Annotated in this window: 48 protein-coding genes and 1 pseudogene (1 of these 49 running past the window's edge); 46 read left to right on the top strand and 3 right to left on the bottom strand. The window is 43.5% G+C overall.

What is annotated here, in order from left to right; translation table 11 throughout:
- Positions 1–546, bottom strand: partial view of an ABC transporter substrate-binding protein gene (locus KTH89_RS15975; protein WP_158344432.1) — the 5' portion only. Its footprint begins 462 nt before the window's first position; the window shows 546 of its 1008 coding nt (coding positions 1–546); its start codon is at positions 544–546; its stop codon lies off the left edge, out of view.
- 146 nt (positions 547–692) lie between these two features.
- Here KTH89_RS15975 and KTH89_RS15970 point away from each other — a divergent pair, with 146 nt between their 5' ends.
- The 3 genes from KTH89_RS15970 to KTH89_RS15960 all read left to right on the top strand — a co-directional run bounded on the left by KTH89_RS15970 (position 693) and on the right by KTH89_RS15960 (position 2597).
- Entirely contained in the window at positions 693–1421 is a 729-nt protein-coding gene (locus KTH89_RS15970) for a phosphatase (RefSeq protein ID WP_238722353.1), read from the top strand.
- A gap of 37 nt (positions 1422–1458) precedes the next feature.
- Positions 1459–2181, top strand: coding sequence for a phosphatase (locus tag KTH89_RS15965; RefSeq protein ID WP_158344434.1), 723 nt, complete (start codon positions 1459–1461; stop codon positions 2179–2181).
- 125 nt (positions 2182–2306) lie between these two features.
- Complete coding sequence (locus KTH89_RS15960) at positions 2307–2597, top strand: YerC/YecD family TrpR-related protein (protein ID WP_158344435.1); 291 nt, start codon at positions 2307–2309, stop codon at positions 2595–2597.
- Between the two features lie 151 nt (positions 2598–2748).
- Here KTH89_RS15960 and KTH89_RS15955 read toward each other — a convergent pair whose 3' ends face one another.
- The gene (locus KTH89_RS15955; protein ID WP_238722352.1) at positions 2749–3366 is read right to left on the bottom strand and encodes a DUF1836 domain-containing protein; all 618 of its coding nucleotides are present in this window, start codon (positions 3364–3366) and stop codon (positions 2749–2751) included.
- Positions 3367–3615: 249 nt separating this feature from the next.
- Here KTH89_RS15955 and KTH89_RS15950 point away from each other — a divergent pair, with 249 nt between their 5' ends.
- From KTH89_RS15950 to KTH89_RS15775, 38 genes and pseudogenes are all read left to right on the top strand, one after another.
- Positions 3616–4305, top strand: coding sequence for a PspA/IM30 family protein (locus tag KTH89_RS15950; RefSeq protein WP_238722351.1), 690 nt, complete (start codon positions 3616–3618; stop codon positions 4303–4305).
- 75 nt (positions 4306–4380) lie between these two features.
- Positions 4381–5370: an SPFH domain-containing protein gene (locus tag KTH89_RS15945; protein ID WP_238722350.1), complete on the top strand. Its 990-nt coding sequence runs from the start codon at positions 4381–4383 to the stop codon at positions 5368–5370.
- Positions 5371–5412: 42 nt separating this feature from the next.
- Positions 5413–7623, top strand: a complete 2211-nt coding sequence (gene pcrA / locus KTH89_RS15940) for a DNA helicase PcrA (RefSeq protein WP_238722349.1) — start codon at positions 5413–5415, stop codon at positions 7621–7623.
- 349 nt (positions 7624–7972) lie between these two features.
- Positions 7973–8218, top strand: a complete 246-nt coding sequence (locus KTH89_RS15935) for a hypothetical protein (protein ID WP_330655818.1) — start codon at positions 7973–7975, stop codon at positions 8216–8218.
- A 108-nt stretch (positions 8219–8326) separates the two neighbouring features.
- Entirely contained in the window at positions 8327–9694 is a 1368-nt protein-coding gene (gene rlmD / locus KTH89_RS15930) for a 23S rRNA (uracil(1939)-C(5))-methyltransferase RlmD (protein ID WP_238722348.1), read from the top strand.
- 298 nt (positions 9695–9992) lie between these two features.
- The gene (locus KTH89_RS15925; RefSeq protein WP_238722347.1) at positions 9993–10517 is read left to right on the top strand and encodes a hypothetical protein; all 525 of its coding nucleotides are present in this window, start codon (positions 9993–9995) and stop codon (positions 10515–10517) included.
- On the top strand, positions 10475–10846 hold the full coding sequence (locus KTH89_RS15920) for a hypothetical protein (protein WP_238722346.1): 372 nt from the start codon (positions 10475–10477) through the stop codon (positions 10844–10846). The genes KTH89_RS15925 and KTH89_RS15920 overlap by 43 nt, the downstream gene beginning before the upstream one ends.
- Before the next feature lie 4 nt (positions 10847–10850).
- Positions 10851–11787, top strand: a pseudogene (locus KTH89_RS25235) (DUF1848 domain-containing protein).
- A gap of 547 nt (positions 11788–12334) precedes the next feature.
- On the top strand, positions 12335–12733 hold the full coding sequence (gene tnpA, locus KTH89_RS15910) for an IS66 family insertion sequence element accessory protein TnpA (RefSeq protein ID WP_238722345.1): 399 nt from the start codon (positions 12335–12337) through the stop codon (positions 12731–12733).
- Positions 12727–13080 (top strand): IS66 family insertion sequence element accessory protein TnpB, encoded by a 354-nt coding sequence (gene tnpB / locus KTH89_RS15905; protein ID WP_238722344.1) that lies wholly within the window; start codon positions 12727–12729, stop codon positions 13078–13080. Before tnpA ends, tnpB begins: the two co-directional genes overlap by 7 nt.
- Positions 13081–13166: 86 nt before the next feature.
- Positions 13167–14702: an IS66 family transposase gene (gene tnpC, locus KTH89_RS15900; protein WP_238722343.1), complete on the top strand. Its 1536-nt coding sequence runs from the start codon at positions 13167–13169 to the stop codon at positions 14700–14702.
- 238 nt (positions 14703–14940) lie between these two features.
- The gene (locus KTH89_RS25290; RefSeq protein WP_330655171.1) at positions 14941–15090 is read left to right on the top strand and encodes a hypothetical protein; all 150 of its coding nucleotides are present in this window, start codon (positions 14941–14943) and stop codon (positions 15088–15090) included.
- Between the two features lie 90 nt (positions 15091–15180).
- A complete protein-coding gene (locus tag KTH89_RS25230; protein WP_416387314.1) occupies positions 15181–15966 on the top strand; it encodes a recombinase family protein in 786 nt (261 codons plus the stop codon).
- A gap of 24 nt (positions 15967–15990) precedes the next feature.
- Positions 15991–16137 carry an integrase gene (locus KTH89_RS25285; protein ID WP_330655172.1) on the top strand — a complete coding sequence of 49 codons (147 nt, stop codon included), beginning with the start codon at positions 15991–15993 and terminating at the stop codon, positions 16135–16137.
- 121 nt (positions 16138–16258) lie between these two features.
- On the top strand, positions 16259–16477 hold the full coding sequence (locus tag KTH89_RS15890; RefSeq protein WP_238722342.1) for a helix-turn-helix domain-containing protein: 219 nt from the start codon (positions 16259–16261) through the stop codon (positions 16475–16477).
- A 42-nt stretch (positions 16478–16519) separates the two neighbouring features.
- Complete coding sequence (locus tag KTH89_RS15885; protein ID WP_238722341.1) at positions 16520–17527, top strand: hypothetical protein; 1008 nt, start codon at positions 16520–16522, stop codon at positions 17525–17527.
- Positions 17524–18981: an AAA family ATPase gene (locus KTH89_RS15880; protein ID WP_238722340.1), complete on the top strand. Its 1458-nt coding sequence runs from the start codon at positions 17524–17526 to the stop codon at positions 18979–18981. Before KTH89_RS15885 ends, KTH89_RS15880 begins: the two co-directional genes overlap by 4 nt.
- 57 nt (positions 18982–19038) lie before the next feature.
- A complete protein-coding gene (locus tag KTH89_RS15875) occupies positions 19039–21486 on the top strand; it encodes a toll/interleukin-1 receptor domain-containing protein (protein WP_238722339.1) in 2448 nt (815 codons plus the stop codon).
- A 1601-nt stretch (positions 21487–23087) separates the two neighbouring features.
- A complete protein-coding gene (locus KTH89_RS15870) occupies positions 23088–25100 on the top strand; it encodes an ATP-dependent nuclease (protein ID WP_238722338.1) in 2013 nt (670 codons plus the stop codon).
- Complete coding sequence (locus KTH89_RS15865; protein ID WP_238722337.1) at positions 25079–27043, top strand: UvrD-helicase domain-containing protein; 1965 nt, start codon at positions 25079–25081, stop codon at positions 27041–27043. The genes KTH89_RS15870 and KTH89_RS15865 overlap by 22 nt, the downstream gene beginning before the upstream one ends.
- A 125-nt stretch (positions 27044–27168) precedes the next feature.
- Positions 27169–27336: a hypothetical protein gene (locus KTH89_RS15860; RefSeq protein ID WP_238722336.1), complete on the top strand. Its 168-nt coding sequence runs from the start codon at positions 27169–27171 to the stop codon at positions 27334–27336.
- A 54-nt stretch (positions 27337–27390) separates the two neighbouring features.
- Complete coding sequence (locus KTH89_RS15855) at positions 27391–28455, top strand: LacI family DNA-binding transcriptional regulator (RefSeq protein WP_158344458.1); 1065 nt, start codon at positions 27391–27393, stop codon at positions 28453–28455.
- 95 nt (positions 28456–28550) lie between these two features.
- A complete protein-coding gene (locus tag KTH89_RS15850) occupies positions 28551–30062 on the top strand; it encodes a sugar ABC transporter ATP-binding protein (protein ID WP_238722335.1) in 1512 nt (503 codons plus the stop codon).
- 2 nt (positions 30063–30064) lie between these two features.
- Entirely contained in the window at positions 30065–30997 is a 933-nt protein-coding gene (locus tag KTH89_RS15845) for an ABC transporter permease (RefSeq protein ID WP_238722334.1), read from the top strand.
- A gap of 45 nt (positions 30998–31042) precedes the next feature.
- The gene (locus KTH89_RS15840; RefSeq protein WP_238722333.1) at positions 31043–32032 is read left to right on the top strand and encodes a substrate-binding domain-containing protein; all 990 of its coding nucleotides are present in this window, start codon (positions 31043–31045) and stop codon (positions 32030–32032) included.
- A 110-nt stretch (positions 32033–32142) separates the two neighbouring features.
- Positions 32143–33174: an aldose epimerase family protein gene (locus KTH89_RS15835; RefSeq protein WP_238722332.1), complete on the top strand. Its 1032-nt coding sequence runs from the start codon at positions 32143–32145 to the stop codon at positions 33172–33174.
- A gap of 21 nt (positions 33175–33195) precedes the next feature.
- Positions 33196–33948 (top strand): SDR family NAD(P)-dependent oxidoreductase, encoded by a 753-nt coding sequence (locus tag KTH89_RS15830; protein WP_238722331.1) that lies wholly within the window; start codon positions 33196–33198, stop codon positions 33946–33948.
- A gap of 371 nt (positions 33949–34319) precedes the next feature.
- Positions 34320–36101 carry an ABC transporter ATP-binding protein gene (locus KTH89_RS15825; RefSeq protein ID WP_238722330.1) on the top strand — a complete coding sequence of 594 codons (1782 nt, stop codon included), beginning with the start codon at positions 34320–34322 and terminating at the stop codon, positions 36099–36101.
- A 3-nt stretch (positions 36102–36104) separates the two neighbouring features.
- Complete coding sequence (locus KTH89_RS15820) at positions 36105–37946, top strand: ABC transporter ATP-binding protein (RefSeq protein WP_238722329.1); 1842 nt, start codon at positions 36105–36107, stop codon at positions 37944–37946.
- 54 nt (positions 37947–38000) lie between these two features.
- Positions 38001–42497, top strand: a complete 4497-nt coding sequence (locus KTH89_RS15815) for a DEAD/DEAH box helicase (protein ID WP_238722328.1) — start codon at positions 38001–38003, stop codon at positions 42495–42497.
- Between the two features lie 103 nt (positions 42498–42600).
- The gene (locus KTH89_RS15810) at positions 42601–43464 is read left to right on the top strand and encodes an HNH endonuclease (protein ID WP_238722327.1); all 864 of its coding nucleotides are present in this window, start codon (positions 42601–42603) and stop codon (positions 43462–43464) included.
- A gap of 40 nt (positions 43465–43504) precedes the next feature.
- The gene (locus KTH89_RS15805) at positions 43505–43891 is read left to right on the top strand and encodes a (deoxy)nucleoside triphosphate pyrophosphohydrolase (RefSeq protein ID WP_158344511.1); all 387 of its coding nucleotides are present in this window, start codon (positions 43505–43507) and stop codon (positions 43889–43891) included.
- Positions 43892–43973: 82 nt separating this feature from the next.
- Positions 43974–45338 (top strand): AmmeMemoRadiSam system protein A, encoded by a 1365-nt coding sequence (gene amrA, locus KTH89_RS15800; RefSeq protein ID WP_238722326.1) that lies wholly within the window; start codon positions 43974–43976, stop codon positions 45336–45338.
- 33 nt (positions 45339–45371) lie between these two features.
- Complete coding sequence (gene amrS, locus KTH89_RS15795) at positions 45372–46196, top strand: AmmeMemoRadiSam system radical SAM enzyme (protein ID WP_238722325.1); 825 nt, start codon at positions 45372–45374, stop codon at positions 46194–46196.
- Positions 46197–46209: 13 nt separating this feature from the next.
- Complete coding sequence (locus KTH89_RS15790; protein ID WP_238722324.1) at positions 46210–48351, top strand: AAA family ATPase; 2142 nt, start codon at positions 46210–46212, stop codon at positions 48349–48351.
- Positions 48348–49421, top strand: coding sequence for a 5-methylcytosine-specific restriction endonuclease system specificity protein McrC (gene mcrC / locus KTH89_RS15785; RefSeq protein WP_238722323.1), 1074 nt, complete (start codon positions 48348–48350; stop codon positions 49419–49421). The genes KTH89_RS15790 and mcrC overlap by 4 nt, the downstream gene beginning before the upstream one ends.
- 92 nt (positions 49422–49513) lie before the next feature.
- Positions 49514–49951 (top strand): DUF3788 domain-containing protein, encoded by a 438-nt coding sequence (locus KTH89_RS15780; RefSeq protein WP_158344481.1) that lies wholly within the window; start codon positions 49514–49516, stop codon positions 49949–49951.
- Positions 49952–50008: 57 nt separating this feature from the next.
- On the top strand, positions 50009–50269 hold the full coding sequence (locus KTH89_RS15775; protein ID WP_158344483.1) for a helix-hairpin-helix domain-containing protein: 261 nt from the start codon (positions 50009–50011) through the stop codon (positions 50267–50269).
- A 114-nt stretch (positions 50270–50383) separates the two neighbouring features.
- Here KTH89_RS15775 and KTH89_RS15770 read toward each other — a convergent pair whose 3' ends face one another.
- Complete coding sequence (locus tag KTH89_RS15770) at positions 50384–51130, bottom strand: hypothetical protein (RefSeq protein WP_238722322.1); 747 nt, start codon at positions 51128–51130, stop codon at positions 50384–50386.
- 267 nt (positions 51131–51397) lie between these two features.
- On the opposite strand from KTH89_RS15770, the gene KTH89_RS15765 reads away from it, so the two are divergent.
- From KTH89_RS15765 to KTH89_RS15745, 5 genes are all read left to right on the top strand, one after another.
- Positions 51398–52399 carry a LacI family DNA-binding transcriptional regulator gene (locus KTH89_RS15765; protein ID WP_158344487.1) on the top strand — a complete coding sequence of 334 codons (1002 nt, stop codon included), beginning with the start codon at positions 51398–51400 and terminating at the stop codon, positions 52397–52399.
- Between the two features lie 232 nt (positions 52400–52631).
- Positions 52632–53618: a sugar ABC transporter substrate-binding protein gene (locus tag KTH89_RS15760; protein ID WP_158344489.1), complete on the top strand. Its 987-nt coding sequence runs from the start codon at positions 52632–52634 to the stop codon at positions 53616–53618.
- Between the two features lie 36 nt (positions 53619–53654).
- Positions 53655–55148, top strand: a complete 1494-nt coding sequence (locus KTH89_RS15755) for a sugar ABC transporter ATP-binding protein (protein WP_238722321.1) — start codon at positions 53655–53657, stop codon at positions 55146–55148.
- A gap of 49 nt (positions 55149–55197) precedes the next feature.
- Positions 55198–56148, top strand: coding sequence for an ABC transporter permease (locus KTH89_RS15750; protein WP_238722320.1), 951 nt, complete (start codon positions 55198–55200; stop codon positions 56146–56148).
- A 14-nt stretch (positions 56149–56162) separates the two neighbouring features.
- Positions 56163–57494 (top strand): AGE family epimerase/isomerase, encoded by a 1332-nt coding sequence (locus tag KTH89_RS15745; protein WP_238722319.1) that lies wholly within the window; start codon positions 56163–56165, stop codon positions 57492–57494.
- Positions 57495–57671: the final 177 nt, after the last annotated feature.

Below are 57671 nucleotides of genomic sequence, written 5' to 3'. Positions count from 1 at the left end.
CGCGCCGGTGGAACCAAAGTCGATGCTCTGGTCAATGTTCAGATCCGCGGCCGGATTGATTCCATTCTTTTTCAGAATATACTCGAAGACCATCTCGGGCATACCGCCTTTTCTTCCGCCAAGAACATTTTTGCCCTTGATATCATTCCAGGAAAAGTTCTCCATGGGCTGTCTGGCTACCAGGAAATTCCCGGCCCGCTGTGTGAGCTGGGCGAAATTAACCATGTAATCTTCACTGCCCTGATTATACACGTAGATGGAAGATTCCGATCCCATGAAGCCGATATCCGCTTCGCCGGAGATCACGGCGGTCATGGTTTTGTCGGCTCCAAAACCGCAGACCAGATCCAGGTCGATGCCCTCGTCTTTAAAATAACCCTCTTCGATGGCCACATACATCGGAGCGTAAAAGATCGAGTGGGCAACTTCGTTCAGCGTGACTTTTGTAAGCCCTCCGCCGCCTTTGTCGGATTTTGAACCGCAGCCGGCCAATGAAGTCACCAGCAAAACGGCGGCAAGTAACAGATACAACCATTTCTTTTTCATATGCTTCCTCCTAAATTTTGAACAGTATATTATATTAGCGAAGGACAGAAAATGTGCGAATTTATTTGACAGAATGTAAAAAGTCGGCTAAAGTTTTATTCGTAGCACGGTTTATCAAGGATCGATTCAGAAAAGAGGAAACAATCGTGAATTTCGAATTGGATACTCATACCCATACACTGGCCAGCGGCCATGCCAGGAACACCATACGGGAAATGGCCGCCACAGCCGCCGAACGGGGAATCCGGCTGCTTGGCATCACGGAGCACGGTCCAAAATCTCCGGGCGTCTGTAAAGAATATTATTTTAACAGCTTAAAGATGGCCGGCCGGAACGTATGCGGCGTCGAGCTACTGCTTGGGGCGGAACTGAATATTCTGGACGCCTCCGGGCGGGTGGACCTGTCGGAGCAGACCCTGCGGGAACTGGATCTGAATATCGCCAGCCTCCATACCCCCTGCATCGCGCCCGGCTCCAGACAGGAGAATACCCAGGCTTACCTCTGCGCCATGCAAAATCCCTATGTGGACATTATCGGCCATCCCGATGACGGCCGCTATCCGGTCGATTACGAGGCCATCGTACAGGCGGCAAAGGACTGCGGCGTACTGCTGGAGCTTAACGAGAGTTCCCTTCGCCCGGACAGCTCCAGAAAAGACGCCTGGGATAATGACAAAGAGATGTTAAAGCTCTGCATCCGTTACCAAGTTCCGATCGCGATCGGCAGCGACGCCCACTGCCGTGACGATGTGGGAAATAACAGCTACGCGCTGGCGCTGCTTCGGGAGCTTCGGTTCCCGGAAACGCTGGTCCTAAACGGGTCGGCAGAGCGGTTCAAAGAACATCTGCGCGCCCGCCGTTCCAGGGCGGAATAACCATCGTTCAAGGGCAATCAGGAAAGAAGGAAATAACATGAATTTCGTATTAGACACTCATACCCACACCGTGGCCAGCGGCCATGCGTACTGCACAATCCGGGAGATGGCGAAAGCGGCCTCGGAAAAAGGCCTGGAGCTGCTGGGGATCACAGAACACGGCCCCATGATGCCGGGCAGCTGCCACGAGTTTTATTTCAGCAATATCCGGGTGGTAGACCGGGAACTGTACGGTGTGGAAATCTTATTCGGGGTAGAGCTGAATATCCTGGACTATAACGGCCGCGTAGACATGGAAGACCGCCTGCTGCGCAAGATGGACTTAAATATCGCCAGTCTTCATACTCCCTGCGCCGCTCCGGGAACCCGTGAAGAAAATACGGCGGCTTACATAAACGCAATGAAAAATCCCTGCATCGATATCATCGGCCATCCCGACGACCGCCGTTATCCCTTGGACTACGAGGCGTTGGTACGGGCCGCCCGGGAACGCCATGTGGCGCTGGAGGTCAACGAAAGCTCCCTGCGCCCCGGAAACTCCAGAGTGGATGCCAAAGAATTCGATGCGGAAATGCTGAAATACTGCAGACGGTACAACGTGCCTGTGGTGGTCGGAAGCGACGCCCACTTTGACAACGACGTAGGCAACCACAGTTTTGCCGAAGCGCTGTTTAAGGAGATGGATTTTCCGGAAGAACTGGTGTTGAACCGGTCGGTCGAGGCTCTTAAGGAATTTGCGAATAAGTATAAGAACAGGTAACGGACTCATGACAAACCGCCTGCGCTTTTAAAAAGTGGAAATATTTGTATGAACCTTCTGGACTTTAAAATTTCACTGTGCTAAAATAACAGATGAGGACTATTTGTAAAGGAGCATATGCGGTCATGAGTAAAAAGATCAGAACTGAAGCCGTTGACCATTTATTTGAAGCGATCTTAAGCTTGAAAGACAAAGAAGAATGCTATACGTTCTTTGAGGATGTCTGCACAGTCAATGAGCTGTTGTCATTATCCCAGCGTTTTGAAGTAGCCAAAATGCTCCGGGATCACAAGACTTATCTGGAAATCGCGGAAAAGACCGGGGCGTCAACCGCTACCATCAGCCGTGTGAACCGTTCGCTGAACTACGGAAACGATGGATATGACATGGTTTTTGAGAGAATGGAAGAAGAGTAAAAGATGTTATCCTGAAAAAGGAAGCGGGATCTCATGCAGAACCGCCACAACATCCGGAATAGAAAACAGCGGGAAGTGAATTACCTTATGACGCGTGTCATAGGAGTTTCACTTTCCGCTGTTTTTTAGACCTTCTCACATAATTAGATCACTATTTTTTGTCTTTTCCATTTTCCTTCGGAAGAGAATCGATTAATTTCTCAATAATCATCTTTTTGACATAGACATCAAAGCTCAGCATGCAGACAAAGGAGAAGGTTCTGAGGAATTCCTGGTCTGTCGCTTCCGCTTCAGGGAAAGTTTCCTGTGCATGTTTGAATTTATCAATGATATCCTGTTTCAGGAATTCGATCTGGCCCTTTTCCAGGCTGAATACTTCCTGATAAATGGATTTGATGTCGTAATCGCCGGAATCCTTACCCGGATGGAAAAAGTCGCGGGTGATGGGAAATAACAGATCCTGGATATCCTGGATCGACAGTATATTTTTGAAGTAGTAAATGAAAATCAGCAGCAGCTGGTGCTCTTTGGAGTATTTCTTTTTCTCCGGAGGGGGCAGCAGCTGATTCTTCGCATAATTATTGATCATGGTCTTGGTCAGGATCTTATCATCGGGGTTTCGCTTGGATGAGGCCAGGTGACTGTTCATGAAAGTAGTTACCTGATCCATGTACAGATCAATATTGGGTATGTCTTCTAATTTTATATAACTTATACGTGACAAGCTCTCCAGAATACTGTTCAGCATATCATTCGTATCAATTGTCATATTGTCCTCCTGTACCGTGTTTATATCGGCTTAATACAACTCTACAAGACACATTATATAGTATTGAAAACTAGATGGCAAGTAAAAGTCAGATTTTGTTTTATTTTTCCTGGCTGTGAGTACGGAGGGCTTGCGCCGGCATCCGCGAAGCGGAATCTATTTTTTGTTTTATTACCGTGACATGTGGAGGGTTTTGTATTATAATTGAGAAAATATAATTCTTACACACCGCATAAGGAGGATAATGATATGGCAGGAATTTTAAAACGGTTCACGGACATCATGTCTGCGAATATCAATGCGTTATTAGATAAAGCGGAGGATCCGGAGAAGATGATCGATCAGTATCTGCGGGAGGCGCAGAGCGATCTGGGCAAGGTGAAAGCCGAGACCGCCGCAGTGATGGCGGAGGAGAAACGCGCCGCCAGAGAACTGGATGAATGCAAAGCGGAAGCCGCCAAAATGCAGAGCTACGCGGAAAAAGCCCTGATCGCCGGCAATGAGAATGACGCCAGGACTTTCCTGGCCAAGAAGGCATCCCTGACAGAAAAACAGAACACGCTGGAGCAGAGTTACCGGATGGCGGCTGACAACGCGGCGAAAATGCGCAATATGCATGACAAGCTGGTCACGGACATCAATGATCTGAACGCCAGAAGAGACGCGATCAAGGCGAAAATGAAAGTGGCCAGGACACAGCAGAAATTAAATGAACTGGGCGCCAGCGCCAACAAGGCTTCCGATACGCTATCCGCGTTCGGAAGGATGGAAGCGAAAGCAAACCGGATGTTGGATGAAGCCAACGCGATGGCGGAATTAAATGAGAGCTCTGCAGAAAACGATATAGACGATCTTATGAGTAAATACGACAGCCCTTCTTCCTCAGATCCGGCCGTTGACGATGAGATGGCGGCGCTGAAGACAAAGCTTGGGTTGTAAATGGAATCACAGCGTTCAAACGAAAGGATGTCTATGCGGGACATCCTTTTCAAAGTCCATTGGGAGGATAAACAAATGGGATTATTTAGCAATCAGTTATCGAATGTAGTTGAATGGGAAGAATACCGGGACGACGTCCTGTTTTGTAAATGGAAAAACGATGAGATCAAGAAGGGCAGTAAACTGATCATCCGCCAGGGCCAGGATGCCATTTTCATGTTTAATGGTAAAGTGGAGGGCGTGTTCGAGGACGAGGGCAGCTTTGATGTGGAGACCCAGATCGTTCCGTTTCTGTCCACGCTGAAAGGCTTCCGCTTTGGGTTCAACAGCGGTATGCGGGCCGAGGTTTTATTTATCAACACGAAGGAAATTACCGTAAAATGGGGTACGAAGAACGCGATCAATATACCGGCTCCGGGATTGCCCGGCGGCATGCCGATCCGGGCTTTTGGCACTTTTAACTGCAAGGTGGCGGACGCGCTGGTGCTGATCGAGAAGATAGCCGGAGTGAAGGTTATGTTTACGATTGACGAGGTCAAAGAGCGGGTGATCTCCATGCTGGATCAGGTACTGATGAAGTGGATCGTGCGGGAAGGCAAGGATATGTTCAATCTTCAGGCCAACGCGTTTGATATTTCCAGAGGAATCTGTGAGGATCTGGATATGGAAATGCAGAAGATCGGCATCGGCATCACCGGATTCGCTATTTCCAGCTTCTCCTACCCGGAGCAGGTGCAGAAGATGGCGGAGAAGGCGGCGTCCCAGAGCATGGTCGGCGATATGAACCGCTATACCCAGATGGGCATGGTGGATGCCATGGCGAATGGGAAGAACGGATCAAGTCCGGCGTCCGATATGGTGGGGCTGCAGATGGGCATGATGATGGGACAGCAGATGGTGAACCAGATGGGCCAGTACGGGTCCGGGCAGGGAAATACCCAGCAAGGCCAGCAGGCCAATCCTGGCCAGCCTTCAAATAGCGCGGCCCCGAATTTCTGCCCGAACTGCGGAACGAAGACGAACGGCGCGAATTTCTGCCCGAACTGCGGCCAGAAGCTGGTTTGATTAGATACGAAATGAAAAAATGAGAACGACAGGCGGTACAATATGAGTATTTATGATACATTAAATGAGCAGCAAAGAGAGGCGGTTTTCCATACGGAGGGACCGCTTCTAATCCTGGCCGGGGCCGGTTCAGGGAAGACGAGAGTTTTGACCCACCGGATCGCGTACCTGATCGAGGAACAGCATGTCAATCCCTGGAACATCCTGGCCATTACCTTTACCAACAAGGCCGCGGGCGAGATGAGAGAGCGGGTGGATCAGCTGGTGGGATTCGGGGCGGACAGTGTCTGGGTGAGCACCTTCCATTCTTTGTGTGTGCGCATCCTGCGCCGCTATATAGACCGGATCGGATACGGAACCAGTTTTACCATCTATGATTCGGATGACCAGAAGAGCCTGATGAAGGAAGTATGCAGGAAATTAAATATCGATACGAAGATTTATAAGGAACGTTCCCTGCTGGCCGCAATATCGTCGGCGAAAAATGAGCTGGTCAATCCGATGGAATTCGAGCTGAACGTGCTGGGGGATTTTGGTAAGAAAAAGATCGCGGAGGCTTATAAAGAATATCAAAGGCAGCTGCAAAGCAACAACGCGTTAGATTTTGACGATCTGATTATGAAGACGGTGGAGCTGTTCCAGACTTGTCCGGATGTGCTGGACTATTATCATGAGCGGTTCCGGTACCTGATGGTGGATGAGTACCAGGATACCAACGGGGCTCAGTTCCAACTGATACATCTGCTGGCCCGCAAGTATCACAATCTGTGTGTCGTCGGCGATGACGACCAGTCCATTTACAAGTTCCGGGGAGCGAATATTGAAAATATACTGAACTTTGAAAAGGCGTTTGCCGACACGAAGGTAATCAAGTTGGAGCAAAATTACCGCTCTACCCAGAATATATTGAACGCGGCCAATGAAGTGATCCGAAACAATACGGGCCGTAAGGCGAAAACCCTGTGGACCGAGAATGAAGAGGGCACGCCGATCCTCTTTCACCAGTTCCAGACCAGCTTTGAGGAAGCGGAGTTCGTAGTGGGAGATATCGCTTCCAAGGTGCGGGAGGGGGAAGGGGAGTACAGTGACTGCGCTGTGCTGTACCGGACGAACGCCCAGTCCCGTGTGTTTGAAGAGAAGCTGGTATTTGCCGGGATTCCCTATAAGCTGGTGGGCGGCGTGAACTTCTATGCCAGAAAGGAAATCAAGGATCTGCTGGCTTATCTGAAGACGATCGACAACGCATTGGATGACTTGGCGGTACGGCGGATCATCAATGTCCCGAAACGGGGGATCGGCGCGACTACGCTGGGACGCATCCAGGATTATGCGGACGAGCATGAGATGAGCTTTTACGACGCGCTTAAGCTGGCGGATGAGATTCCGGCGCTTAGCAGAAGCGCGTCCAAAGTGAAGCCATTTGTATTATTTATCCAGACGCTTCGCAGCAAGCTTCCGTTTTTGTCTGTGTCGGAACTGCTGAAAGAGATCATCGATGAGACGGGTTATGTCCGGGATCTGGTGGCGGAGGATACGGAAGAGGCCCAGGGACGGATCGAGAATATCGAAGAGCTGGTCAATAAGGTGGTTACTTATGAGGAGAGCGCGGAGTCGCCGACTCTCAGCGGATTTCTGGAGGAAGTGGCCCTGGTGGCGGATATCGACAGCTTGGAGGAAGGCAGCAATTATGTGGTGTTGATGACTTTACATAGCGCGAAGGGGCTTGAATTTCCCAATGTGTATCTGACCGGGATGGAGGAAGGGCTGTTCCCCAGTTATATGTCCCTTCATTCGGATGACCCGGAGAAGGAGATCGAGGAGGAGCGCAGGCTCTGTTACGTGGGGATGACCCGGGCCATGAAGAAGCTGTACCTGACGTGCGCCAGACAAAGATTGGTGCGGGGCGAGGTGCAGTATAATCCGGTATCCAGATTTATTAAGGAAGTGCCGTCGTTATTGATGGAATCCGCCGGACATAAAACGGACAAGCTCAAGGAAGCACAGAAAAATGCGGCTTACGCCGCGGCAAAAACGGCATTTAAATCAAAGGCGTTCGAGCCCCGGCAGTTCACGGTTAAAAAATCGGAAGGGCTGGATTATGGCGTGGGCGATACGGTGCAGCATATCAAATTCGGACGCGGCGTGGTGGCGGCCATTGTCGAGGGCGGAAAGGATTATGAGGTTACCGTGGATTTTGAAAGCGCCGGGCGGAAAAAGATGTTTGCTTCGTTTGCCAAATTAAAGAAGGTGTAATTGGGTATACTATTTTATTATCGTTTTAGTAAGCGCTGACGCGCTGCTATTATGATATCAATATTTACGATATCAATACTCATCGGGTGGATTATGACAAAGATTTACGGTTAAGGGTGAGCTTGGAATAAGCAAAGGTTTACAGTAATGTTAAATAAAGGTATAAAACTATAGTAAAAACGGAAAACTCGTGGTATAATAATTCCGATGAGAAGATGGATATTGCCGTATAAGGATCCCGGAAGGAAGCAGACTTTTCGGAAACTTTGTTTCCAAACGGCTCCATTATGTTCCACCAAGGAACAATAAAAAGGAAAGGACGTGTGTAGGCATGTGCGGAAAAAACAAAATGGAAGACTTATTGGCTACAACGAAATTAAACGAGCTGTTACACAAGAAGGAAGAAGATAAGAGCAAAAATACGGTGCTTTGGGTACTGGCGATTATCGGAGCGATAGCAGCAGTTGCGGCGATCGCATACGCAGTTTACCGTTTCTTCACTCCCGATTATCTGGAAGATTTTGAAGATGATTTTGATGATGACCTGGATGACGATTTCTTCGATGATGAAGATGACGAGCCGGCAGGGGAATAAAGTACAGAAGCGAGTTTGAAAGGCTGCCTTTAAAAGCAGCCTTTTTGTATGCCGGGGATGGGTATGTGTGTAGGTAAAGATAGGATAAAAGCACCGTAGGAGGTTCGGATGAAAAAGGGACAGATCTGTGAAGGCGTTGTTGAAAAAGTAATATTTCCGAATAAGGGAATGGTAATAGCGGATGGGGAACGGGCCGTTGTAAAAAACGCGATTCCCGGTCAGACCATTCGGTTTGCCGTGAATAAAATCAGAAAAGGAAAATGCGAGGGAAGGCTTCTGGAAGTGTTAAAGCCTTCCCCAATGGAGATAGATGCGGCCTGCGGGCATTATGGGCTGTGCGGTGGTTGTAATTATCAGACGCTGCCCTATGAGGAGCAGTTGAAGATAAAAGAGGGCCAGGTGAAGGAATTGCTGGATTCGGTCTGTGAGGACTATGAGTTCGAGGGAATCTTAGGGAGCCCGAAGCAGTTCGGTTACCGGAACAAGATGGAGTTCTCCTTTGGCGATGAGGTGAAAGATGGCCCGCTGGCACTGGGGATGCATCGGCGGGGGAGCTTCTATGATATCGTGACGGTGGATGGATGCCGGATTGTGGATGAGGATTTTCGGAAAATCTTAAGGTGGAGCCTGGATGTGTTCCGGGAGGAGGGGACGCAGTTTTATCATAAGATGAGCCACAGTGGATGTTTGCGGCATCTGCTGGTGAGAAAAGGGGTTAAGACAGGAGAAATATTGGTGGATCTGGTTACGGCTGCGGAAGATGTGGCCGGGCTCGGGAAGTGGAAGGAAGGATTGCTTAAAATAGATCAGGATGGGGAGCTGAAGGGCCGGATCGCCGGCATTCTGCATACGGTGAATGAAAGCGTGGCGGATGTAATCCGGGACGATGGAACGGATGTGCTGTATGGGCAGGATTATTTCTATGAAGAGCTGCTGGGGATGAAGTTTAAGATATCGCCGTTTTCGTTTTTCCAGACGAACTCGCTGGGAGCTGAGGTGCTGTATGAGAAGGCCAGGGAGTATGTGGGGGAGACGAAGGATAAGGTGATCTTTGATCTGTATAGCGGAACCGGTACGATCGCGCAGATGATGGCGCCGGTGGCGAAGAAAGTGATCGGTGTGGAGATCGTCGAGGAAGCAGTGGAGGCGGCTAAGGTGAATGCCAGGCTGAATGGGCTTGAGAATTGTGAGTTTATAGCCGGGGATGTGCTGAAGGTTGTGGATGAGATCGCGGAGAAGCCGGATCTGATCGTGCTGGATCCGCCCAGGGATGGGATTCATCCCAGAGCGTTGGAGAAGATTATTGATTTTGGGGTGGAGAGGCTGGTGTATATTTCTTGTAAGCCTAGTAGTTTGGTGAGGGATTTGGTGGTGCTGCAGGAGAGAGGGTATCGGGTTGTGAAGGCTGGAGGGGTGGATATGTTTCCGGGGACGGTGCATGTGGAAACCGTTACGCTTCTCGTGCGGAAACCTTGATTCTATGCGGGTTTGCGGGAATTTTGGTGGGAAATGGAGTTGTGTTTCTGCGGAAGATGGTAAGGATAAGTTCCTGCGGATAAGGGGACGGGGTAACGCCGTGTGAATATGGAAAATAGTTTTGGTCGGTGGAAATGAATCACGAGGCAAAAACATTACTTTACCGCAAAAGGATACTCAACGACTTTAACCAATATTAAGGGCATCTAAAAAATATAATATAAAGAGTTATGCCTTGCTCAGGAGGTTTGTGCTTCAATAATATAAAAACAGGATATCTATATAGAAGGAGTCAACTATGCTAATAGACAAAATTGTTGATTATTGCAACAAAGAATACAAAAGTGAAAATACGAAGTATTTATGTAAGAAATGTGTGCATCCTACAAAATGTTCAGGAAGTTGTAAATCATGTTTAGAGCAGGTTCATTATCCAAAAAGATATCCAGATGGTTTAAGAGATTATAATTGTAAAAATATAATTAATTTTTATGCTTGTACATATTTATATAAATATGCTAGTGAAATATATTATCTGATTAAAAAAAGTGAAAGTTTGAATGAAATCGAAGATCTACATATTTTGTCAATAGGATGTGGAGCATCTCCAGACTTGATGGCCTTTGAGAAGTATTGCGAGGAAAAAGAAACACTTCAGACGATAGCATATTTTGGATTTGATAAAAATGAATTATGGAGACCGATACATGAAGAGATAGGGGAATATGTGAAAAACAAAGATAATATGCGTGTAAAGTTTAGGGATGAAGAGATATTATATTGCAATATGTTATTTCGCACTTTTACAATACGAAACAAATAGGACAAATTGAAACTTTCTTTAAGGAATTAATAGACAAAATTGTGAGGCATAAAGAAAAAGATAAACCGCTCATTATTATAATAAATGATGTAAATAGTTGCTACAGAGGTAGAAATTATTTTAAAAAATTTGTACAGAAACTTAAACAAGAAGAAATAGCTTGTACTTCCCAAGGATACTATTTTGATTATTGCATAACAAACGATAACCAGAGATATGGGAAAAAGCATGAAAATAAGAACATTTGTTTCGCGATGCAAAGGGGATTAGAAGAGTATGAACCTTGGGAAAAATGTTCAGGTGCTCAAATGCTTATTGAAGTGAGGTGAGATTATGATAATCAGTGCTAGTAGACGGACAGATATTCCTTCTTATTATTCGGAGTGGTTGTTTAATAGAATACAAAATGGATTTGTTTTAGTGAGAAATCCTATGAATATTCATCAAATCAGTAAAATAAATCTGGCACCGGATATGATTGATGGTATTGTTTTTTGGACAAAAAATCCATCACCTATGCTATCAAGGTTAGGTGAATTAAACAAATACACATACTACTTTCAGTTTACAATAAATCCTTATGGTGAAGAGATAGAGCAGGCATTACCGTCCAAGAGAAAGGTAATTATTCCAAGTTTTATTGATTTGTCAAATAAAATTGGAGCAGATAGAGTCATTTGGAGATATGACCCTATTTTGATAAATAAAAAATATACAATAGAAAAGCATATTAAATATTTTGAAATGCTTGCAAGATTATTAAAGGGATACACAAAAAAATGTGTTATCAGTTTTGTTGATATGTATAGGAAATACTGCCAATAATGTAAAAGAACTTAAATTAGAAACAATTAAAAATGAGGATATGCTTATTCTTGCAGAGGGGTTTTCAAAGATAGCAAAGCAATGTGACATTGAACTATGTAAGTGTTCAGAACTAATTGAATTAAGCGAATATGAAATATATCATGCGCATTGTATTGATAAAAAATTATTTGAATATTTAGGAAACTGTCCACTTAAAGTTGGGAAGGATCAGAATCAAAGGAAAGAATGTGGATGTGTTGCAAGTGTTGATATAGGTGCCTATAATTCATGTAAAAATCTATGTAGATATTGTTATGCAAATTATAACATTAATATTGTTAATAGAAACTATCAGTTGCATAATCCAACATCACCACTTCTCTTTGGAGAGGTGGGAGAAGAGGATAATATTACTGAACGTAAAATGAAATCCTTTAGAGATGAGCAATTGAGATTATTTTAAATCTGAAGAATTAAGAGTGTAATGCAAATTTTTGTCGTACTATGCAAATATGTATGGGGCGAATTAGTTCAAGAGGGGTGAATTTTCTTAAAAAGGGGTGAAAAACTGCTGAAAGGGATAAACCGGAGAAATAGTGAAATTTGTGACAAAGCCCAGCACTATTGAAGGGCGATACTTTTGCTATGCAGTATAATGGAGAAATTGCAACGCATGTAGAGTGCGTAGTATTGATGTCAAAAGTCAAAGTATAGAATAGCGAAAAAGTGTAGAAAACAAGGGATTTCTGGGAGTTGGGACTGTTTGAACAGCCGTTCCGGCTCCCAGTTTTTTATTGCCCTGTCGGTCTTGGAAAACTGGTCTACTGTAAAAATCGGTGGAGATTCGAGTTAACAGGATAGATATTGGGGGCTTTGTTGAGATTGGATTGTTAAAAGGTAAGCGTCAAATAAGAAGGTGTAGGGAAATCTGGGGGAATCTCCTGTAAACTTAGGGTTAGAGTTTTTAGAGTCTACTCTCAAAACTCTAAATTCAAAAAAGGAGCAGACTTATGGAACTTTCTTCTTTGACACCCGATAGGCAGATTAAATTTCAATACTGGCTGGATATTATCCGGCAATGCAGAGCATCAGGTTTAACAAACCAAGCATGGTGTGAACAGAATAGTGTTTCCTTAAAAAGCTATTATTACTGGCTGGCAAAGATTAGAAAACTTGCTGTTGCGGAATTGCCCCGTAAGGATAATGGAATCAGATGTATTGCTGCCTCTTCCTCTGTTCCCTTACAGGATCCGACTCCTGAGTTTACAGAAGTATCCCTCCCAAACAGTCACGTTTCTCGTCCTGCTCCTGCCGCGGTACTCCATATCGGCACAATGACAGTGGAACTTTTTGAAGATACTCCCTGCGAGCTTCTGAAAATCATTCTGAAAGCAGTGCAGTTATGTTAGGTGATATTTCCCATGTGGAGAACATCTATATCCGCACGGGCTACACCGACATGAGGAAACAGCTCAACGGGCTGGTAGACATCATCCTATACAATTTCAAGCTCGATCCATACAGCAATTCTGTATTCCTGTTCTGTGGAAGACGGGCTGACCGAATCAAGGCGGTCCACTATGAGGGGGATGGCTTCTGCCTTTTATACAAACGTTACGAGAGCGGCCGGCTTCAATGGCCGCGGACCGGTGAAGAAGCAAAACAGATCTCAGAGCAACAGCTGCGCTGGCTTTTGGAAGGACTGAATCCAGAGCAGCCAAAGGCTGTGCAAAAATGGCATCCACACAAGGACTAATAAATGCTAAAAATCCCTATAACCACTGGGAAATCCAACTGTTTTATGGTAGTATAAAAACATTGAAACGGAGGGATTTTCAAGTCATGTCAAGCACGGAACAGGAATACCAGGATCATATTAAAGAACTGGAACACCAGATCCGGCTCCTGAAAGAGCAGGTTGATTTCCTGAACCGTAAACTTTATGGAACAAAATCTGAAAAGACATCTACGCTGGAGATAGCAGGGCAGATGTCTCTTTTTAATGAGATTGAATCTTGTTCAGATCCAAATGCACAGGAACCGGATCTGGTTGAGGTAGAAAGTCATCTGCGCAAAAGGAAATATGCCGGCCAGCGAGAAAAACTGGTCGAAAACATTCCTCATAGCAAAGTACTCCATATCATAGATGAAAGTGAACAGCTTTGTGAGAAGTGTGGAAGCAGCATGGTAAAAGTCGGAGAAGAATTCGTCCGCACGGAGGTGCAGTTTATTCCAGCAAAGCTCAAAGTGATCGACCATTACCGGGAAACTTATGAATGCAGAGCCTGCCGCAAAAAAGGAACTCCTTATATGGAGAAAACTCCGGTCCCGTACCCTCCTGTGATGCATTCCCTTGCATCTGCATCCACCATTGCATGGCTCATCCACCAGAAGTTTGAATTAGGCATTCCCTTGTACCGTCAGGAAAAAGACTGGGAAGCCCTGGGATTAAAATTAAGCAGGGCAACCATGTCGAATTGGCTTCTGGTTGTCTACCGGGACTGGCTTGGACATGTAGTCCACCGTCTCAAACAGGAACTTTTGAAGCAGAACTATCTGCACATCGACGAAACTCATGTGCAGGTACTGGGAGAACCCGGACGAAAGAATACTTCGAATTCTTACATGTGGGTTTACTGCAGTATCAAGGATGCGGAAAACCCTGTCCGGTATTTCGAGTACCAGCCGGGGCGGGGTGGAAAATATCCGGAAGCATTTTTGAAAGGCTATGAGGGTTACATCCACACGGATGCCTATTCCGGATACAATGGGATCATAGGAGTAAAGCGGTGCCTGTGCTATACGCATCTGCGACGGACTTTTGTAGACGCGCTTCCCAAAGATGTCCATACCCCAGAAGCATCAAAACCCGCAGAAGCGATCCTCCGGCTGAATAAACTTTTTGATCTGGAAGCCGAACTGGAGACCTACTCCCCAGACCAAAAGAAAAAAGAACGACTGCTCCACGAGAAACCGCTTCTCGAGGCTTTTTGGTCATGGGCAGAGAAGAATGCTGTCGGAGAGCTGCCGAAATCCAAACTTTCCAAAGCGTTTCATTATGCATTAAATAACCGGCAGGAATTCTTCCAGTATCTGGAGGATGGTCATTGTTCTATCAGTAATTCGCTAGCAGAAAACTGTATCCGTCCATTTGTGATCGGCAGAAAAAACTGGCTGTTTGCAGGCAGTCCCAAAGGCGCATCAGCAAGTGCCGGGATTTATACTCTGGTTGAGACAGCCAAGGCGAATGGCCTTGCTCCAATAAAGTACATAAAGTATATCCTGTCAGATATGCCCGGAAGTGCTTTCCTGGAACATCCGGAATATCTGGATGATTACCTGCCATGGAATCCTATGGTGAAGGAACTCTGTCAATAACCGTCAACCTTTCAGTATAAAAGGTTGGCGGTTATTTTTCGATACACTATTTTATTTGACGCTTACGTTAAAAGGGGTATCGAGTAGACAAGATGGTTATAGGCACAAAAAGAAAGCACATCATTTCCTGTTGTTGGAGCGATGTGCCTTTACAGCGTATTCATAAGGTCGAGAAGGAGTTGAAGGATGCGAAGATTTGTTGAGGAAGTATCCAAATTTATAAAAAAACAGCAGACCCTTGGTAAAGTCAGGAGTCTTTGAAAAAGAAAATATCAATACGATGGATTCCAAGGGCGAGGTACTGCTTACCATCATGGCGAGCCTCGTCCAGCAGGAAAGCCAGTCTTTGAGTCAGAACATCAAGCTGGGCTTGCAATACCGCTACTAGAATGGAGAGGTACAGGTCAACCACAACCGTTTCCTTGGTTACACGAAAGATGAGGATGGACACCTGGTCATCTAGCCGGTTGAGGCAGAAGTGGTTAAGCGTATCTACCAGGAATACCTGGAGGGCGGCAGCCTGACGCAGATTGCGAGAGGTTTGGAGACGGACGGAATCCTTACGGCGGCTGGCAAAGCGAAGTGGCGGCCGGAAACCCTGCGGAAGATTCTGATGAACGACAAGTACATCGGTGACGCCCTTTTGCAGAAAACCTATACTATGGACTTTCTAAATAAAAAGCGGGTGCAGAACAACGGCATTGTTCCCCAGTATTATGTGGAGAACAGCCATGAGCCGATCATTCCTCGCGACCTCTATATGCAGGTGCAGGAGGAGATGGTGCGGAGAGCGAACCTCCACAGCAGAGAGAAACGTAAGAAACGGGTTTACAGCAGCAAGTACGCTTTGTCCAGCATCGTTTACTGCCCGAAGTGTGGAGAATTTTACCGCAGAATCGCATGGAATAATCGGGGTAAACACTCTACAGTCTGGCGATGCTGTACCCGTGTGGAGCATGGACAAAAGGCTTGTGATGCACCGACCATACATGAATCCGACCTGCAGGAGACGGTTGTAAAAGCCATTAACCTTGTACTTGGCAGCAGAGATACTATAATGGAGTCTCAGCAGAAGAATATCAAGACCGTTATTTTGCAAGGGGATGAAACATCAGTTGAAGGAATCAATGCCAAACTGAAAGAACTGCAAAAGAAACTACTGAGGTTGGCAAATTCAAAAAAGGATTATGGAAGCGTGGCAGAGGAGATTGATAGCATGCGGGACTTAAAGCAAAAGGCACTCTCGGACAGTGTGGAACGGTAATGCCTGAAATAGCAGATTGCGGAAATGCGAGAGTTTCTGAAAACACAGACAGCGGGGATTTCAGAATATGATGAACTTTTGGTACGGAGGCTGATTGAAAAAGTGACTGTTTATGATGAGCGGTTTGAAGTGGAGTTCAAATCGGGAGCGAAAGTGGATGTGGAAAGATAGGGATTAAGGGTTGCACCTTATGGTTTGGAAATAGGCTGCAGGGTGTTTTTTCTTTGGGGAAACCGGCTTGTGTTTATCAACCGAGAGGTTTATAATAGACGCATATAGGTGGAGGTGCATCATGACAACATCGGACATGATAAGAGCGTTGTGTGAGAAACAGAATATCAGCCTTGCGGAATTGAGCAGACGCATTGGCCAGACTCCGCAGAATTTTAATAAAAAGTTGAAGCGTGGCACGGTTTCCTTTGATGAGATGGTGGAGATTGCGGAGGCTGTTGGTGTTGGATATGAGCAGGCGTTTGTGCTGCCGGATGGAGAGAAAATAAGTTTATACTAAATACTTTATTTTTCGTTTTCTAAGTGAATGGAGGGTGTGTTTGTGGCAAAAAGCAGGAGAGCAAATGCTGTTATGCTCGGGTTTGATTTTCAGGTAAATGCAGCAATTGTACTTATGATCGAAAATATTGAGGAATTGAAATCATTACGCTTAGAGGGTAACTTTGAATATATCGAATTGAAACAGGAAAATAATCAATATATTTTGGCACAAGCTAAAGTGGTAGAGAAAAGTAGTTCTGATTTCCGAAATGTTCGAAAGAACTTAGAAAAATCTCTAAACTCCTTATCAGAAGGAAATCAGAAAGTTGATGCACGGCAATTAATATTAATTACCAATTCACCCAACCCTTTAAATGAAGATGCCTCCAGAAATATTTTTTTGGGAGCCGCTCATCGTGAGTTTTTATCCTTGCCCGAGTCCTCACAAAAGATAATTAAGGGGTATTTAGATAATATAAACCATCCATTAGATACTGAAAAGTTTATGATACAAGTATTGCCATTTGAAACAGATAGTGACATCGAAAGATATAAAGTGGTCAAACAAGTAGTAGATGATTTTATTGGTGAATTGAATTTGAATATTCCTGGTTTGGGAAGAAGACTGCTAAATATCTGGCATGAAGAAGTATTTAAAAATGGCACAAAAAAAGACCCTGCTATACAATTAAAGAAAAAGGACGTAATATGGCCGATTATGGTCATTGCTACCGATGTTAGTCATTGTGACGATTCTTTTTTAGATATATTTGATTCTAGTGCATATGATGAAATTGTCCGTCAATATAGAGATACTATAGAATCATGTTGTGAACGCTGTGAGTTTTTTATAAAGGTACTCTCTGATTATAATACATACCAATCAGCAAAGAAACCATCCGAGAAGTGTATGGATTTTGTGTTGAATAAATGGAGAAATTATTTGCTGGAATTTGATCTGGATGATATTGATGAAGAATTACAAAAAGGGTTAATACAGATTATTTTATATAGGATAGTTCGTAATAGAATCGTTATTCAAAATATTAAGAAGGGGGTAAAACTGTGATATTCAAGTCGATACGTCTTAAAGAAGGTTTTTTTGAACGCACGATTGCATTTTCAGATAGTGTTAATCTGATTCATAGTGTAAAAAATAGTTGTGGTAAAACTACCCTTCTTCGTTTTATGCTATATGCTCTTGGCTATAACATTCCCAACACTCGGAAGATTAAGTTTGACTGTTGTGAAGTGGAAATGGTAATAGACTGTGAGGCGGTGGGGGAGGTTTCATTATTACGTCATAATGATATTGCTATTGAAGCTACAGTGGCGAATAAAAAAAGAACTTATGTACTTCCAGAACAGCAAAATGATTTGCATTCAATTATTTTTGGAACAGAGAATGTTGATGTTTTAGGGAATTTATTAGGGGCTTTTTATGTGGATCAAGAAAAGGGCTGGACGTTACTGAATCGAGGAGTTGTAATTGGAAGCATCCATTTTAAGATTGAGGAATTAATTCGTGGATTAGCAGACTGTGATTGTTCTGATTTGATTCGTCAAGAGGCACAGTTATCAAGGGAAATGACAAAATATAAGCAAATGTTTAGCGTTGCACAATATAAGAAAACTCTGGATGAAGAAGCAGGTGAGCTGGTTACAGATAGTTATGAAGAAGAATCAAATGTTGCTGTAAATCAGCTCCTTTTTCGTCAAAAGAGATTAAAGGCGGAACTTAGGAGAATTGATAATACGTTATCTGATAATAAAAGATTTAAAAAATTTGTTGCTGATATGAAATTATTGGTTCAGGCTCCTGATGGGTCAACTTTTCCCGTAACAGAGGATAATATTGTTGGTTTGAATGATGCAATAGACTTACTGATTTCTAAGAGAAAAATGGTATCTAAAGAGTTTGCTACTATTTCTGGATTGATAGATAGACTTGAAAAGGAAAAAGACAAAGAATATGAGCAGATGGAATTTTATAAGTTTGCTAGCCAGTTAGAGATATTTGATAAGAGAATAGCGAGAATGCCAATGAACCCTGTCGCAATCGAACAGGAAATTAAACGATTGGATAAAGAGATTAAATCAATTCGAACGGAAATTAGTAATATTACTCGGAATAATAATGAGATTGTTTCAGCAATATCTAATAATGTAGTCAAATATGCAGAGGAGCTAGGACTGGGTAATAAAGAAACAATACCTGCATCGTATCTTTTTACCTCTAACCTCAAAGAGCTTTCGGGGGCAGTTCTGCATAAAACGGCGTTTGCATTCAGGCTTGCATATATTACTGTAATTGAGGATGCTTTAAAAATCAAATTACCTATAATGCTTGATTCACCGAGTGGAAAAGAAGTTGACCAAGCCAATATCAAACTTATGATGGATATTTTGAAAAGAGATTTTGCTGATCATCAGATTATTATTGCTTCTATTTTTAATTATAATTTTGATGAAGTGAACATTATAGAAATTAAAGAACGTTTGATTGAAGTGAATTTTAAATAATATGTGAAATAGTGAGTTTTATAAGGGAACTGTTGGAGAACAAAAGAAGGAGTTAAAATGGACAAGATATTTTTATCACATAGTAGTAAAAATAAGAATTATGTTAGACCGATTTATGAGTATTTTGGCGGAGACAGATGTGTTTTTGACGAAATGACATTTGAGGCAGGGATGCAGACTATTAAAGAAATTTTTAAGGGAATAGATGACGCAGATATATTTGTATTCTTTATTTCCAACGATTCTTTAGAATCAGAATGGGTGAAAAAAGAGATTTATCAGGCTCAAGAACATCTTAATAACGATAGTAAAAAACTATCACAGATATTTCCGATAATTATTGATGACTCCATAGCATATGCAGATACAAGAATACCGGACTTTTTAAAGACTGGTTTTGGAGCTTATAACCTGAGACATATACAAAATTATAAAGTGGCATGCAAAAAGATTGAGGAACAATTAACGAGGCTTAGAATGGAAAAAGAAATTGACTTTGATAATAAGTTAAACTTTTTCTATGGAAGAGATTTGGAAAAAAAGACATTTAAAGAAAAACTAGACGAAAGAGATGAAAATGGTAAATTACGGCATATAAAATGTCTTGTAATTTCTGGGATTGATGGTATTGGTAGGAGGGCGTTTGCACGTGCAGCATTGAAGGATTCACAAATGATGGAAAGATATTATTTTCCTATGAGCATATCGTTATCTCAGAATGATTCTATCGATGATTTTATCATGAAACTGAATAGTGATTTGGGACTAGGTGATTATAATAATGATGATATTGCTAAATTAGGAAGTATGGATGATAAAATTGATATTTTGGTAGAGTTATTAAATACAGCTCAAAAATATCGTGAGCAAATTTTTGTTGAAGATGATATGTGTCTTGTTAAATCATCAGAAATCACATATTGGTTTGAAAAAGTCTTAGAAAAAATAGGGCGAAAGGTGACATTGGTAATAATTACAAGAATCAGTTTGAACTCTTTTAGGTATCGTAGAAATAAAAATGTATTTCAAATCTCGCTGCAAAACTTAGAACCAAGTGACACATTCGGTTTTTTAAGAGGTTATTCTAAAATATGTGGCATTCCTTTTGAAGAGGAAGATATTGACTTTTTTACAGAAATACTAACAGGTTATCCTCTTCAAATACAGTATTGTGTAGAATTAGCATGCGATAATCAGAGTATACAGTATGTAAAAGATAATTCTTATTTGGTATATGATATGCCTAAAGTAAATTCGGCAAAAATTTTAGATGTTATAATAGAAGATAATTTAAAAGAAGAATACAATGGATTTTTGGCATTAATTGCTCAATTAGGAACCGTTCCAGTCAGTTTGGTTGAATATGTTATTAAAAAAAATGCTGTATACCGCCAAATATTAAGTAGAATTAAAATGTTTACTATTTGTAGTACAGTAGGAACATCAGGGGAATATCTAAAGTTGAATTCTGTCATTAGAGATTATGTTTTGAGAAGTGGATTTAGCATGACAGATGACATAAAAGGTATTCTTAATGATAACATTGAAGAATTCACCAAAAGAATGGAAGATCCACAATACATGAATTATTTGTCGTTTTCTGAGTTTTCATATTATGTCAAAGAAAACTTGAAAAATAATGTTTCTGTGCCTGATAGATTTCTATATGCAACGGTATATGTTAAATCGGTAATTGAGTTGTACAACGCAGGAAAGTATTTGAGAGTTTTAGATATAGTAAAGGAGATGAAACAATCAAGATTATTTTTGAATAGCGATGAGGACGCAAAGAATGTTATTCAGTTTTATTATTGTAGTGCATTGGCAAGATTAAAGATGATAGAATTTGATGCAGAAGTTTCATACTTTAGAGAAAATGAAGCATATCAACAATATAATTTTCTGAAAGGGTTTAATTATCGTTTGCAGGGACAATATCAAATGGCAGAGAATAGTTACCTTAATGTACTGGGAAGAAATCCAAGGCATGACAAAGCTAGGAGAGAATTGGTTTTAATTTATACTAATATGCAAGATTATGATACGGCTTTGGATTTAGCAGAACAGAATTATAGAGATTATCCAGAGAATTTGTATCAGATGCAAGCATATTTTGACTGTTTGATGTACAAGATTGATTTGACAGAACGTCAGAAGGAAGACATTAATGATATTTTGGAGACTGCAGAAAGCATTTATAGAATTGCTGCAAGTGAAATTTATTTCCAGTTAAAGGCTAAATATTTGGCATTTATTGATAACGATACGGAAAAAGCGTTACAAGTATTAGAAGAAGGTTTAGTTAAATTTGATCATTCATTCTATATACATAAAGATTATTTTGATATCTGTAGACGAGCAAATGACAAATTAGGAATGGAGAAGGCTTATAATAATTTAAGAAGTATCGCCGGCTCAGGAAATGCAAATTTTAGCATTGCTTTATTATGTCGCGAAGCGTATTTAAACGCATTTCAGGGAAATCCAAAGTTGCAATTGGGCTAAAGCTAAAATCAAATAGTCATCTTACTGAAAATGCTATGGAAAATATAATGAACCATGTAGATGTTATATTGAAGAAAGTAAATAATAGTTGAAACTCAAAATTTTTCGATTGGTGTTGATATGTTTCCTGTTACGACCACAACACTAAAAACAGTGGTGGATTAAGTCGGACAAACTAAGGAGCAAAAGACGTACTTCCTGTCCTCTCGTGCCATTGTGAAACAGTGGCGCTGCTGGAGCGGAAAGCTTGATTCTATGTAGGTTTGCAAGATTATATGAGGAAATGGAGCTGTATTTTAAAAAAATAAAGGTGGATAAGTTTCCGTCTGGATGGGACGGGGAGTCCCAGGCGGGCAACCATCAGTATGATAGCATAATCACTTTTCCAATGGATTACCAATATCAACGAAGCCCAGGATTTTTTCAAAATCTTCAAGAATCCATATTGAAGGAAGATGTTCCCTGGAGCGTAAGAGGTTTGATTCAAGTATAAAAAGGGATAAATCCTTTTCATGATATCCGTTGAGGTACAGATAACGGAAAAATTGCCTCAGCTCCTTAGCAGGGCGGTAACAGAACGGCCATGATAACTGGCAACGTTCGCAATAAAGGGGGTTATATTCTGGCTTAAGTATACGGAAGGATTCTACCTGCTCCTGCTAAAGAAACATAGTTAGACACCGCAGCGTTCTGGCATAATCTGAGATGGTAGACGGCACATCCCCATTTGTCTCTAAATTCTGAAGGAGCGTATCCGTAATGGTGCAAATTGAGTAGGAATTGTTTCCGTATTTGTGCAGATCAGGCTCCAATGCTATAAACATCCATCTTTATAAAACTGATAGAGCGTCTGAAAAGCTTCCCACACGGTGCGCTGATTGAGTGTGAGTTCTTCCTGTATTTCTTTAATCCCATAGACTTGTGTCAAAAAGTCATACCAATACTGTGGCTGGAAGTCATCTTTTATGGAATACTTAAGATAACGTTTCCAGACTTCCCAACGATGGCAGATAGTGGAATTAGAGAAATTAAGTTTACATAGCGTTTTCAGCTCCAGGCATAAGAGAATATAATGCAGAAAGATTTTGATAGGGGTTGTTCATTTGTGTTTACCTTCGATATTTATGATATCTAAGATTTCCATTTAAGTAAACGCTACCCGTATTGTAAATTCAATCAGAATTATGGAAAGTATTAAACCAACAAAAATTATAATTATTTAATTTTTCTTAAAAACTTTCCATAACACATAACTATTCATAAAAAAACTGATGGAAAGCTTTTCATAAGGTTTTTAAAGCATATGAAAGTAACACTAGAGTAGTATCATTTAACGGACAGTGGGTTTCAAGGTTCAACAGAGCATGACAGAAAAAGAGACAGGGGAGATAGAACTCCTAATGATCTACAGCGTATCGGAATAGAATTATAAAGGTTATGAGTGGAACCGCATCTCCTGGTGCGACAGATTGCTACTTTAATCGCTGTTTCTTAACTCTGTCAAGATGGAAGATAGTGGTATGGCTGCTATTGAAAAGACTTCTTCGGGGCAGCAGAGATATAAAAGACAAGTTGTAGGAAAATAAAGTGGAGGATAGCCAATGTATATACAGAGGATTTCAATAAAAAACTATCGGAATTTTATGGATTTTACCATGAAGTTTCACAAGGGACTCAACGTTATAATTGGTGCGAATAATTCTGGCAAAACAGGACTACTTACTGCTGTGAAATTGTTGCATGAACCTTCTATTTGTGCTGACGATTTTAATAAAAATGACCTACTTGGGTTTGGAGCAAAATATCGCGAGGATGCGCCACAGATTACAATTGAGTATACTATTTGTCATACTATTTCTGAGGAAGACACAGAAGACGAGAGTATTATTAGGTTGCTGCCATTTCTTGGCATAAACGAGATTACAGAATTTCAACAGAAACCTGATGGTACAACTAATTACAATGTTACGGCTTCTATTAAAGCAATTTGTACCCTGGATGAAAAGGTTCTTAATGATTATAAAGGTGAAGTAGCAAAAATAGCAGATGAAGAATTTGGAAAATATATGACCATTCTGAAATCGTTTGAACACCGCTATTCGTGGACTTATTGTAATGCCGCTAGTAATACCATTGCAGATAAAAAAGATGCAACACAAATATTTGATATTAGATTTATTGGTGCGGAGCGAACCAGTGATGATGTTCACAAGGAAACAAAGCGTGAAATTGATGCCTTCGCAAAAGATCAAGGAAATGCTACTGCGATTGCACAACTGAGGGATTCCGTAGCTGCTGATATGAAAGACATTCTCCAGTCTGTATTGGATCGGTTAGAAAAATTATTTGAAAGCGAAAACAATGATATCGGGTTGTCGCATGGCAATGTGTCAATTTCTCAAAATCTTCGTCCAAATGTGTCTGTGGGAGATTCGTATATAACGGAAGTAAAGGACACCAAATCTGACTATATTGTTCCGCTTACTTATAACGGATTGGGTTACAATAACCTGATTAATATTTATATGCTGATAAAGCTAACGGAAATCCGTCCGGGCAGGGACTTCCGAATTTTACTACTTGAAGAACCCGAAGCGCATTTACACCCCGCTTTGCAATACAAGCTATTTAAATATTTACGTAAGTTAGACCAAGAGGATAATCTTAATCAGCAGATATTTGTTACTACACATTCGAGTAACATCTCCGCCGTAGCGGGAATCGACAATATGTTTATGATTGCCTATGATAGGAACGGAGATTGTGTTGATTGTAAAGAGCAGAGCCTCTCAGAACAGTTTACTGACAATGATGGATCTGAAAGGCACAAAGAGAAAGCCAAAAAACACTTAACAAAGTTCCTCGATGTCACTCGTTCGGATATGTTGTTTGCTGATAAAGTGATATTAGTTGAGGGTATCGCAGAGCGGCTTTTAATGCCATTGTTTATGGAAAAGTGTGGTTGCTCTTACGAGGACGAGCATATTGCTGTGGTTGAAATTGGCGGTAAGCATTTTGAACATTTTATAGAGTTGTTTAACGGCAACGCTGTTCGCAAAAAAATTCTGTGCATAACTGATTGCGATTTTGTATGGCTTGAAGACGGTAAAGTTGCAGATTTCGAGTCATATAAGACGGCGGTGCCTGAACATATACAGAAACTTAATGATCGCTTTTTGATTGACAATTTTCACATATCAACACAGTCGGATGGTGGGCGCACATTCGAAGATGAGTTATTGCTTAGTAACTTTAATAATCCTGCTATTTTATTAGAGTTATTCAAGATACCAACAAGTAAAGCCATATCTGACTTTGTTGATGAATATGGATTTGACTTTGCTAAATGGGAAATGCATCTGCCAGAATTAGATGGACGCTCACAACCCCTTGTAAAGGAGCGGCTAGATGCATATAAGCAAGCAATTCAGAATGATACCGCCCATAAAGATGAGTTTGAACGCTTGTTTTTTGCCAACTTGTTTTTGCATTACGCCAAGGGTTGTAAAGGTGATGTTGCTCTTGACATACTTGTAAATGAAGGATTGGCGAACACCTTGAGTGTTCCTAATTACATACAGGAGGGACTGAAATGGCTATGTCTACAAAAATAAACTCAAGTAAATTGCTGACACCGGAACAGCTTGATAGTCATATCAAGATATATGCCGGGCCTGGTGCTGGAAAAACACATTTTCTCGTGGAAAACGTAAAAAATATTGTCACTACTTATCCACTCGTAGCACAAAGTAAAGCAAGGAAAGTTCTTTGTATTACCTATACAAATGCGGGAGTTGACGAGATTAAGAGGCGTCTTGATCGTTTTTCGACATCCGTTGAAGCCCATACAATTCATGGTTTTATAATTGAGCATATAATTAAACCGTTCCAAGAAGACTTGCGGCAAATTATGCAGGAGGATTTTTCTATTGATATTAAGGGGAAAAGTCAGATTACCTCGCAAGTTGAGGGATTGGGTATACTGCATGGCATAGATAAGAGTGATATATTTGAGTTCATAAAATCTGTGACGGGAGATACCGAAGAATTATCTTACAGCAAGAAAATATTGGGTGAAGTCGAAGTAGATATTGCTGCGTATCTTGCTGACAAAACGGCAAAGTTACGTGCATCAAAGCAGATTAAGGACGGTCACATCATTCCCATAAAGCAATATGCTTGGTCAAAAACGAGAAAGTTGACGCATAATGAAATTCTTTACTTTGGTTATCGTATATTGCAGCGAAATCATCTTGCGCTTTATACCACGAGAGTTAAGTTTCCATTCATTTTTGTTGATGAGTTTCAAGATACAAACCCTCTACAAACCTTGCTAATCAAGCTGATTGGAAGTAAATCAACGATCATTGGAACAATTGGCGATATTGCACAATCTATATATAGCTTTCAAGGTGCAAAGCCCTCACAATTTTTAGCCCTAAATATTGATGGAAATCGAGTTTTGAATGAATACACAATTAGTGACAATAGGCGTTCAACTGTTAATGTAGTTAACTTATGTAATTTTCTGCGCAAATCGGATCCAACTGTCATCCAGAATAGTCAAAAGTGTTATAGTAGTGATGAGGAAAAAGAAACAGCAGAAAAGACAAAAATTCATATTATCTCTGGTGAAGATGCATCCGCCAAGCAGTTGATAAACTCTGTTATTGCTGATGGTGCCGTAGTGCTTACACGTACTTGGGCAGCAGCATTTTCCTATATACAGGGGATAAATGAAGAACAAGAGAAATGTTTGAAAGCAATTTACAATGCCTACTATACTTCGCCGATTGATATACGAAGCGATATTGTTGAACATAACTATGTGACTTGGGTACGGGCTTTCAAGTTTATTTTTACGCTCTGGAATGGTTATAAAACAGGTGCTCTGGTTGAAATAATTGCTGCGCTTACGCTACTAACAGACTTTGATACGAAGAAATTAACACCAAAAATTCTTGCACAGTTAAAACGGCTTACAAGTGAAGTGTTTGATACCATATCATCAGAATCTTTGACTGTTGATATAATCAATAGATTTAGTTTGCGGTTACACCAAGAAATCTATAACGAACTTGTATCAGTGGTTTGGAGTGATAAATTTGCCATTCCGATTTTCGATGACGAGGATAGAGATGAGTTGAAGGCGAATGTTTCTTTGCTCAGTTGGGATACATCGCATAGACTCTTTTCAGAAGTTTTTTCAGAGGATAGCCGCTATATGACTGTCCATCAAGCAAAAGGACGTGAATGGGAAAAGGTTATTGTCAGCCTTGAACCCAATAGCCGTAAGGACAGAGATAACACCACATTATCCAATATGTTTTCAAACCCGCAACTCCTTAATGAAGAGAATTCAGAGGAATTTACGAGAATGTACTATGTTGCGTGTAGTCGTGCAAAAGTAGACTTATATATTCATTTGAAAAAGGCCTTAGATGTAAGTTCATTAAAAAAGGCCTTAGATAATTATAATCAAGTTTGTGAAGAGAATGGAAGAGTTGATTATGAAATACTTCCGATACGAACGGGAAAATCCTACAACGATTTCTAAATTTAAAGTGTTTCATATATCATTGTAGAGGTTTATATACTACTGAAAAAATAGACAAGTCGTAGAACTGGCTGATAAAGAAGAAGTTGTGCGCTATTTATTATGAAGAGGAGGAAAATGAGCCTATGATAAAAAAGCCTGTAAAAGAAACTATTCATTCCAAAGAGGACATCTGGGATAATGTAATGCGTATAAAATCTGCACAGGTGGCGGAGGAATTATTAGAAATTTCTATAGAGGTGGGGGAAACAGTCAGAGCAATAGATAAACGCTCTAATACAAAACCCAGGTAAAAATAGACAAAAGGTAATAACAGTATTTGTGAGATTCGTAGGATTATTACGCGAATGAAAAAAAGATTAGTCAAACGATTGACAAAACATCGTGTTTATACTATATTGAAACTAAGAAAGGGTACAAAAATCATGATGGGATCACTAAAAGATGTAGCAAAATTAGCCGGGGTTTCTGTTAGCACAGTTTCGTATGTTATTAATGGGAAAAAAACGGTACGTCCGGAAACATACAAGAAGATAATGGATGCCATAAAGGAAGTTGATTACCATCCGAATATAGCGGCACGCAGTTTAAAGATAAACAAAACGAAATCCATCGGAATAGTGGTTGCAGACTTTACCAACATATTTTATATTGATGTGCTTACAGGAATTGAAAGTGAATTGGCAAAAGAAGGTTATTCTGCGATTGTTTCCAATTCCAGAAATGACCCCAAAATAGAAGAGGAAAACCTGAGGGAAATTGTAAACAGAAATGTAGACGGTATTATTCTGTTGGGTACAGATGGGGATAGATATAAACAGATAGAAGCTTTGAGCATACCCGTAATTAGTGTGGATCGTGTAGATCAAGATTATGGTTTTACGGTTTCTATTGATAATGTGATGGGCGGATACATAGGGGCCAACTTTTTATTGCAAAAAGGGTGCAAAAACTTAGCGTTTATTGGATTTGATCGAAAAATTTCGGTTAGAGACCGTCTCCAGGGATGCCGCCAGGCTATGAAAGAATACGGCTTGTCAGTCGATAAAGATTTAATATATTTAGAAACGGAAATATCACCAAAAGGAGGGTATGAAGCGACACTGAGGTTGTTCAGTTACAGAGGTGGAAAAATTTGTGACGGCATTTTTGCAAATAGTGATTATATGGCCTTCGGTGTTATCAGAGCCTTAGCCGATTTGGGATATCGGGTGCCGGAAGACGTGGCAATAGTAGGATTTGATGATATCACATTGGCTAGTTATTGCATTCCAGCATTAACAACTATAGCACAGCCCAGGAATCAGATGGGGGTAGAAGCGACTAAGATGTTAATGAAGATATTGAATAAGGAAGAAGTAGAGCCTCATGTGGTGTTGGAACCCAAACTGGTTATGCGGGAATCTGTGTAGGATTTACAGGGTTCATTTTTTGTCATAAGGCAAGTGGATTTTTACCATTTGGTCAAACGTTTGACTAAAAAGGAGGAGAAGGAGGTGTTATCCATATGAATGAAGTACTGCTGGAAATGAAAAATATAAGAAAAGAATTTCCTGGAGTCGTTGCCTTGGATAATGCGGGAATTACCGTTCGAAGCGGTGAGGTGGTAGCCTTATTAGGTGAAAATGGGGCGGGTAAAAGTACCTTGATGAAAGTGTTAACAGGCGTCTATCAAAGGGATGGAGGCAGCGTTCGATACCGTAATCAAGAAGTGGCCTTTCAAAATCCGCGGGAAGCTGCGCAGAAAGGGATAGTCATTATTCACCAGGAACTGAATTTAGTTCCTTACATGACAGTATATGAAAACATATACATGGGACGGGAACTACATAACAAGCTGGGACATTTGGACACAAAGGCTATGATTCAGGGGTCTAAGGAATTACTAGGATGGATCAATGCCGAGATCGATCCCAAAAGGCCGGTGCAGGGGCTTTCGATTGCCAAGCAGCAGATGGTTGAAATCGCAAAAGCGTTGGCGCTAAATAGTGATGTTATCGTCATGGATGAGCCAACCGACGCGTTGCCGGATGATGATGTAGATAGTCTTTTGGCGATTGTGGAAGAACTGAGGGCACAGGGCAAGGGGATTGTGTATATCACACACAGGTTACAGGAAGTATTTCAGATTTGTGACAGGGTTACCGTGCTGCGGGATGGTCAGTTGATTGGAGAAAGGCTGGTAAAAGACCTGGACTACGATGAACTGGTTCGTATGATGGTAGGCAGACAGCTAACCGATCTGTTTCCGTATGATCCGTCTCCTGATACCGAGGATGTGGTGCTAAAAGTGGAGGGGCTGACAAACCAGTATGTAAAAGATATTTCTTTTTCTGTGAAGAGAGGAAGTATCGTGGGAATTGCCGGCCTGGCTGGAGCAGGAAGAACGGAACTGGCGAAAACACTGTTTGGGGTATATCCAAAGCAAAGCGGCAAGGTTTTGCTCAATCAGAAACAAGTAGAGATACGGTCTCCAAAACAGGCAATCCAAAGTGGTATTTTCTATGTGTCGGAAGACCGTAAAGCGGAGGGCCTTATTTTATCCCAGGATGTGAAAACCAACATTACCCTGTCCAGTTTGAAAAAGATTGTCAGGTTCGGAAGAGTAAATCGAAAAAAGGAACGAAAAATTAGCGAAGAATACCGTAAGGAGATGAATATCCGTACCCCAAATCTGGAACAGTTGGCCAAGAACCTAAGTGGTGGAAATCAGCAAAAAATTGTACTTAGTAAGGGACTTATGAGCGAGCCGGAGCTTTTGATTTTGGACGAGCCAACCAGGGGAATTGATGTAGGAGCTAAAAAAGAAATTTATAATCTGACCAATATCATGAAGCGAAATGGAAAAGCAATTCTGATGATATCTTCAGAAATGCCGGAAATATTAGGAATTTGTGATGAAGTTATCGTTATGCATGAAGGGCGTATCAAAGGAAGATTTACGCATGAAGACGTAACTCAGGAAAAGATTATGGAAACGATTATGAGGGATGGATCCCAGCCAAAAGAAGGTGTATGAAGATGACAAGAGAAAAATTAGGACGATTCTGGAACATGTATCGCTCGGTTATCATCATGGTAGTATTTGCTATCGTAGTTGGATTTGCAAACAACCGGTTTTTGCGATTCAGTAATATTATGAATATTTTAAATCAGACCTCCATCAATGCGGTATTAGCGGCAGGACTTACGGTTGTTATTTTAACGGGGGGAATTGATATCTCCGTAGGTTCTACACTGGCATTTTCCGGCGCCATAGCGGCTTATATGCTGGAAAGGGGATTTTCGGCGGCAATAGTAGTGGTTGCGGCGCTGTTAGTTGGTTTATGTGTAGGATTTGCCAACGGCCTATTCATTGCCAGATGGAATTTGCAGCCGATGATTGTTACGTTGGCGATGATGTCTATTTTCAGAGGGGCCACCTATTTGCTGACAAATGGAAGCCCGATTAGTGTGTCGGATAAAGCGTTTAAGTTAATTGGCGGTGGGAAAATATTTTCCGTAATTCCGGTGCCAATTGTGATAATGATAGCAATTTTTATTGTCATGTATTATGTACTGGGCAGTACCCCCTTCGGACGTCATATTTATGCGGTAGGCGGAAACGAGGAGGCAGCCAAGTTATCTGGTATCAGCATAACTAATACAAAAATCATCGCTTATATGATCAGTGGTTTAATGGCTGCTATCGCTGGAATTATTGTAACAAGCCGGCTGTCTTCCGCACAGCCATTGGCAGGACAAAGTTATGAGATGGATGCAATCGCCGCTGCGGTAATTGGTGGAACTTCTTTAAAAGGGGGACAGGGAAGAATTTTATTTACAATAGTCGGCGCATTGATCATCGGTATGTTAAATAATGCATTGAATTTGTTAGATGTATCTACCTATTATCAGACGGTGGTAAAAGGCGTGGTTATTTTAGCAGCCGTTTTAATCGATGCAAAAAGTTAACTATATCCGCAAGGATTAAAATAATATTATAAGGAGGATTTCAAAATGAAAATGGGTAAAGGACTAGTAGCATTGTTGATGACCGGGGTTATGGCATTCTCGCTGACAGCGTGTGGCGGTGGGGCGGACAGTGCGCCAAGCAGTAAGGAACAGGACACATCCGCGGAAACGCCGAAAGCTGCTGAAGAATCTGAGCCGGCACAAGCGGATACACAGGACGCAAAACCAAAAGTAACATTACTGATGGCATCTTTGACAACGGATTTCTTTGTTGCTATAGAAAAGGCGGCAAAAGAGTATGCAGATGTGGCAGGAATTGAACTTACCGTTATAACCAGTGACAATGATTCGGCAAAAGAACTGGCGAACATGGAAGACATTGTATCACAGGAACCCGATATTGTCTTATATACCCCTAGCGATTCGGATGCGGCGGTAGCTTCTGTAGAAGCTGCTAACGCAGCAGGTATTCCGGTTATCACATTTGACCGTGGCGCAAACGGCGGCGAGGTGGTATGCCACGTAGCTTCTGACAACGTAGCCGGCGGTAAAATGGCAGGCGAATATATCAAAGAATTATTCCCTGACGGTGCGAAAGTAGTAGAACTTCAGGGGGTTATGGCTACGAACGTAGCACAGCAGAGAGGTCAGGGCTTCAATGAAGTAATTGACGCAACAGATAATCTGGAACTTGTAGCACAGCAGAGCGCAAATTTCAACAAAGATGAAGGTATGACCGTTATGGAAAATATCTTACAGGCACAGGATGAAATTGATGCTGTATTTGCACACAATGATGAAATGGCCTTAGGAGCTATGGAAGCTTGTATTGCAGCGGGCAGAACAGATATTGCTATCGTAGGCTTTGATGCTTCACCAGATGCGGTAGCAGCAGTAGAAGCCGGAACAATGGCTGCTACCGTTGCACAGTTACCGGATAAGATTATTCAGACAACCATCGATGCGGCGCTGGATTATCTGGCAGGTAAAAGTGTAGATCCTGAAATCGGCGTAGAGCTTGCGCTTGTAAAATAAAAAATAATATTTTGTATAAGGGCTGGCTTCTCCGGTAGCCAGTCCTTTATATGTCATGGCAAGAGAAAAGTAACGATGTACTTGCCCGGTGAAAATGGAAAGGAGAGATTATGTCAGTTAGTAAAAAATCTTTTAGTGATGCAGCTTCTTTATATACAATAGAAAATAAAAACGGAATGCAGGTAGTTGTATCTGACTTTGGCGGTGTGTTGCAGGCTTTACGTGTTCCGGATAAAAACGGGGACTTGGTAGATGTAGTATGTGGTTATGATACTGTTGAGGAATATCAGAATAATCCGCAATACCAAGGTCAGCTTGTAGGACGGTTTGCCAACCGTATTGGTGGTGCGGAGTTTACCTTACAAGGGGAAACTTACAAGCTGGATGCAAACGAAGGAAAAAATGTTCTGCATGGAGGTTTCAAACCCTATGGAATCCGTATGTGGGATGCAAGGACAGAAGAAAATGCGGTGGAGTTTACACTGTTAAGCCCGGATGGTGACCAGGGAATGCCAGGTAATGCTGCCATTTCGGTTATTTATCGTTTAAGCGAAGAGAATGCTTTACATATTAAGTATCATGCCGTAGCAGATAAAGATACGTACTTTAATCTGACCAATCATGCATATTTTAATTTGGCCGGACATGATTCCGGAACAATAATGGACCAGTATATGCAGCTTGCATGTAGCAAAATAACTGCCATCGATGCAGAATTTATTCCAACAGGAGAGCTGATGGATGTGACAGGAACAGCCATGGATTTCTTGGAGGAAAAACAGATAGGCAGAGATATTGATATGCGGGAATGTGAGCAGATCCAAATGGGAAATGGTTATGATCACAACTATGTTATTGACGAGCCTGGTTATGACAAGCCATTTGTTCGGTGCTTTAGTGAAAAGTCTGGTATTGTGATGGAAGGTTATACGGATTTACCGGGGGTACAGGTGTATAGCGGTAATAACATGGGCGCTGTAAAAGGGGGAAAAGGCGGCGCATACTATCCTTGCCATGGTGGCTTCTGTTTGGAGACCCAGTATTTCCCGGATACGCCAAACAAATCAAATTTTCCAAGCTGTTTTTATCAGGCTGGTCAAGCTTTTGAGAGTGAAACTATTTACAAATTTCCAAAGCTATAACGTGTAATTGGAGGGTTAACGATGAATACATTTTCAGTAAAAGATAAGGTTATCATGATAACCGGCGGTACGGCGGGAATCGGCCGTGGTCTGGTTGATTATTTCTTGGAACAGGGTGCTATCGTTGCCACAACCGGGCGTACGCCTGAAAAAGTGGAACGCTTACGGGCGGAACTGGCAGGCAAACGGGCTGTCATATATCAGCTTGATGTAAGAGATGTGGCAAGTATACAGCCTGTTTTTGAGCAAGTGGTTGCTGATTGTGGACACTTAGATATTTTGGTAAATAATGCCGGTATGGGAAATCCAATCCCGGCAATTGAGGTTACCCAAGAAGACTGGGACACCATGATGGATTTAAATTTACGTGGTGCATTTTTCTGTGCCCAGGCAGCGGCAAAGCAGATGTTACCAAGAAAATATGGACGTATTATTAATATTACGTCACAGATATCCCTTGTGGCCAATGAAAATGAAGTGGTTTATTGCGCTAGCAAAGGCGGCTTAAATCAAATGACCAGAGTGCTGGCAATAGAGTGGGGGAAATTTGGTGTTATCACCAGTGCGGTTGCACCTACCTTTACCTATACTCCAGGTACGGCAGAAAGACTGGATACGCCAAGCTTTCGGGATGCGGTGCTTGCCAAAATCCCCAGGGGAAGACTGGGAACCATTGAAGATATCGGCAATGCGGTTCAGTATTTGGCTAGTGACATGGCAGATATGGCAAATGGCACAATCCTTACCATCGATGGCGGCTGGACAGCTGTTTAGGCGCGAAGTATAACATATCTCATATATAGCAGAGAGGGGCTTGTATACAAAAAGGAAGGCGCAAAAGAAACCTTCCAGCCGTATACAGGCCCTCTTTTGACGAACCTCAAACTTCGGATCAAACAGGCTGACATTGACTTATTTAAATCTAAAAAATACTTGTTATAGATTCTTTGCCATAAATATAGTAAACTGGATTTATTGAGAATTTGAATTAAAAACGATAGAACCATATGCTGAGGCGGTTCACTACATGTTAACGCAGAGTGTGAAGCTGGAGCAAGAGATTGTAAGTTTGACGCTGATGAAAGAAGCTGGTTTTTGATGACTATAATAAATATAGACCAATATGAGACGGCCAAGGTAAAACAATGAAGAAAATAACGAAAACAAAATATAGAAAATTGCAATTAATATTAAGATACCTATATGGTTCGAAGGGTTATTTCGCGCTGGCCATAGCCGCGTCGCTGATTTCCACCGTATTGAATGCGCTGACCCCGCAGATCTTCCGGTACAGCATTGATGAGGTGCTTGGCGGGAGCGGTCTGACCTATCTGTCAGATAATCTGTGGGTATTAGCGTGGATGATCGTAGTGGTAGCGGTAGCTTCCGGGATTTTTACCTATATCAGCCGCACCAATACGGCCAGAGCGGGAGAGAATTTTGCTAAAAATTTAAGAGACGCTTTATTTACTCATGCACAAAAGCTTCCGATGAAATGGCATGACAAAAACCAGACGGGAGATATTATCCAACGGTGCACGTCCGACGTGGAGGTGATTCGCGGATTTGTAGTAACACAGCTTCTGGAGGTGTTCCGGACAGCATTTCTTGTGTTAACGTCTTTTGTTATGATGTTTTCCATGAATGTAAAGCTCTCCTGCGTCGTTTTGCTGTTTGTGCCGGTCGTCATCGTGTACTCTACCGTATTTTATAAATTGATCGCAAAGCGCTTCACCACTGCGGATGAGGCGGAGGGAGAGCTATCCACGGTTGTGCAGGAAAACGCCACAGGGGTGCGCGTGGTGCGGGCATTCGGCCGGGAGCAGTTTGAGATGGAACGGTTTGACGAAAAGAACGACGCCTTTGCGAAGCTGTGGATTCGTCTGGGGACGCTTTCCGGATTATATTGGGGGATAGGGGACCTGATCACGGGACTTCAGGTGGTTGCGGTTATTATTTTCGGAGTAGTGGAGGCGGTAAACGGTTCTATATCCGTTGGCGAATTTATCGCTTTTGCGGCTTATAATTCAACGCTTGTGTGGCCAATCCGCGGCCTGGGGCGTATTCTTTCGGATATGAGTAAGGCGGGGGTCTCCTTTGAGCGTGTGGATTACATCATTCGTTCCCAGGAGGAAGAGTATGGGAAAGAAAGTGAAAAAACCGATGGAACGTATCCGATTTCCTTTCAGCACGTGTCATTCGGCTATGAGGAAGGAAAGGATGTACTCCGGGATATTTCCTTTACGGTTCCGGAAGGCAGGACATTTGGAATTTTAGGCGGCACAGGAAGCGGAAAGTCTACGATCATCCAGCTTCTCGCCAGGCTGTATGAGCTTGAGGAGAACAGAGGCGGCATCTATATTGGCGGCCGGGAAATCAAAGAGATTCCCATCGAGGAGCTCAGGAGAAGCATCGGAATGGTATTGCAGGAGCCGTTTTTGTACTCCAGGACGATCCGGGAAAATATAGCGGCTTCCGTACCGGATGCATCGTTGGAGGAGATCCGGTATGCCGCCCGGATTGCGTGTATCGATGAGGCGATTATGAGTTTCCCGGACGGCTATGAGACCCTTGTGGGGGAACGGGGAGTCACTTTGTCCGGGGGCCAGAAACAGCGGATTGCCATTGCAAGGATGCTGCTTCAGAAAGCGCCGATTATGGTGTTTGATGATTCCTTATCGGCGGTAGATTCCCAGACGGATTATAACATCCGCCGCGCGCTGAAAGAGCATATGAAGGAAGCGACGGTTATCCTGATCTCCCACAGAGTGACGTCTTTGATGGGGGCAGACGAGATCATGGTGCTGCATCATGGGCAAATCGAAGAATGCGGAACCCATGAGGAGCTGATACAAAGAAATGGAATTTACCGCAAGATATATGATATACAGATGAGCCGTGATGACAGAGAGAAAATGGAGGGATGACAGATGGCGGCATACGAAGAACAAGAATATAACAATCCTTTCAGCTTCCGGATCTGGATGAAGCTGTCACCATTTTTCAAACCGTATAAACGTTTTTTTGCCATTACGCTGGGACTTAATATACTGCTTGCGGGAGTGGATATTCTCGTGCCGCTGTTCCAAAGCTACGCCATCGATGCTTTTATTATACCGGACCGCATGGAGGGGCTTGGGATATTTGCGTTAATTTACATTGCGGTGATCGCCGGTCAGACGGTCTGCGTCTATCTGTCGGTCCGCGCGGCGACGATTATAGAGATGAATGTGGGAAAAGACCTGAAACGGGCGCAGTTCCAGCATCTGCAGACCTTGTCCTTTTCCTATTATAATACGACGCCGGTGGGCTATATCCACGCCCGGGTGATGAGCGACACGTTAAGGATTGCGGGAATGATCGCGTGGGGGCTGGTGGATATGTTCTGGGCCCTGATTTATGTGGTCAGCGTGTTCGGCATTATGTTCATTTTGAATGCCAGGCTTGCGCTTATCATAGCCATGATTGTCCCGTGTATCGCCCTTCTGACCGTGTATTTCCAGAATCGGATCTTAAAATGGAACCGGAAGGTAAGGAGGATCAATTCCCAAATTACAAGCGCTTACAATGAAGGCATTACCGGAGTGAAAACGTCAAAAAGCATGGTCATAGAAAAGGACAATGAGAAACGGTTCTATGAGAAGACGTCGGATATGCGCCACGCGTCGATCCGTTCGGCCAAGCTGAACGCGGTTTATATTCCGGCCATTTTGTTCTTCAGCTCTGTGGCCTCTGCGGTTGTGCTGGCGCGGGGCGGGTATATGGTGCGGGAGAACCTCATAAAACTTGGAACGTTATCGGTATTTATCTCCTATGCGGTGGTTATATTCGAACCAATCCAGCAGCTGGCCAGACTGCTGTCGGACCTGATTTCCTGTCAGGCGAATATCGAGCGGGTGACGGATCTGTTGGAACAGGAGCCGAATGTGGTAGACCAGCCCCATGTGCTTCAGAAATACGGCGACGCCTTTATGCCGAATCGGGATAATTGGGAAAAGATACGGGGGGATATCGTGTTTGAGGACGTTTCCTTTCGGTATCCGGACGGGAAGGAATATGTATTGGAGCATTTTAACCTCCATGTGCCATCCGGGATGAATGTTGCCATTGTCGGTGAGACGGGGGCCGGGAAGTCCACCCTTGTGAATCTGGTGGGCAGGTTCTTCGAACCCACAAAGGGAAGGATATTGATCGACGGCGTGGATTACCGGGAGCGGTCGCAGCTGTGGCTGCACAGCCAGATCGGTTATGTGCTGCAAAATCCGCATCTGTTTTCCGGAACAGTGCGGGAAAATATAAGATATGGCCGTTTGGATGCAACGGACGAGGAGATTATTGAGGCGGCGAAAAATGTGTCTGCGGATCAGGTGGTTGAAAAAATGGAGAAAGGCTACGACAGCGACGTGGGCGAAAGCGGAGGCCTGCTGTCCACAGGCGAGAAGCAGCTGATCTCATTTGCCCGGGCGGTGTTGGCGAATCCGGCCATCTTTGTCCTGGATGAAGCGACTTCCTCGATCGATACCCAGACGGAAAAGCTGATTCAGGACGCGACGAATCATCTGCTGAAAGGGCATACTTCCTTTGTGATCGCCCATCGTTTATCGACGATCCGCCAGGCGGATCTGATATTGGTTGTAAAAGAGGGAAAGATCATCGAGCGGGGCACCCATCTGGAACTGCTGGATAAAAAGGGATATTACTATGAGCTGTATTCCAGGCAGTTTGAAGAGGAGGCGGCGATGAGAGTATATGCGGGAGAGCAGAGGAGTTAATTTGGAGCGGATATGACGATAAGAGAAATGATGTAGTAATCAGGGAGGTACCAGATGGCAGAGAAAAAGGGAAATTTGCAAATCGCTAAAAAAGTCCTCGATTATTGGTATGCCATTGAGTTTCTAGCGCAGGACAAATACGATGATATGTGGGATATTCGTACAAAACTGCATAAAGCCCAGAATGATTTCGCCAACGGCAAGTTTAGAGGGAAGACTATTTGGTCATACCGGGAACTGCAGGATTCACAGTCTATTTACGATGTTATTTCAGAAGATGCAATGTCATGCGGCATGAAAAAATGGGGAAATATTACGGTCTATATCGGAAAAATAAAACGGGAGGCCTGTATCGAATGTATTGCAAGGATTCTTCCAAAAGCCGGTGAGGAGGAACGCCCTGAAAAAACATTTGACAGTATAGCGTGGGCAAGTCTTCAGCTCGCGCCAGATGGTACTTATGTGGAGCATTCTTTGTCATTGTCCACTATAATATGGTCAATGAATCAAATAAAAAACAGTCAAGTCAGGTTATCCGAAAGTATAGATGAAAAAGCGTACCGCAGTGCGGTAGAAGATCTGGAAAAGAAATTTTTCAACAAGGAAAAAGTAATCAATTCAAGCATTGGGAACAATGAATCGAAATCAGAAGAGTCGGAAGAGGCAGACGAACAAATGCCAAGATTTGCCCCAAATGCAGTAACAGCAAAGATTCTCAAGGATTTGTATAAAAGAATTGAAAAAGATTTTGTGAAAAGAAATATGGAACAGACGGAGGAGGAGCTGGAATACCAGGAAGTATATGGATTGTATTTTCAACTTTTTGCGGATGAGAAGACCAAAAACAAGATGGACGAAGATAACTATCTTGGTTTAAGCCACGATTATTTTTCAGAGGATATCAAACATGTACTTCAAAAAGTTGAGGATGGTTCCATAACATCTGATGGCTTTAGATGCGATGATTTGGTTCGTTATATTTCTGTTTTAAGTAACGATGACCAAAATGGAAAAATTGATTTGGTCCATCCAGAAGATAAGAAAGAATTCTTTCGGCAAATATCAGACATCCTGGAGGTGGAAAATGCTCCTTTAGGAAAATGGCCTTCAAAATTCATGCCGGCATTTATGCAGCAGATCGCGGTAAATCTTTGTATCAGGAAGGGCACTTCTGAATTGTTCGGTATTAATGGGAATGTATTTTCTGTTAATGGACCTCCTGGTACAGGAAAGACAACGTTATTAAAAGAAATAGTTGTAAATCACATTATCGAACGTGCCATTCTTCTTGCAGTATATAAAGACCCTGATGATGCATTTGAAAAACATACTTTTTTACATGGAGGAAAGCAGGATCACGCATATTCGGCATTTACTCGAGCTTGGTATCGTTTAAAAAATGACAGCATTAATGACTATGGTATTCTTGTTACATCATGTAATAATGCCGCAGTAGAAAATGTCTCAAAGGAACTGCCACTGGGTACAGGGCTGTTAAGTGATTTAAAACCAACGTCTGACGATACGGAAGAATATGCAGGAATGCTCCAGGATATAAGTACGTTATTTGATCCTGCACAATCTCTAACGTATGAAACGATCAGCAAAAAACCATGTAAAGATATTTATTTTACAGAGTATGCCAAGGGGTTACTAGACCATGAAGGCGTTTGGGGGCTTGTCGCTGCGCCGTTAGGTAAACGAGCTAATATTAGCGCCTTTTATAATCATGTGCTTTATCCGTTATATTGGGATTTTTATCCCGGTAAAGATTTTAAGGATCGTAGAATTAAAAAATATGAGAATGCCCGGGATGATTTTGGGAAGCAGCTAAAAGCAGTGTTGGAATTACAGGATCAATTAAAAGGAATGTGCGCAATTGTACGGAAACGTGAGGATCTGATTTACAAACAGAACGGGCTGGAAATTAAACTGACTGAAAAAAGAACGGAGAATAATAGGCTGATTGAAGCAGAGAACTTAAATCTGGATAGACTTCAGGAGATTTTGAAGCAAAAAGATAAAGATGTGCGGCTCGCGAAAGGAGAAAGAGACAAAATAGAGAGTCATATATCTGAAATATCAAAGGAAGTGGAAGCGCTATCGTCTAAGAAAAGAGAACAGTTGGAAAAAGAAGTTGATGCAAGAAAATCAACAGGTGTTTTTAGCAGGCTGTTTAATAAACAAAAAGCAGCGGCAAATGAGCTATTAGCCGAGGGCTATCATGAGGAAGTTATAAAAGCCACAGAGGAAATGGAGCGTCTGACGAGACAGCTTGATGAACTGAGAGAAGAAGCAAAAAATATAAAAATGGAAGTTGAGCGTTCTATTCATGCCCAGAATAAAGTTGAAGCTGAGATACTAGATAAAAAGACAAAAATAAAAGAATTGGAAAAGCAAATTCAAGAACTGCAAAGTGTATTAGAAAATACGAAACACGAACGAAACAATACGGAATCGATATATTTGGAAAAAGTGAGGACATTTACTCAGGATAAATCTGTGGATGCTGGTATTGCATTGGATACTGAGTTTATGGACGGTTTGCTGTCTCTGGATCTAAAGGTATCCACTGACGCACAGGTGGCGAATCCCTGGTTTACAAAACGTTACAATATCGAGCGGGAGAAATTGTTTTATTATGCAATGAAGTTGAGCAAAGAATTTGTTCTTTCTTCAAAGAGCTGTAGAGATAATTTCAAAACATTAGGACATTACTGGGGGTTGTTGCCGGGGGACGATAAAGAAAGAATGGAGTTCCATATAGATGATAAAAGGCGGTTTGTCGGAGCTCTCTATCAGACATTGTTTTTGCTGGTTCCCGTCTTGTCAACCACCTTTGCGTCTCTTGGAACATTTTTGCGTGATGTAAAAGAACCAGGCGTTATTGGAACTTTAATCGTCGATGAAGCAGGGCAGGCCCAGCCCCAGATGGCGGTAGGGGCTCTATATCGAAGTAGAAGAGCAATGATTGTTGGTGATCCCAAACAGGTGGAACCTGTTGTGACAGAAGATTTGAATCTGTTGAAGAGCGCATTTGATGATCAGGAGCTTTTGCCGTATAAGTCAAAAACAATATCAGTGCAAAGCCTGGCTGACAAATTAAACCACTTTGGAACTTATTTAGATAATGGCACTGATTATCCGGAATGGGTTGGATGTCCGTTGTTGGTACATAGAAGATGCATATCTCCAATGTATGATATCTCGAATGAAATTTCTTATAATGGTATTATGAAACAGCAGACTCGGGAGCCTGCCACTACTACAGCAGCTACCTTTGTCTATGACAAATCACAATGGATAAATATAGTAGGGAAAGAAAAGGGTAATAAAAATCACTTCGTAGAGGAACAGGCCCAGAAGGTTTGTGAGATTCTGGAAACCGCTTTTTCGAAATCGGATCATCCAAGCTTGTATATAATCAGTCCGTTTACCTCTGTTGTTAATGGGATGAAGGCATATTTAAAAGAATATAAAAGAAAAGTAACCGATTCTTATTTGAGTAGTTGCGATTCGGAATGGTTGAATCAGAATATCGGAACGGTTCATACATTCCAGGGCAAAGAAGCAAACGAGGTTATTTTTCTTTTGGGCTGCGATAAGAGCAGGGAGGCCCGTGGGGCGGTCAAATGGGTCAATTCAAACATTGTAAATGTTGCTGCTACCAGAGCAAAATATCGCTTATATGTGATTGGAGATGAAGAGGCCTGGCAGAATTCTACTTGCATAAAGAAAGCAAAAATGATTCTGGATACATTCGCAATCAAGAGAATTAAAGCTATTTTGGACGAACAGCTACCTAAGGAAGAAGAAGCAAAGGCTTTAGCTTCTGCGTCTACTTCTCTGCCGTCTATAACATCCTTTAAGGTGGATACCATGGAGGATGAGGACGGAGATGTAGAGTTCAATACAGACAGCTTAGTGCAGGGGTTGGATGAAAGTTTTATAACTACCAACCTGTCTATGGAACAATTAAGGAAATTTGGATTCGATACCATGGAAGAGTTAAATTCATTCCCACCCCAAATACAAGATAATTTATTGCTTGGTATGAAGCTTTTTTATCTCCTGTCTCCGGTATACGAAGTAAATAAAACATTGGATGCCTCTTGCTGTGCGATTCTCTTCTGCAAAGCGTTGGAATTGCAGATGAAAGATTGTTTTGAGACAAGTTTAAAGTCCATTTATCCAGAGGTAAAAATTAGAGGACAGGGTAAGGGTAGGGGGATGGTGGAACTTAAGGATGCCACATCAAATGAACTTACCTTAGGAGCATTTCAGAGGTTACTGGCTTCAAAAAGCTCTGATCTAGCGAAAAGAATGGAACGCATAGGGAAAATAGAATATGGGAATGATTGGTGGTCTACATTTGCAAAAAGACTTGACGAATGCAGGGAAAGAAGAAATAAGTGTTGCCACTCAGGATTATTCAGTTGGATCGATCAATCGAATTTGCTAGCAGAGATGTTTATGAGTAGGAACAAGGATCTGATGGTACAGATGGGTGGGATATTGTTTGAAAGCAATATCGGTAAAATGCTGTCATAAATTTAGATTTTGCCCGGATAATAAAGGTAAGTGTGGAAGCTCGAGAAGTAAGCCGTTAACTGTAGGCACAGTAATGTTTCTTAATACTAGGGAGTAGATAAAAATGGGCTTTAAACCAGGGATAATGATCGGCGATGAATTAACGAATAGCGAATTAAGGGTATTGTTCCAATGTGGCAATATGGGGGGCATGCGTCGGTCAAGGAAGACAGGTTGCTTGGTGATTATTTCCGATTACACAAAGGGTTTATATCGTGATGAATGGAAAAATGGTGTTTTACATTATACGGGAATGGGAAAAAATGGGGACCAAGTTTTAGATGGGAATCAGAATCGCACTCTATATGATTCTAACACCAATGGTGTAGAGATTCATTTGTTTGAAGTTTTAGAAAAAGCAATATATACATATCGTGGAGTGGTGAAGCTAGTGGAAAAACCATATCATGCACCTCAATTGGACGCTGGTGGTTGCATGAGAAGTGTATGGGTTTTTCCCGTAAAACCCGTAATAAATGTTACGGATTGTATGTCAGATGATTTTGAGAAGAAAGTGGTTAGTTTATCCAATCGTGAATTGAATAAAAGAGCTAAGACAAATCGTGATAATAAGGAACCGAGGACAACAGAAACTACCGTATACTATCGAGATCCTTACCTGAAAGAATTAGTAAAGCGCATTGCAGAAGGAAAATGTCAATATTGTGGTTCAGATGCGCCCTTTAAGGATAAAAATAATGAACCCTACCTGGAAGAACATCATGTCAAGAGACTGGCAGATGGTGGGAGTGATTCGATTGATAATGTCGTTGCAATCTGCCCCAATTGCCATAGAAAAGTTCATGTGCTAGATGATGAGTTAATACGAATTGAATTAGAAGATATTGCAAAACAAAATGTAAATCGATGGAATAGGCTATTAGCTTACGAACAAAAAATAAAAAGTACTGTCTTGGATCCTTCATAGACAGGGAGTCGATTTTCCAGAAAGATAGTGAGGGAAAATGATGAAAACAGTAAATGTTGTGGCCGCCGTTATAAGATGTAAGGATAAGATATTGGCAACACAGCGAGGATATGGTGAATTTAAAGGTGGCTGGGAATTTCCAGGTGGTAAGATGGAACCAGGAGAACAACCCCAGGAGGCCCTAAAGCGTGAAATCCAAGAAGAACTGAATACTGAAATCCAAGTTCATGATTTAATTAGTATGGTAGAATATGATTATCCCACATTTCATCTAACTATGGGATGTTACTGGTGCAGTATTGTTCACGGAAAGCTTGAACTACTGGAACATGAGGCAGCGAGGTGGTTGAAGGCGGATGAACTATATAATGTAGCATGGTTACCGGCCGATTTGGAAGTGATTAAAAAGATAAAAGAGAAGTTTTGATTGGTAATGTTGTGGATAGAACCTATCAACAATAATATTGGTAGCTATCATATTGCAGCTCTATGCGAAAGGAGAGATCCCCATGGCAGTATCAGCAGGATTCATGGCTCCCCATCCTCCGTTGATCATTCCGGAAATAGGCAAAGGGGAACAAAATAAGATCAAAGAAACCGTAAAAGCTTATCACCAGGCCGCCCGGGAGATTGCCGTTCTCAAGCCGGAGACCATCATACTCATTTCTCCGCACAATGTCATGTACCGCGACTATTTTCACATACGGCCGGAAAAAAAGCTCGCCGGTGACTTCGCGCAGTTCCGGGCGGGGCAGGTAAGTATGGAAGCCGTCTGCGATACCGATTTCATAAAAGAACTATGCGAAGAAGGCAAAAAAACGGGAAAACCCTGGGGCATCCAGGGAGGGGGAGCGCGGAAGCTTGACCACGGAACAATGGTTCCCTTATACTTTATCAACCAATATTACCAGGACTACAAACTGGTGTCTGTCGGCCTCTCCGGCCTGCCCTTATCCGAACATTACCGGCTGGGACAAGCGATCCGTAGGACCGCGGAGGTTCTTGAACGAAAAACCGTCATAGTGGCCAGCGGCGACTTATCCCATTATCTAAAAGAGACCGGGCCTTATGGTTATCGCAAGGAAGGGCCGGAATACGATCATGCGGTCATGGAGGTCATGGAAAAGGCTGATTTTGGCCGGCTGCTCGAATTCCCGGAAGAGTTTTGCAGCAAAGCGGGAGAGTGCGGCCATCGCTCATTTACCATCATGGCCGGCGCCCTGGACGGCCTTCAGGTACAACCGGAAAGGCTGTCGTATCAAGGCCCCTTTGGAGTAGGTTACGGGATCTGCACTTACCATGTGACCGGGAAAGATCCAAAACGGAGATTCCTGGATCAGTATCTGCAGGAAAAAAGAAAGGACGATCCTTACGTTGCCTTGGCCAGAAATTCTCTGGAATGTTACATCAACACCGGCCGTCACCTTCCCATACCGGAAGACATACCGCGGGAGATGCGGGACTGCCGGGCAGGGGCTTTCGTATCGATCCATAAGTCGGGACAACTGCGCGGATGTATCGGCACCATAGGGCCGGTATATGAAAATATAGCCCGTGAGATTATAGAAAACGCCATAAGCGCTGGCACCCGGGACCCCAGATTTCATCCCATAAGGCCGGATGAACTGCCGGACCTTACATACCATGTAGACATTCTGGGTACGCCGGAGCGAATTACCTCCATTCATGAACTGGACGTAAAAAAATACGGAGTAATCGTCAGCCAGGGGCGTAAGAGAGGACTGCTGCTGCCCGATCTTGACGGGGTCGATACTCCTGAACAGCAGGTAGCCATAGCGATGCAAAAAGCGGGTATCCCCATAGACAGCCAGGAGGTTACCCTGGAACGTTTTCAGGTGATCCGGCATGAATGAAAGGGAGAACGGATTGCGCGAATGGAGGATTAAATGAAGATCATCTGTGAAGTTTGCCCCAATCACTGCCTTCTCGAAGAAGGCGACGTCGGATTCTGCCAGGCCAGGCAAAATGAGAGCGGACAGGTCATAAGCGTGAACTACGGAAAGCTCACAGGACTGGCCCTGGATCCCATTGAGAAAAAGCCGCTGGCCCGATATTATCCAGGAAGCTATATTCTGTCCATAGGCTCCTTCGGCTGTAACATGCGTTGTCCTTTCTGCCAGAATTGCGATATTTCCATGAAGGGGGAGGGCCAGGCCCACTGGCTGCCCATGTCTCCGGAAAGATTAACCGAAAAAGCCGTTGCGTTAAAGCAGCGTGCAAATCTTGGCGTCGCCTACACCTACAACGAACCGTGTATCGGTTATGAATATGTCCGGGACACGGCCCGCTTGATACAAAAGGCAGGTATGAAAAATGTACTGGTAACCAACGGGTATGTGAAACCCTGGGTGCAGGCGGAGCTGCTGCCCTATATGGATGCCATGAATATAGACCTGAAGGGATTCACCCGGGAATATTACCAAAAGCTGGGAGGAGACCTGGAAACGGTAAAATCCTTTATCCAAACAGCCATAAAATACTGCCATGTGGAGCTGACCACCCTTATCGTTCCCGGAGAAAATGACGGCGCGGAACTGGATGAGATGTTCTCGTGGATCGCATCTCTGGACCCCGGCATCCCGCTTCACATATCCCGCTTTTTTCCGAGATGGAAAATGACGGGCAAGGAACCCACTCCGCTGGAAACCATTTACCGGATAGCAGAAACAGCGAAGAAAACGTTAAACTATGTATATACCGGAAATTGTTAAGGAGGTGTACCGCATGAGTGATCAAGACTGGTACCCAATGGATTATGATCCCCATATAACGGCGGACACATGGTTGTCCCTGTTAGCAGATGAAACGGTGTTTACGCCAAACAGCCTTCAGATTATAAAACGCATCAAAGACTACGGCGGTATGGCCACCTGTACGCAGCTATCTGTCAAATATGGAGGAACGTGTAATTTTTATAACGCAGGATCTTCCTCCCTGGCCAAGCGGGTGGCGGATAAAACCGGCTGTCCGGTTCTGAAATCGGAGGATGGCAGTATAAAATGGTGGCCGGTCCTGTACCTTGGAAAAGAGGCCGGCAAAGATGCGGAAGGAAGCTTTCTCTGGAAACTGCGCGATGAGCTGAAGGAAGCGCTGGAAAAATTTGACCTTTCAGGCGTTCCGTTATATACGGACAATTCCCCGGTTCTCTGGAAAATCAGTCATGGAACCGATTTCATTTCAGCGGATGAAGCCAAAATTTTTGAAGACAAGCAAGTGATCGTCGTTCATAAAGATACGAAAGCCAAGGCTATTTCCAAAATCAGCCAGGGCGAGAACTTTATGCTGTCCATGAAAAAGGGGGATTACTTTTATCTGTGCTACGGGAACAGCATCCGTCTGCTGGGCCGGATTGCCAATGATGAGGTGACGCTGAATCCCGAGAAGAAAAAGGGATGGTACCAACGGCCATATTCTGTCATTGCCAAATCAAAAGACTTTTCTCCATACAAAAATGTGAGGAAGTGGTGGACGCCCAATGCAAATTCCACCTGCATTATGATCGGAAAATCCGAGGAGTCCCTGTTTGAAGATTTGATCCTGAAACCATATTTTGATATGAAATTGGAGGCTTTGATGGACGACCAGACACGTGTCCCCGGATACTGGTGGCTGAATGCAAATCCGAAAATCTGGAGTTTTTCTTCTATCGGCGTCGGAGAGACACAGAGCTATACGCTTTACAACGATAACGGACATAAGCGCCGGATTTTCCAGAACTTTCTGGATGCGGGGGCCGGTGATTATGTCATTGGTTACGAGTCCAATCCGGTAAAACAGGTCGTGGCGATCGCAAAAATTGTGAAGGAAAATGACGGTGAAAATCTCTATTTTGAGAAAATAGAAAGCCTTACAACACCGATCGACTATGCCACACTCAAAGGCTGTGTGGAACTGGAACATATGGAATATTTTGTAAATCCGCAGGGCAGCCTTTTTAAGCTGACCAAACAGGAGTATGATGTTATCATGGACTTGATCCGTGAGGAGAATCCAATCCTCCGGAAAGAGGAGACACGGTCCTATTCAAAAGAAAAGTTTCTTCAGGAAGTCTATATGACAGGCGAACACTTAGAGACCCTTCTCTCCTTGCTGGAAAACAAACAAAATCTGATCCTGCAGGGCGCCCCGGGCGTGGGGAAGACTCACGCGGCCAGAAGGCTGGCCTATGCGATGATGCAAAAGAAAGACGACAGCCGAATTGAATTTATACAGTTCCACCAGAATTATTCTTATGAAGATTTTGTGATGGGATACCGGCCGCGAGGGGACAGTTTTGTATTGCAGAACGGTATCTTCTGCAGCTTCTGCCAGAAAGCGGCGAACCAGCCCGATCAGCCGTTTTTCTTTATCATCGATGAGATAAATCGGGGAAATATGAGTAAAATATTTGGGGAACTGCTCATGTTAATTGAAAAAGATTATCGCGGTAAGAAAACTACGCTGGCCTATAACGGCATGCCATTCTCAGTTCCTAAAAATCTCTACATAATAGGAATGATGAATACTGCAGACCGCAGCCTGGCCATGATTGACTACGCGCTGCGCCGCCGTTTCAGTTTCTTTGAAATGAAACCCGGGTTCCAGTCCAAGGGGTTCCGGGATTATCAGAAGGCCTTGGATAACAGCACGTTCGACACGCTCATCGAAAGGATCGTGGAGCTCAATGAGGAAATCGCTGCGGACAATTCGCTGGGCAAGGGCTTCTGCATCGGCCACAGCTATTTTTGCGGGCAGACCGAGTGTACCGATAAATGGATGATGGAAGTTGTGGAATATGACATCCTTCCGATGCTGGGTGAATATTGGTTCGATGAACCGTCCAAGCTGCAGCGCTGGGAAAGTATTCTGCGTGGTGTTTTTTCATGACGGAAGATAAAGGGATACTCATCAAAAATATATACTACATGTTGACCTATGCGTTTCAGGTCCTGCGGCAGTCCAACTATGAGGAAGTGGAGGCGGAGGAATTTGAACATATCCAGGATCTGTTTGCGGCGATACTGGTCAAAGGGATTGGGCAGCAGCTGAAGCAGGGGCTGTACCGGGAGTACAGCGGCAAATGCGAGGATCTGGCCACGCTGCGAGGAAAACTGAACCTTCCGGGGACGCTGCAGAACAGGATGCAGCAAAGACAAAGACTTACCTGCGAATACGATGAGCTGTCCGAAAACAATATTTATAACCAGATTTTGAAAACAACGTCGGTCCTTTTGATGCATCAGCCCACCGTGAGGTCAAACCATAAAAAGGCTTTAAAAAAGGTCCTGCTGTATCTGGACGGTGTCGCAACAGTTCCCCCTTCCCAAATTCAGTGGAGCAGGATCAGTTTCCAAAGGAATAATCTGAGTTACCGGATGCTCCTTAATATCTGTTATTTTGTGCTTGAGGGACTTTTGTTAACCACAGACAAAGGACGGTTCCGGATGGAGTCCTTTTTGGACGAACAGAGGATGTCGCGGCTGTATGAAAAATTTGTGCTGGAGTATTACCGGCGCCACTATCCCAAGCTTGGAGCCGCAGCTTCCCGGATAGATTGGAATGTAACAGAGGATGTGAGGGAATTCCTCCCTATTATGCAGACGGATATCACCCTGCGGGATAAGGATAAAATATTAATCGTGGATACCAAGTATTATACATATACGATGCAGTATCGAAGCCAGTATGACAGCCGGAAGTTTCATTCGGAAAATATGTATCAGATCTACGCCTATGTTAAAAACCTGGATAGCGGCAACACTGGAAATGTGGCGGGTATGCTGCTGTACGCGAAAACACAGGAAACGATCACTCCGAACTGCACTTTTACTACCGGAGGAAATCAGATCAGTGTAAAGACACTGGATTTGAATACCCCCTTTGCCGGGATAGCCGGACAGTTAGATCAGATCGTGGACTCCTACTTTGGAATTTCGGATTATACTAAGAGGAGATAAGATCGATATATTTTTGATAGATTGGTAATATGACACACTGTTGTCATGTTAGGCGCGATATAATAAATATCATAAAAATGGGAGGTTGGTATATGGAATGGTGTACTTTGTATGACATGAATCATGAGCCTAAGATGGAGCAAATCGACGCGTTCGTCCACAGTGAATGTTGGGACCGTTTGAGGGAATATCTGGAAGACACCTACCAGGTGTCGCCAAAAATCGAATACAGCCGCTGCTCCGGGAAACCTGGTTGGAATGTGAAATATAGAAAGAGCAGCAGAGCTCTGTGTACCCTATACCCGGATGATGGTTTCTTTACCTGTATGATTTCGATCGGGAGAAAGGAAGCGTCAGAGGCTGAACTGCTGCTGAATACCTGTACCCCCTATGTCCGGGAGTTATATGCCGGGGCGGACGTGTTCAATGGCGGAAGATGGCTGATGATCGATGTGACCGATGAACAGATCCTGATGGATATAATAGAACTGATCCGGACCAGAGTGAAAGTCAGGAAAAAGAGTAATTAAATCACAGGGAACAGATGGCATGTGAATGGTATATGGAGAAAGACAGGGAAGCGGTGGATGAGTGAATTAAGAAAAATACCCGGTGTGGGAAAAGAGATAGAAAAAGATTTGTTCATGCTGGGTTATACAACGATAGCGTCGCTTGAAAATGCGGATCCGGAAGAAATGTACGAACGGGAATGCCTGATGAAAGGCTGTAAGATAGACCGTTGTCAGCTCTATGTATACCGCTGCGCCGTCTATTATGCATCGGAGAACAACCCAGAGCCTGAAAAACTGAAATGGTGGAACTGGAAAGATCATAAGGAAAAAACATGACTGAAAAAGTGCAGGACTAACAATAGTTCTGTACTTTTTAACTCTTTATGGAATATGATTCAAAGCTTGCAAAATAATGGTTTAGGCATAGTGAAAAAACAGCATACGAAGATGCTATCCAATCTTTGTTTTTAACCGCCGCACATCGCTTTCCAAAGTGGTTACCCGTAGAAGCACCATCTCATTTTCCTTGCTGAACTTCAAAGAATCGTCCAGTTTTCGGCTTAAATCCAAATGGCCCTCTGCGATAATACGGATTTTTTTGTTTATATCGTTTTCGAGAGTTAATTGTACTTCCGTGAGCTTTTGATCCAACTCTTTGGTTTGCTTATCGGCCATGTCGAATCTTTGATCGATATCATCGAATTTTGCATCAATTTCATTTAAGCGTTGATCGATCGTATAGAATTTTGCATCAATTTCGTTAAAGCGTTGATCGACGTAATCGAATTTTGCATCAATCTCATTAAAGCGTTGATCGACGTAATCGAATTTTGCATCAATCTCATTAAAGCGTTGATCGACGTAATCGAATTTTGCATCAATCTCATTAAAGCGTTGATTGACGTAATCGAATTTTGCATCAATCTCATTAAAGCGTTGATCGACCCAATCGAATTTTGCATCGATTTCGTTAAAGCGTTGATCGATGCAATCGAATTTTAAATCCATTTCATTAAGACGCTGTTCGACTACATCAAATCTTTGATCCATTTCATTAAGACGCTGATCAACCACATCAAATCTTTGATCCATTTCATTAAGACGCTGTTCGACCCTGTCAAATCTTAAATCTATTCCATTAAGATGCTGGTCAACCTGTCCAATTTTGTCAAGAATCAACCTAGTTTCTTCTGTCATAATCTCACCTCCTCTTTTACAAATTTTTATAATACAGATACTCTATTCACCCCATAATCACCCATCCCGGCTACCCTGAGTACTCCTCCATCATACCATACAAAATCAGTCCAAACAATTATGCAAAATGCTTAAAATCCTTCTCCACCTCAGGAAGCTAACTCTTGGTTTTTTCAGGAAACCCTGATCATATCTATTGACAAACTGTGAAAAACCAATTAATATAACTTTATATAAAACGTTTTAAAAAATGGAGGTTGCCGCTGTATGAGATGTACCATAAAAGACGTGGCAAAATTAGCCAACACATCCACTGCCACCGTATCCCTGGTTCTGAACAATAGGCCGGGCGTTAATGAGAATACAAAAAAAAGAGTTTTGGATGCCGTATCAAAGCTGAACTACCGTCCCAATCAGATTGCCCGCAGTCTGATTAATCAGAAGGCCAATGCCATAGGACTGATCGTCTCCGACATCCTTAATCCCTTTTACGGTGAACTGGCCTATAATATGCAAAAGGAGATGGACCGGCGCGGCATGAATCTGACGCTGGGAATTTCCAATAACAAAGTGGCCAACGAAAAGCGGATCGTAGATTCCATGATTAAACGGGGGGTCGACGGTATTATCCTGGTGCCGGCCAGAGACGGGGAAGGGGATCTGCGCCATCTGTACGAACTCCAGGAATTGAAGATTCCGTTCGTATTCATTACCAGCCGCTACCAGGGCATCAAAGCGGATACGGTGATGACCGATTTGGAGCGGGCCACCTATGAACTGACCGATTATCTTATCCAAAGCGGTGAGCGTAATATCATCTTTGTCGTGGAAAACCGGTCGCTTCTTCATGTGGAACGCCGGGTTTCGGGCTTTTGCAGCGCGTTCCGTGATCACGGCCTGAAACTTGCGGAAGACTGTATCATAGAGATCGATCCTGATATTGAGAATGGCGTTCTCGTTACCAGAAATAAAATTCTTCAGAAAAATCCGGATGCGATTATTGCCATCAACGCGTTTACCGCCATGGGGATTATGAAGGAACTGCGGGATAACGGAATCTCAATCCCGGAACAGATTGCCGTATCCTGTTTCGACGACCTGGAATATGCTTCGATCCTGTACACACCTCTGACGGTAGTGAAGCAGCCCATCGAGGAAATGTGCCAGGAAGCGGTCACACTTTTGGAAAGACGTGTACAGGGTGACACAGAAGAGGTCGTTCAAAAACTCCTGCCGGGGGAGTTGATTACCAGGGATTCCACAAAGTGAGATCTAAAACGTGTTAAATATGAAAAAATCAAAGAACATGAGAAAAACATGTTCTTTTTTTGTGCAAAGAGTATGAAGAAAGTGCGGGTTTCACATTCAAAATATCCAAAATTTTTTGCTGAAATATAGGCAATGTGACAAAAAACAACGAATGTGTTGACAACAGAAAACAGGTGTGGTAGGTTAAATACATAATCTAAAACGTTTTAGAAAAAGTAAAAGGAGAACAGATATGATGAAAAAAAGTTTATGCCTGGTTTTAAGTTTAGTTATGGTTCTTTTGGCGGCTGCCGGATGTGGGAAAGCGGACGGCTCCGCTCAAAGCCCTGAAAAGGGTGGTAAGAAAATCGCTTACACCACGATGACACTGGAATCCCCTTATTTTGTGGAAGTCTCCGAAGGCATCAAGGATAAATGCCAGGAACTGGGATGGGAATGTACGGTTCAGGACCCGAAGATGGATGTGGCTTCCCAGCTGGCAGCTATCGAGACATACATAGACCAGAAGTATGACGGCATTATTATCTCCGCGGTGGACGCGGCCGCGCTGCCAGGCATTATAAAAGAAGCGACGGATGCCGGTATCAAGGTGATAGGTTCCTCCACGGATATCGAGAACATCCAGGCCTTCGTATCCGCCGGGGAATATGAGATGGGATACGCGCTTGGCAAAGCGATCGGTGAGTGGAGCGAGGCTAATCTCTCCGGAGATTTAAAGGGTGTAACCTTTGGAACCATCAATGACCAGAACGTCATGATCCGTGAACAGGGAATGCGGGAAGGTGCAGAGGAAGCATACAGCAAGGGGAACATTACCTTTATCAATGAAGCGGGAACCCTCGGAGGGGTTACGGCGGAAGAGGGAATGGCCAATATGGAAGGCATTATGCAGTCCAACCCGGATATCAACCTGATTATGGGTTCTAACGATGACTCTATCCTGGGGGCATATGAAGCTGCCAAATCCGCAGGTATGGATTTGAACAAAATGGCCTTTGGAGGCGTCAACGCCGTAGAACAGGCATTAAACACCATCAAAGAAGAAAAAGACGCCGGTGAAGGCGCTTACCGTGTAACCGTAGATATCACTCCCCGTCTGCACGGTGTAACCGATGTGGAGATTATGCAGCAGCTGTTCGACGGAAAAGAATTTCCGGAGCAGGTTCTTATCGAAGCCAAAGCCGTGACCGTTGACAATATTGACGAGTATTTTAAATAAAAGAAAAGAAGACTCAACAGGAAGTGGGAGATAACGATGGCTGATTGTATGCTGAAAATGGAACATATTACCCAGAAGTTCCCCGGAGTGCTGGCGCTTGACGATGTGGGATTCGAACTGGAACGCGGTGAGATCCATGCCCTGGTCGGCGAGAACGGAGCGGGAAAATCCACACTGATGAAAGTGCTGACAGGTGTAAACAGACCAAACTCGGGGAAAATCCGGTTCGACGGGCAGGAGTTCGGACACTTCGATATCGAGCAGTCGAAAAAGCTGGGAATCAACATGATCTATCAGGAGCTGAACCTGATACCAAAGCTTAAGGTCTATGAAAACATTTTTCTGGGCAAAGAGATTATAAGCAAAGGGAAAACTGATACGCGGGAAATGTGCCGCCGTGCCGAGAACATGATCCGGTCCCTGGGAATCGAGATGGATGTCCGGGAAAAAGTAGAAAACTTAACGATGGCCTACCGGCAGATGGTGGAGATTGCCAGAGCTCTTCTTGATACGCCGAAGATCCTGATTATGGATGAGCCGACAGCACCTTTGACCAGCGAAGAAGTCAAGATACTGTTCCGTACCATCCGGGTTTTGAAAGAACAGCAGGTCTCCATCATTTACATCTCCCACCGAATGGAAGAAATATTCGAAGTCTGTGACCGGTGTACGGTATTCCGGGACGGACGGTTTATCCGGACGATGCGGGTACAGGATACAAATGTGGATGAACTGATTAAGCTGATGGTCGGACGCAGCATTGAGAATCAGTATCCGCCCCGTGTGACCCCGGATCCGCAGGCGGCTGAGATGCTGAAGGTTAGCGGTATCACAACCGACAAGATAAACAATGTCTCCTTCGCAGTCCGGTCGGGAGAGATTCTCGGATTGGGCGGCCTGGTCGGCGCAGGGAGGACGGAGACCCTGCGCGCGCTCTTCGGCTGTGATCCCTGCCGGGGAGAGATATTGAAAAAAGGGAAAAAGATTACGGTGCGGTCCCCGAAAGATGCGATCAATCATGGAATCGTACTGGTAACTGAGGACCGAAAAGGGCAGGGCCTGCTGATGAATCTGTCGGTCAGCGATAATATGATACTGCCGATACTTTCCCAGTACTGTAAAGGGCTGTTCCTGAGAAGAAAAAATATCGGTAAACAGGTGGAAGAAAATATCGAACGGCTGAAAATTAAGACGCCATCCTCCGGTCAGCTGGTTGCGTACCTAAGCGGGGGCAATCAGCAGAAGGTAATTATATCCAGATGGCTGCTGGCGCAGGCGGATATCATTTTGTTTGACGAACCTACCCGGGGAATCGATGTAGGCGCCAAGTATGAAATTTATTCGCTTATGAATGAACTAAAAACCCTGGGAAAATCCATTATCATGGTCTCCTCCGATATGCCGGAGCTTATGGGAATGTCGGACCGCATCCTTGTAATGTCCGAAGGCAGGATTACCGGAGAACTGGACAATCCGGAGGAGTTTGACCAGGAAATAATTTTAAAAAGAGCGTCGGGCGTGGCTGTATGAGCCGGAAAGAATGAATAAAGGCGCAGTGAATGCGCCACTGGAGGAGAGCATGAACAAGACAAAAGCAGCAATATATAAAGAATATGCAACCGTAATTTTTCTGATTATAACCGTAATTTTCTTTTCCATCTTTGCAACCGGATTTCTCTCGATGAGCAATGTGATGAATGTACTAAGACAGGTATCCATCATCGGAATATGTTCCGTAGGAATGATGCTGGTCATCTTAACGGGCGGGATTGACCTGTCTGTGGGTTCGGTGATCGGAGTGACCGGGACCCTGGTAGCCTATCTGATGGTGAAAATGGACATGAATATGTATGCGGCTGTGGCTGTGGGGCTGCTGGCGGCGGTACTGATCGGAGCGGTCAACGGGTTTTGCGTCACCATGCTGTCGATCCCGCCATTGATCACCACGCTGGCGACCATGACCGGCGGCAGAGGAATCTGTTATATTATCACAGGCGGTATTTCCATTTATGGATTCCCGAAATCCTTCTCACCGTTGGGACAGGGGTATCTGTGGATCATTCCGATTCCGGTGCTGTGTATGCTGGCGGTTCTGCTGCTGGGCTGGTGCCTGTTGACCAAACGGCCGTACGGCACTTACCTTTACAGTATCGGCGGTAACGCGGAGGCGGCCAGGCTGTGCGGAATTAATGTCAACAAAACGCTGATTTTAACCTATATTTTAAATGGGATCTTTGCAGGATTTGCGGGCATTGTCCTGTTGTCCCGGATCAATACCGGACCGGCCGCGCTTGGCGACGGGTACGAGATGGACGTCATAACCTCTGTAGTCCTGGGCGGAGTCAGCGTCAGCGGAGGAGAGGGAAAGCTAAAAGGAGTGGTCTGCGGCGTGCTGATTATGGGAATCTTGTCCAACGGCCTGTTGATCATGGGAATTAGCGAGTATTATCAGATGGTGGTAAAATGCTGCGTGTTATTACTGGCGGTAGGATTTGATAAAAACGTCGGGAAATTAAAACACAGGGCATAAAGGAGAGGGAAGATATGGCAACAGATACACGAAATAGCGAAATAGACATGAAAAGAAGAGAAGGGCTGAAAGCGTCCTATCAGGGTATAAAAGAAAACCTGGAGCAGGGTATCCTGCCGTTCTGGATCAAAAACGGCATCGATCATCAATACGGCGGCTATCTGTTGGATTTTGACCGGGATGGAGCCCCGCTGGGAGATAAAGAAAAAATGCTGGTTACACAGACCAGGATGATATGGGGATTTTCGATTCTGGCCAGGGAATATCAAAGTGAAGAATATCTGGCTTACGCGGCCCAGGGCGTGAAATTCCTGATTCAGCACTTCTGGGATCAGACCTACGGCGGCTGGTACTGGACCACCGAACTGGACGGAACAAAGAGCGACGGCGGCAAAGTGATCTATGGGCAGACTTTTGCCATCTACACGCTGAGCGAATATGCGCTGGCGCTGCGGGATCTAAACGCCCCGAAAGAGGAACAGGAAGAGGCTTTGGAATACGCGTCCAAAACATTCGACCTGCTGCAGAAATATGCGGCGGATACGCTAAACGGCGGGTATTATGAAAATCTGGAACCGGACTGGAGCAGGGCGCCTTACGGAGCCGGAGCGGGAGATATCAAGTCCCTGAACATCCATATGCATATGCTGGAAGCCTATACGACCCTCTATGAATGCAGCGGCCAGGAAATTCACAGACGAAAATTGCAGGAGGTGATCGACCTGGTCTTGCAAAAGATGGTGGATCTGAACATCGGCTGCGGATTTGACCAGTTCGGACCGGAACTGGTCAGACGCCCGGCGATTAGTATCCCCAGGACCTGGACCCAGGACCGGGAAGCGGATTCTGAGATTGCGGACGCCGTGGATACCACCTTCTACGGACATAATATCGAACTGGTATGGCTCTTGAACCGGGCCAATGATGTACTTGGAAATCCCTATCATACATACGATTATGTTGGCAAGCTATTGTTGGAGCATTCTTTGAAGTATGGTTTTGACTATGAATACGGCGGCGTATATTACGCGGGGCCCTACGTGGGGGAGGCGACCAAGCTTGAAAAGGAATGGTGGGAAAACTGCGAAGCCCTGGTGGGGTATCTGGATGGCTACGAACACCTGAAAGAAGAAAAATATCTGGATGCCTTTTTGAAGACCTGGGAGTTTTGCAGCCGTTACCTTATCAATCATCAGGTTGGCGAGTGGTATCAGCTGGTATCCCGAAATGGCGAGGTGCTGGTCGGCTGTATCGGCAATGCCTGGAAAGGAATCTACCATACCGGGAGGGCCATGCTGGAGTGCAAGAGAAGACTGGAAAAAATTTTAAATATCCGTGAATCATAAGAGTGAAATACGGCCGGCTGTCGCACTAACTTAGCGCTCTTCCTGGGGGCTTCGCATGCCCGCTGCTTAGGGCTTGGCACCGCGGGCGGTATCCGGGGACGCTCCGGGCGGCCGGGTTCTTTTGTATCTCCCTGGGAGCGCGGAGGGCTTGCGCTGGAATACGCTAAGTGAAATCGA

It is taken from the genome of Diplocloster agilis (genome assembly GCF_019042275.1).
GTDB lineage: Bacteria > Bacillota > Clostridia > Lachnospirales > Lachnospiraceae > Diplocloster > Diplocloster agilis.
This window is presented reverse-complemented; position numbering and strand designations above follow the sequence as displayed.

What these genes read in the sequence shown, in the direction of transcription:
- KTH89_RS15965 (WP_158344434.1), top strand. Translation starts at nt 1,459, where the DNA reads ATGAATTTCGTATTAGACACTCATACCCACACCGTGGCCAGCGGCCAT.
- KTH89_RS15960 (WP_158344435.1), top strand. Translation starts at nt 2,307, where the DNA reads ATGAGTAAAAAGATCAGAACTGAAGCCGTTGACCATTTATTTGAAGCG.
- KTH89_RS15955 (WP_238722352.1), bottom strand. Translation starts at nt 3,366, where the DNA reads ATGACAATTGATACGAATGATATGCTGAACAGTATTCTGGAGAGCTTG.
- KTH89_RS15950 (WP_238722351.1), top strand. Translation starts at nt 3,616, where the DNA reads ATGGCAGGAATTTTAAAACGGTTCACGGACATCATGTCTGCGAATATC.
- KTH89_RS15945 (WP_238722350.1), top strand. Translation starts at nt 4,381, where the DNA reads ATGGGATTATTTAGCAATCAGTTATCGAATGTAGTTGAATGGGAAGAA.
- pcrA (WP_238722349.1), top strand. Translation starts at nt 5,413, where the DNA reads ATGAGTATTTATGATACATTAAATGAGCAGCAAAGAGAGGCGGTTTTC.
- KTH89_RS15935 (WP_330655818.1), top strand. Translation starts at nt 7,973, where the DNA reads ATGGAAGACTTATTGGCTACAACGAAATTAAACGAGCTGTTACACAAG.
- rlmD (WP_238722348.1), top strand. Translation starts at nt 8,327, where the DNA reads ATGAAAAAGGGACAGATCTGTGAAGGCGTTGTTGAAAAAGTAATATTT.
- KTH89_RS15925 (WP_238722347.1), top strand. Translation starts at nt 9,993, where the DNA reads ATGCTAATAGACAAAATTGTTGATTATTGCAACAAAGAATACAAAAGT.
- tnpA (WP_238722345.1), top strand. Translation starts at nt 12,335, where the DNA reads ATGGAACTTTCTTCTTTGACACCCGATAGGCAGATTAAATTTCAATAC.
- tnpB (WP_238722344.1), top strand. Translation starts at nt 12,727, where the DNA reads ATGTTAGGTGATATTTCCCATGTGGAGAACATCTATATCCGCACGGGC.
- tnpC (WP_238722343.1), top strand. Translation starts at nt 13,167, where the DNA reads ATGTCAAGCACGGAACAGGAATACCAGGATCATATTAAAGAACTGGAA.
- KTH89_RS25285 (WP_330655172.1), top strand. Translation starts at nt 15,991, where the DNA reads ATGCGAGAGTTTCTGAAAACACAGACAGCGGGGATTTCAGAATATGAT.
- KTH89_RS15890 (WP_238722342.1), top strand. Translation starts at nt 16,259, where the DNA reads ATGACAACATCGGACATGATAAGAGCGTTGTGTGAGAAACAGAATATC.
- KTH89_RS15875 (WP_238722339.1), top strand. Translation starts at nt 19,039, where the DNA reads ATGGACAAGATATTTTTATCACATAGTAGTAAAAATAAGAATTATGTT.
- KTH89_RS15870 (WP_238722338.1), top strand. Translation starts at nt 23,088, where the DNA reads ATGTATATACAGAGGATTTCAATAAAAAACTATCGGAATTTTATGGAT.
- KTH89_RS15865 (WP_238722337.1), top strand. Translation starts at nt 25,079, where the DNA reads ATGGCTATGTCTACAAAAATAAACTCAAGTAAATTGCTGACACCGGAA.
- KTH89_RS15860 (WP_238722336.1), top strand. Translation starts at nt 27,169, where the DNA reads ATGATAAAAAAGCCTGTAAAAGAAACTATTCATTCCAAAGAGGACATC.
- KTH89_RS15855 (WP_158344458.1), top strand. Translation starts at nt 27,391, where the DNA reads ATGAAAAAAAGATTAGTCAAACGATTGACAAAACATCGTGTTTATACT.
- KTH89_RS15850 (WP_238722335.1), top strand. Translation starts at nt 28,551, where the DNA reads ATGAATGAAGTACTGCTGGAAATGAAAAATATAAGAAAAGAATTTCCT.
- KTH89_RS15845 (WP_238722334.1), top strand. Translation starts at nt 30,065, where the DNA reads ATGACAAGAGAAAAATTAGGACGATTCTGGAACATGTATCGCTCGGTT.
- KTH89_RS15840 (WP_238722333.1), top strand. Translation starts at nt 31,043, where the DNA reads ATGAAAATGGGTAAAGGACTAGTAGCATTGTTGATGACCGGGGTTATG.
- KTH89_RS15835 (WP_238722332.1), top strand. Translation starts at nt 32,143, where the DNA reads ATGTCAGTTAGTAAAAAATCTTTTAGTGATGCAGCTTCTTTATATACA.
- KTH89_RS15830 (WP_238722331.1), top strand. Translation starts at nt 33,196, where the DNA reads ATGAATACATTTTCAGTAAAAGATAAGGTTATCATGATAACCGGCGGT.
- KTH89_RS15825 (WP_238722330.1), top strand. Translation starts at nt 34,320, where the DNA reads ATGAAGAAAATAACGAAAACAAAATATAGAAAATTGCAATTAATATTA.
- KTH89_RS15820 (WP_238722329.1), top strand. Translation starts at nt 36,105, where the DNA reads ATGGCGGCATACGAAGAACAAGAATATAACAATCCTTTCAGCTTCCGG.
- KTH89_RS15815 (WP_238722328.1), top strand. Translation starts at nt 38,001, where the DNA reads ATGGCAGAGAAAAAGGGAAATTTGCAAATCGCTAAAAAAGTCCTCGAT.
- KTH89_RS15810 (WP_238722327.1), top strand. Translation starts at nt 42,601, where the DNA reads ATGGGCTTTAAACCAGGGATAATGATCGGCGATGAATTAACGAATAGC.
- KTH89_RS15805 (WP_158344511.1), top strand. Translation starts at nt 43,505, where the DNA reads ATGAAAACAGTAAATGTTGTGGCCGCCGTTATAAGATGTAAGGATAAG.
- amrA (WP_238722326.1), top strand. Translation starts at nt 43,974, where the DNA reads ATGGCAGTATCAGCAGGATTCATGGCTCCCCATCCTCCGTTGATCATT.
- amrS (WP_238722325.1), top strand. Translation starts at nt 45,372, where the DNA reads ATGAAGATCATCTGTGAAGTTTGCCCCAATCACTGCCTTCTCGAAGAA.
- KTH89_RS15790 (WP_238722324.1), top strand. Translation starts at nt 46,210, where the DNA reads ATGAGTGATCAAGACTGGTACCCAATGGATTATGATCCCCATATAACG.
- mcrC (WP_238722323.1), top strand. Translation starts at nt 48,348, where the DNA reads ATGACGGAAGATAAAGGGATACTCATCAAAAATATATACTACATGTTG.
- KTH89_RS15780 (WP_158344481.1), top strand. Translation starts at nt 49,514, where the DNA reads ATGGAATGGTGTACTTTGTATGACATGAATCATGAGCCTAAGATGGAG.
- KTH89_RS15775 (WP_158344483.1), top strand. Translation starts at nt 50,009, where the DNA reads ATGAGTGAATTAAGAAAAATACCCGGTGTGGGAAAAGAGATAGAAAAA.
- KTH89_RS15770 (WP_238722322.1), bottom strand. Translation starts at nt 51,130, where the DNA reads ATGACAGAAGAAACTAGGTTGATTCTTGACAAAATTGGACAGGTTGAC.
- KTH89_RS15765 (WP_158344487.1), top strand. Translation starts at nt 51,398, where the DNA reads ATGAGATGTACCATAAAAGACGTGGCAAAATTAGCCAACACATCCACT.
- KTH89_RS15760 (WP_158344489.1), top strand. Translation starts at nt 52,632, where the DNA reads ATGATGAAAAAAAGTTTATGCCTGGTTTTAAGTTTAGTTATGGTTCTT.
- KTH89_RS15755 (WP_238722321.1), top strand. Translation starts at nt 53,655, where the DNA reads ATGGCTGATTGTATGCTGAAAATGGAACATATTACCCAGAAGTTCCCC.
- KTH89_RS15750 (WP_238722320.1), top strand. Translation starts at nt 55,198, where the DNA reads ATGAACAAGACAAAAGCAGCAATATATAAAGAATATGCAACCGTAATT.
- KTH89_RS15745 (WP_238722319.1), top strand. Translation starts at nt 56,163, where the DNA reads ATGGCAACAGATACACGAAATAGCGAAATAGACATGAAAAGAAGAGAA.